A 57,671-nucleotide genomic window follows, 5' to 3' on the forward strand; every position below is an offset into this window, starting at 1 on the left:
AGATGGACGGTCCCGCGGTCGTGGCCGCCTACCAGGACCTGTACCAGGTCGAACGGTCCTTCCGGATGGTCAAGTCCGACCTGCGCGCCCGACCGATCTTCCACCAGCTGCGCGACTCGATCGAGGCGCACCTGACCATCGTCTTCGCCGCCCTGGCGATCTCCCGCGAAGCCCAGCAGCGCACCGGTGCCTCGATCAAGAAGATCCTCAACACCCTCCGGCCCCTGCGCACGGCAACCATCACCGTCGGCGGCCACCAGATCACCGCCGAGCCCGAGCTTCCCGACGAGGCCCGCGAACTCCTGAACTACCTCAACCCCGGGGTGTAACTAAGGCGTCACAACTCAGGTCGGAGCCGGCGATCATCTCCCGCAGCCGCTCCACCAGCTCGGCCCTGACCTGCGCGTCGCGGGCGGCGGCGTCGGGGTTGTGGGCGATCACGAACCGTTCGTGCTCGCTGATCCGCACCTCCTTGACCCGCAGGTTGCCGGCGACGTCCTTGTACCGGCCCGGACGGGCCAGGGCCGCGGTGGCCTCGGCCGAGCCCGAGCGCAGCTTCTCGCCCAGGATGTAACCCCCGCCGGCGCGTTGCAGGTAGCGGCGGTTCTGCGCGGAGGTGAAGCCGCGGTCGGCGACCCACACGATCCGGGACAGGTTCCAGTCACGCATGTCGTCCTTGACCTGACGGATCAGCGCCGAGTCGGCCGTGCTGCCCGGCCAGGACCAGACCCGGACCGGGATCCCAACTCGCCGAGACGGTCGGATTCCGGCCCGGATCCCACCCGATCGACTACTGGCGACACGCCTAGGCCGCGGTTCAGCACCATGCCTCGCGTCTGGCAACGCACCGTTCCACGCTGAGGTCGCCTACGCTCATCCGACCTTGCCGCCACCCGCCAGGGCTGGAAGCGAAGTGGTTGCGACAACGAGCAGGGCCCTGATTGACGGGACGAGCACGCCGGGTGGGCGTGCTCACGCGGGCAGCGGGGCGGGTGCCTCGGGTCCGACGTACCTCGCGGCTGGCCGGAAGATCTTCGTGTCCTGGGCCTGCTCCAGGATGTGGGCGCCCCAGCCGACGACGCGGGCGGTGGCGAAGGTTGGCGTGAACATCTCCCTCGGGATGCCGCACAGCTCCATCACGACGCCGGCGTAGTACTCGACGTTGGTGTGCAGCTCGCGACCCGGCTTGAGCTCGGCCAGCGCGGCGATCACCTCCTGCTCCACCGTGACCGCCAGGTCCACCAGCTCCCCGCCCATCTCCTGGGCGATCTCGCGCAGCATCGCGGCACGGGGGTCCATCACGGTGTACACCGCGTGGCCGAACCCCATGATTCGCTCGCCACCGGCCACCTTCTCGCGCACCCAGTCGCGGGCACGGTCAGCGCTGCCGATCTCGTCGAGGGAGTCCAGCGCGCGGTCCGGAGCACCGCCGTGCAGGGGTCCGGCGAAGGTGCCGATCGCGGCGCAGACCGCCGAGGCCACGTCAGCCCCGGAGGAGGTGACCACCCGGGCGGCGAAGGTCGAGGCGCTGAAGCCGTGGTCGATCGTCGAGGTCAGGTATGCCGTGATGGCGCGGGTCTGCTCCGGCGTCGGTTCGGAACCGGTGAGCATCCACAGCCAGCTGCCTGCGGCGCCGAGCTCGGCCCTGGCGGGGAGCGGCTGCTCACCCTGCCGCAGGCGGTGCAGTGCTGCCTGGATCACCGGCACCGCCCCGACCAGCCGGACCACGTCGGAGCGCACCTGGTCGGCGCCCGCCCCGTACGTCGGCCCGAAGCCCTCCACGGCCCCCAGGTGCGAGACCGCGGTGCGCAGACGGGCCAGGGCCGCCCGGTCCGGGCCCGAGCGCGCGATCTGCGGAAGGACGTCGAGCAGGCTCTTCGGCAGCACGGCCGCTTCGGCGAGCCGGTCCTGCAGGTCGGCCGACTGTTGCGGGCTCGGCAGGAACCCCTCGAGCATGAGGTGGCAGACGTCCTCGAAGGTTCGGGTGCGGGCCAGGTCGACCGCTGAGTACTCCCGGAAGTGGTAGAACCCCTCACGGCCGCGGACATCTCCGGTGGTGGTGTCGGCCACGACGACGCCCTTGAGACCGGGCGGGGCGATCAATGCGCTGTTCTGGGTCTGGTCCATGCCGCGAGCGTGACCTAGCATTGATCCTCATGTCAACGTTGATTGAGTCAATGTGAGGACCGGAGAGCTGACGACCGCGCAGGTCGCCGAATACCTGGGTGTCAAGGTGCAGACCGTCTACGCCTACGTCAGCCGTGGCGTGCTCGCTCCGGTGCGCAAGGAGCCCGGCACCGGCAGCCTGTTCGCGGTGGACGAGGTCCGGGCGCTGCTGGGCGGAGGCAGGTCTGGGCGGCGCACGCGCCGGCCTGCTGCCAGTGACGACGTGCGCACCTCGATCACCGCGGTCAACGCCGGAGGCCTCGCCTACCGTGGTCACGACATCGCTGAACTGGCCGGGCACTGGTCGTTCGAGCAGGTCAGAGCGCTGCTGGTCACCGGTGACGGGGTAGCGTCCCCGGCCGCCTCGCTGGCCGATGAGGCCTGGCCCGACAGTGGAGCGCGAGATGCCCTAGGGCGTGTCATGGCCGCCCTCCCGGTGCGCACTACCGCGCTCGACCGGTTCAAGCACGCCGTGCTGGTCGCCGGGGCCACCGACCCCGGCCGCCACGACCGCAGCCCGGCGGCGGTCACCCGGGCGGGGAAACGGGCCCTGGCCCACATGGTGCTCGCCGTAGCTGGCGGGCGCGGGGTCGAGCAGGGGGCGCCCGCGGGGGGAATCTCCGTCGACCGTGCCGACCACGGCGTCGCGGCCACGCTGACCGCATACCTGCCTGGCTGCCCCGTCGAGCTCATCGACGCCGCGCTCGTCCTCCTGGCCGATCACGACCTCGCGGTCTCTACGACCGCCGTGCGGGTGGCCGTCTCCTCCGGGGCGGACACCTACAGCGCCCTGCTCGCGGGCCTGGCGGCAGCCGACAGCCCCCTGCACGTCGCCGCGTCGCTGCGGGTGGTGGACTGGCTGGCCGGCGCCGTCCACGACCCGCAATCTGCCCTGGATGAGGCGCTGGCCAGCGGGCCCCTACCGGGGTTCGGGCATGTCATGTACACCGAGCAGGACCCGCGTGCCCAACTGCTGCTGGAGCTGTTGGCCCCCTATGCCCGGGACGGAGCGCTGTCGGCTCTCCGGCTGATCGAGCGCGAGCTGCTGCAGCGCCGGGGCTGGGTGCTGAACATCGACGCTGCGCTGGCCCTCATGGTGCACTGCTTCGACCTGCCCCGTGATGCGGGGACCGTGGTCTTCGCCTGTGCACGCACGGCAGGGTGGACCGCGCACGCACTGGAGGAGCTGGCCGAGCCGGGAATGCGCTTCCGGCTCCGTGGGGTCTACGAAGGGCCAAGACGCTCGTAGACGACCCCGCTTCGATGCCGACCTCGCCCACCTGGGCCCAGGCAGACCGTCGACCGCAACATCAGCTGGGCACGCATCGGCGTCGCTCTCGGCATGACCCGTGATCACCCTGGGAGGGATTCTTCCTTCGGAAGGCCCGGATCTGCCGCCGTCAGGTGCGTCCGAATCGCTGTTGTGCTGCTTGCTTGGTGATGTCCAGTGCGGCTCCGATGATGCTCCAGGAGTCGCCCGCGTCGCGAGCGGCACGGACAGCGGCGTGCAGTTCCTGCTCGGCTGTGACGAGGTCCGCGCGGGCCTGGATGATCCGGCGGAAGTGTGCGGCGTCCCGAGCGGGGTGGGTGCGGGCTGCCACCTGGTCCAGACCGGTCGTGTCGTTGTCGTTCGTGGTCGTGATCCTCATGCTTGTCACCTCATCTCAGGTAGTCGTAGAACTTCGTTCGCAGCCGGTCGGCGTGGATCACCCGTGTCGGCCGCCCTGCGGGGACGGCGACCAGCTCCAGGAGCGCGCCGCTGCGATCCGGCCCGATCACCAGGAGCCGGTCCTGCCCGTCGTACTCGTACTCGACCAGCCGCATGGCGTGAGCCCAGGCGTGCTGGATGTCCTCCTCAGGGATGCCGTGCCTGTGGGCCGAGGCACGGATCTCCATACGTCAATACTACGTTGACCAACCGCCGGTCGTCAAGAATCGATTGACGTCCCCAGCGGGGGCGCGGGACGATGCCGGATGAGCATCTCCCAGACCTCACCTCCCGCCCTCCCGACCGCCATAGGCAGCGGCCAGGACCCGCTGCGCCGGGCCGTCGCGGCCCATCTGGCCCGGTACACCGGCGCCACCCGGGTCCATACCGATTCCGACCTGCGGGCCTTCCTGACCTGGTGCCTGCAGCGGCAGCTCGATCCGCTGTCCGCGACGCGCGTCCACGTGGAGCTGTACATCCGGTGGATGCAAGAGGTCCGGCGCTACGCGCCGGCGACCATCTCCCGGCGCGTGTCGGTCGTGGCCGGGTTCTACCGGACCGCGGTGATCGACGGTCTGCTGCCTGCGTCTCCGGCCGAGCACGTGCGCCGTCCGCACGTGCCCCCGGAGTCGCCGACACTACGTCTGTCCCACCTGCAGTTCGAGGCCATGCTGCATACGGCCCGCACCAGTGACAACATCAACGACTTCGCCCTCGTCGTCCTGCTCGGGCTACTGGGCCTGCGGATATTCGAGGCCTGCGGCGCCAATGTCGAGGACCTGCGCGAGGAGCACGGCCACCGCGTCCTGAAAGTCCGCGGCAAGGGCGGCAAGGTCGTGCTCGTGCCCCTGCCACCAGCCGCTCAGCGAGCCCTGGAGCGATCGATCGACAACCGCACCACCGGGCCCGTCCTACTCAACCGGCGAGGAGTCCGGATGGACAGGCACGCGGCCACCGCCGACGCCACCCAGTGGAACAACATGCTCCTCACGATGTGGACCCTGACCTGGAGCATTGCCGTCGTGTTCGGGATCGCCGTGGGGGCCTCGGGCGATCCGCCCGAATGGTTGGGAAGCGTGCTCGTGACCCTGCTCTCGATCAACCTGCCCCTTACGCTCCTCCTCATCCTGGCGGCACCCAAGGAGTCCCCGCCCCCTAAAGGGGCGGCTCAGTGACGACCGTTTTCGAGCGCCGCCCTCCGCCGCTCGAAATCCCGGGCCGGAACCTCAGTAGCCCCTCGAACACCGCCGACTTTCAATCAGGGTTTGCGGTGCATAAGGGCTGATTGGGGTGACGTCCGCCTCGCCAGTCTCGGCACGGCCCGTCCTCGCGATCGGCGGCGGGGTCGGACGCTACGCGACCACAGCGGCAGTACAGGACGTTGATCTAGCGCCGCCGGCCACGAGGTCTACGGTCATCTCGACTGACAAATCGGTGGCCTGCTCGGGGGCAAATCGCAGACGATGTGGTGATGGACCTCCCTGACTTCGTTCGATCGGGCAATCAAGCTGTGGACCCCGAGCTGTACGACATCGAGAACGAGGCTATCGACCGCTCTGGACACGTGTGGGATGAACTAGAACGCCTTGCCCCTTGGACGGGACGGGTTCTGCTCGATCTGGGCTGCGGCTCAGGGTTCTGGCTGCCTCGCTACCAGGACGCGGCCAAGGTGATCGGTGTTGAGCCCGATACCTCGCTTCTACACATCGCCCAAGGGCGGACCGGGAAGGCACAGGTACTGCACGGCTCCGCGGAGCACATCCCGCTGCCTGACGACGCGGTCGACGTTGTGCACGCCCGGTTCGCCTACTTCTTCCCCACCGTCGACTTCGACCCGACCCCCGGTCTTCTAGAGGTTGGCCGGGTCCTCCGGCCGGGCGGCACGCTCGTGGTAATCGACAATGACACCGAGGAGGGCGAGTTCGCTGACCTGCTGAAGGCAAGTTCATGGGCGACCAGCCAGGGGCAGGACATCTACGCCCGAGACTGGTGGAGGAGCAAGGGAGCGCGGACGACCACGGTAATGAGCTCCTGGGAGTTCGACTCGCGTGGTGATCTGGAAGCCGTCCTCCGCCTGGAGTTCCCCGAGGGTGTAGCTGGCGACTGGCTCGAGACGCACCCGGACCGCAATCACCTCAGTTACGGGTACCTCCTCCACAGTTGGTACCAAGGCTGAGCAGCGCCGGAGCGGCTCGTGGCATGGTCGGACGCCACGCGCCGCGCGGCATGTCCGGATGCTCCGGTCGGCCGCGCCTCACCCGCCGTTGTCAACCCAGGGTTGACGCATCGTGGATCGCGGTCTACGCTCGAACGGTGCGGTTGACGGACTCAGCGTTCAGGCATGGGATCGCTGAAGCTGACATTCTGCACGCGTTCAGGAACGCGGTTCGACTCGTGGAGATCGAGCAGTACGGCGAGGAGCGACTCATCGTCATCGGGCCAGACCGGGCTGGCAACTGGCTGGAACTGGTCGCTATGCCAGCCCACGATAGCCCACGATGCGGACCGGATCATCCATGCCGACCGACTGCGACCGAAGTTCTACGAGTTCCTGAAGTGAGGTGACCTCCATGGCAACGACGAACATCAACGACATCGAGAAGGTGCTGGACGAGCTCGACCCGGCGACCGTCCAAGCTCGCGACGCCGTTCACTTCCGCCGGATCATCGCGGCGAAGGAAGGGATGGCTCAGGCCGAGCACGAACTGCACGACGCCGTTCACGCGGCACGCGAAGCCGGCGACTCCTGGTTGAGCATCGGTCTAGCGCTCGGCGTCACGAAGCAGGCCGCACAGAAACGCTTCGGCCGCTGATCACATGCCGCATCGCGGCAAATGCGGATGGTGGGTCGTCAACCTTACTCGGCCCACGACTGGACAGTCTGGGCTCGTTGTCTCCATACCCCGGCTGCTGGCCCCAGGGGTTCCCACCGCATGGTGAAGTCCTCGAGTTCTGCGCATCGACGCACCATTTCGGTTTGCCGAACATTCCATGGGGGAGTAGCGCCGTAGGCGCGGAAGAACGCGTCGAGATGGCGGCACGGCGTCAGGGTTGCTGGGGCCGAGCAGCTGGGAGTCCAGTGCGTGAAGTTCGCGTAGGACTCGCCCGCACTCCCGTAGAACAGCAGCCTGGGACAGCGAGGCTGAGTCGGTGCTATTGAGGAGGTCCTGTCCGTGTTCACCGTGGACAAAGGGGCTCTCCTGTCGCTTCCGTGGGTCATTTTCGTCCCGGGAGGGCAGGTTTGTGACCGCCGAGGCTGAGCATGGCCAGTTGCCGCGGGGCGCGCGCGTACATTGCATGGCCCGGGGCAGCAGGGCGGATCGTGCAAGGATGGCCAGAGACGCTGTGCAGTCTTCCCTGCATCTCGACATGGAGTCAGCTGTCGAGATGCAGCGAACTCCGCACAAACGTCACGTATATGCGGCAATAGGCGGGCGTGATGATTCCTATAACTAATGTCGAGATGCACTCAAGATTGGAAGAACGCTGGTTGATGATTCCAGGAACTAGTCGACATGATGCAGTTCAGGCGAGTTGCGAACACGATGTTATGGACGTCAGCCCCGGGGGTGGCTGTCGAGATGCACTCAATCTTGTAGAACGACTGATGGTTCCAAGAATCAGCCGACGTTATGCATCCCGCGCGTTTCGGCAACTTGTTGTCGAGGTGCACTCAATCTTGTAAGACGAAGACTGGCACTCGATTCTAGAAATCACTCCCTCACCGGTCGCAGGTCCCCCCGATGAGGGGTTACCAGGTGGCTCCCTCGCAGCAGCTGTGGTCGCTGGACTCGACCCGCAGGGTGGCGTGAGCGATGCCGAAGCGGGCACAGAAGACCTCGGGTCGCGGCGGTCAGGACAGCCTGGAGTGTTGGCCTCGCCGGCGGTGGTCAGGTGCGCGGAGGCGACGTCCATCCCGGAGGATCGTCAGCAGTCGCGCCGACTTCGGAAGGCCCAGGGGGCTACCACCCGGCCGCACGACGTCCCGCTGGTGATGATCGGCACCGCCGATGCTGTGGTTCGGCTGGGCCGGGTTCAACGGCGGCGCCGAGGGATCGGTCGATCACCGACTCATCGACGTCGGCGACCTTGTCGACCAGCTCACCGGCGCAGTCGGCGGACCTGCCCCACCGAGGGAGTTTAGCTGGGTTCGGCCTGGAACTTCTCCGGACTCCGCCCGGAGGAACGATCTGCCGGGACTTGATGCAGGTCAAGGAACCCAGGGGCGGGTCTTCGTAGTGTCTAGGTATAGCCCTCGAGGACTGGGGGCCACAGACCACCGGAGACCGGGGACGAACAGGGCTCCACGACGAGAGGAAATCACCTTGAGCGCCACCACCACCAACATCACGACCATCCTGCGGGCCCAGGGCTTCTCCTGCCCCAGCTGCGTGGCCAAGATCGAGAAGCAGGTCGGTCGCCTCACGGGCGTGGAGTCGGTGAAGGTCCACTTCGCCTCCGCCCGCATCGAGGTCGTGCACGACCCGGCCGTGGCCAGCACCGACGACCTGGTCGCCGCCGTCGCCAAGGCCGGCTACACCGCGCGGCCCGCCGCCTTCTGACGAGCCGCCGCCTCAGGCCGGCCCACCACTGACCCGGGCCCCGAGCGCACGGCATACCCACCCTGAGTTTGAAGAGGAAGAGGAAGACATGAACAAGGCCCAGGCATGGCTGCAGGGTCGCTGGACCGTGCCCCTGATCTCCGGCCTGCTGATCCTGGCCTCGCTCGCAGCGGGCCAGCTCCTGGACGCCGCGGTCTGGGTCGACGCCCTGATGGTCGCGGCGGCGGTCGTCGCCGGCACCCCCGTGGTGATCAAGGCGTGGAACGCGCTGACCGCCAAGGTCATCGGCATCGACCTGCTGGTTTCGGTCGCCGCCATCGGCGCGGTCATCATCGGCGAGTACTGGGAGGCCGCCGCGGTGACCTTCCTGTTCGCCATCGGCCACGCGCTCGAGGACGCCACCCTCAACAAGACCCGGTCGGCGCTGGCCGAGCTGGTCGCGGTGGCGCCCGACGTGGCGATCGTGCTGAGAGACGGCGAGCAGGTCGAGGTCGCGGCCCACGAGGTCGTCCAGGGCGAGACCGTCCTGGTCAAGAACGGCTCAAAGGTCCCGGTCGACGGCTTGGTCATCGGCGGCACCGGCGCGCTCGACGAGGCGTCGATCACCGGCGAGTCCATCCCGGTCGAGAAGATGACCGGCGACCAGGTGTTCGCCGGCACCATCTCCACCGGCGGGTTCCTGCAGGTCGAGGCGACCGGTGTCGGGGCCGACACCACCCTGGCCCGGATCATCCACCGGGTCGAGGAGGCCCAGGACGCCAAGGCCAAGACGCAGAAGTTCATGGACCGCTTCTCGGCCTGGTACACCCCCGCGATCATCGTCCTGGCGATCCTGGTCGGCCTGTTCACCCAGGACGTCGTCCTGGCCCTGACCCTGCTGGTCATCGCCTGCCCCGGCGCCCTGGTCATCTCGATCCCGGTCTCGATCGTGGCCGGCATCGGCCGCGGTGCCAAGGACGGCATCCTGATCAAGGGCGGCGAGTTCCTGGAGACCTCCGCCAAGATCGACGCCGTCGCGCTGGACAAGACCGGCACGCTCACCCAGGGCCGCCCCCAGCTGACCGACGTGGTCGCCCTCTACCCCGACCTCGGTCCGGACCACCCGGTGATGGACGAGGACGAGGTGCTGCGGATGGCAGCCCGCGCCGAGGCCGGCTCCGAGCACCCGCTCGCCCGCCCCATCGTCGAGGCCGCCCAGGACCGGTTGCCCGGCTTCGTCGCAGGCCTGCCCGAGCACACCGAACCCGTGCCCGGCAAGGGCATCGTGGCCTCGCTCGACGGCCACCGCATCGCGGTGGGCAACCTGGCACTGCTCCAGGCGGAGCAGCTCGCGGGCAGCAGGGACCACGGCAGGGTCGCCGAGGTCGTGGCCGACCTCGCCGCGAAGGGACGCACACCGATGGTCGTCGCCTGCGACGGTCGCCCCGTCGGCGTGGTCGCGGTCGCCGACACGATCCGCGAGGACGCCGCGGAGATGGTGCGTCGGCTGCACGCCAGTGGCGTGAAGAAGGTCGTCATGCTCACCGGTGACATCGAGCCGGTCGCCAGGGCGGTCGGCCGGCAGGTCGGCATCGACGAGGTGCGCGCCGGGCTGCTGCCCGAGGACAAGCTCGAGGCCGTGGCCGACCTGAGGCGTCAGGGATACACCGTGGCGATGGTCGGCGACGGTGTCAACGACGCCCCCGCGCTCGCGACAGCCGACATCGGCGTCGCCATGGGCGCGGCGGGCACCGGCGTCGCCATCGAGACGGCCGACATCGCCCTGATGAAGGACAACCTGCTCAAGCTGCCCGAGGCTGTCTCGCTCGCCAGGCGCACGGTCAACAACATGCGCCAGAACATCGTCATCGCGCTGGCGACCGTCGCCGTGCTGATGTTCGGTGTCCTGTTCGGCGGCGTCACGATGGCCATCGGGATGCTCGTCCACGAGGCCTCCGTGCTGGTCGTCATCGTCAACGCGATGCGACTGCTCCGCCGCAAGGACGACCCCGCGGCCCGGCGCACCCGTGGCCCGGGCACCCCGGTCCCCGCCACCGAGGAGACCCGGGTCACCCAGCCGGCCTGACGACATACCCCTCCCCGCCGTGTGGGGCCCCGGACACCCGGGCCCCACGCGGCACCACGAAAGGAAAAGACATGACCCAGCAGCAGTACTCCCTGGAAGGCAACATCGAACACTTCACCATCGCGGACCTGGCACGCGACAGCGTGGACTACCGCCGTGTCCTGTGGACCGGTGAACAGGCCCAGATCGTCATTATGACTCTGCAGCCCGGTGAGGAGATCGGCGCCGAGGTGCACGAGCACGGAGACCAGATCCTGACCTTCATCAGCGGCACCGGGGAGGCCGACCTGGCCGGCCACAGCCACCCGATCGAGGCCGGCGACCAGTGCGCCGTCCCCGCGGGTGCTGAGCACAACTTCCGCAACACCGGGGACGAGCCGCTCGTGCTGTACACGATCTACTCCCCGCCGGAGCACTCCGCGCAGGCACGGTTCGCCACCAAGGCGGAAGCCGACGAGGCCCACGCCAGCGGCGCCGACCAGCCCCCGGCACGCTGACCACGACGTCCGCGATCGCCATACCAGATCTCGACTGAGGGAGGACCCGACCAGATGTCCAGGGTGTATGTGTTCCACGAGTACGGCGGCCCGGAGACCGAGGCGCTGATCGAGCGGCCGGTCCCGGAACCAGGCCCTGGTGACCTGCTCGTCGAGGTCCGCGCCGCCGGCGTCAACCCGGTGGACTGGAAGATCCGCGAGGGCCGGCTCGGCCGACACAACGAGCCGCCGGTGCCCATGGGCCGCGAGGTGGCCGGCGTGGTCACCGCGCTCGGGACCGGGGTCGAGGACCATGAGGTGGGCGACGAGGTCCTCGGGATGGTCGCTCCGGGGCAGGGCGGCTTCGCCGACCACACCCTGCTGCGCGCTGCCGACGCCGTCGCCAAGCCCGAGGAGATCTCCTTCGCGATGGCCGCGACCATCCCGGTGTCCGGCACCACGGCATATGACCTCACGCATGCGATCGAGCTGGAGGCCGGGCAGGCCATGCTCGTCCTGGGTGCCGGCGGTGGGGTAGGGCATCTGGTGGCCGAGATCGGCCGGGTCCACCAGTTCACGGTCATCGGGATCGCCTCGCAGGACAAGCGGGAGCTCGTGGAATCCACCGGCGCGACCTTCGTGGCCGCCGGCGACGGAGCCGCCGCGGCCGTCCGCGAACTCGCCCCGGACGGTGTGGACCTGATCGTCGACATCGTCGGCGGGCAGGCCCTGCGCGACGTCGCACCCCTGGCCACGTCTCCGGACCGGATCGTCTCCGCTGCCGACGGCGCCACCGCGATCGAGCTCGGCGGGTCCGGCCGCACCAACGACCCCGAGTCCATGGAGAAGATCACCGGGGTCATCGGCTACCAGGTGATCACGCCCCGCATCACCGGCGAGTTCCCGCTCGACCGGGCGCGTGAGGCGCTGGCCCTGGTCGAGGAGGGGCACGCTGCGGGCAAGACGGTCATCGTCCCCTGACGCGACCCACGGCCAAGGCCCCGGCACCCACCTGAGGATGCCGGGGCCCGTCGTGCCAGGGCCTGGTTGTGGGGGCTAGTCGTAGGGAGGACAAGTGGGGGAATGCGTCGCGCCGGCTGCGAAGAGGGCGATTCGGGGCCGCCGCGACGAAGGTGGATCCGCGGGCGTGCCCCACCGTGGTCGGCAAATGTCAGGCCGAACCCTCCAGAATGCCGCACGGAGGGAAACTGTCAGAATCAGCCACGCTGGCTCCTACCCGTGCCGGACTGCATCCAGCCAGGACGGAGCGCAGGCGTCGTTGCCGAGCCCGTAAGGTCGGCCGTGCCCTCACCGTGCGGAGGCATGGCGAGGACGGGCAGCCCGCCCGGCTGGAGAACGTCTTGGCCTGGCCTTGTGCCGAGAGCTGGTGCGCGGTGCAGCGGTTCTCGACCGTACTCAGCACGTCGTCGACGCGCCAGTGCCCCGCTGATCGCCGAGCGCAGCTCGTCAGCGCGATGAAGGCTGCCCGGGGCAGCCTGATCCGAAGTTTCTGTGCACCGAGACGAAGTCTGGCAGCATGCCGTCCCGGTCACCTGCCGTTGGCGGCTCTGGCTAGCCTTCGTCCTGCGAAGGGACGGTGCCGTGGCCACCGTTTCCCGCGGCGCCCAGCTCGATCTCGGTCTCGTAGTCGCCGTAGGCCCGGGGGTCTTCCCGCGGCTCGAGGTGCGTGGTGACCTCGGACGCCTCGAACTCTGCCTTCACCGCCTGCTCGATACTCTCCACGAGGTCGTGCCCGCGCGTGACGGTCCAGGCGCCGGGCACGAGGACGTGCATCTCCACATACCGGCGGTGACCGGACTCCCGGGTACGGACACCGTGGATGTTGACCTCCTCGGTGATGTGTGTGCGGAGCAGGTCGGCGAGACGGGTGTTGTCGGGCCGCGGACCAGGTGGCGTCCATGAGGCCGGAGACGGAGTCGGCGATGAGCTTCCAGCCGGTGATGATGATGTTGACGCCCACGGCGAAGGCGACGATCGCGTCCAGCCGCTCCCAGCCGGTGAGGGCGACCAGGGCCACGCCGACGACGACGCCGACCGTGGTCCAGACGTCGGTGAGCAGGTGCTTGCCGTCGGCGGTCAGCACCGCCGAGCGGTGCGCGCTCCCGGCCCGCAGAAGGATCACCGCGACGACTCCGTTGAGCACGGTGGCCACCCCCGAGATGACCAGCCCCATCCCCACGTTGTCCAGCGGCTGCGGGTTGATGAACCGCTCGACCGAGGTGACCAGGATGACGCTGGCGGCGATGAAGATCATCACGCCCTCGATCGCGGCCGAGAAGTACTCCGCCTTGCTGTGCCCGAACTGGTGCCCGTCGTCCGCCGGGCGGGCGGCGATCTTCAGGGTGACGAGGGCGACCACGGCGGCGACCAGGTTGACCACGGACTCGGCCGCGTCGGAGAGCAGACCGACGGAGCCGGTGACCACCCAGGCGCCCGTCTTGAGCGCGATCGTGGCGATCGCGGTGGCGATGGCGAGCCAGGCGAACCTCGTCAGCGCGCTGCGGTCCTGGGGGACCGCGGGGGTGGAGGGCTCGGGTGTGCTCACCGGATCAAGTATGCAGGCCTCCGGCCTGGTGATCACGGCCCGCGCCGGGTCCTGCGGCCGGCGGAAGCGGTGTGTGTGGTCCCCCGAATATGCCGCCGCTACCACCGATGCCGGCGCTCCTCATTTCAGTACCGGGCCGTCGGTTTCCAAGCAGACGGAGGTCAAAGAGGCCCGCGCGACCTGTCACGGTCTGCGGCCCACGTGCGGTAGCTGTGCCGGTCGGCTCCCGTCACGACCCCAGTGATGTGCTCAGCGTGCGAGAGAACGACTCCAAGGACTGGCTAGATCTCGCCGAGGAGCACGGCACAGGTGCGTCGCCGAGTTCCTGGAGGCGGTGGCCAGTGACGGTCGGGTGGACCTGACCCAGATCCGTGGTCCACAGGTGGTGGCGTTCGTCGCCGGGCTGTCGGGCCGGTACCGTCCCAGGATGGTCGAGCCCGCAGCGTCGGCGTTGCGTGCGTTCTTCAGGTTCCTCGACGTCTGGGGATTGGGGTCAGGGCCGTCTGGTGGATGCCGCGGTGCGGGTGCGCAAGACCGGCCACGGCACGCTCCGGCCGATGACCATCAGTTCGGGGCGGCGTTGGCCGCCTACCTGCACGATGGTCGCCCGGACACGGACGCCCGGGAGGTCTTCGTCCTGCACCGGCAACGGGTCGGCGCCCCGATCAGCACCAGCATCGTGGGCCGTGCGGCCTGGGCTACCAGCTCGCCCAGCCAGGAACGGTCGCTGCGGTCCTTCGGGCGGGGAATGGTTGGGCTGCTACTTGGTTACTGCGAAGATCCCGCTGGCACCGATCTCCGCGTCGCCGGCGATGTGGTTGAGCATCGTGTAGTGCCCAGCCTCCGGGAAGGTCGTCTCGACGAAGCCGCCCTGGGCTGGTAGCAGCCCGAGCGCCTGGGAGCCCGCGGAGTGGTAGTCCGGTGGGTCGAGCGGTCCGCGGCCGTCCTTGAGCAGGTAGGTGCCCTCCTTGTAGACGGTGTCGAACTGCGACCCGACGATGTGGAAGGACAACGGCCGGTTCGGGCCGATGTCGAGGACCCAGACGCGCACCCGCTCACCGACCTTCGCGGTCAGCGGCTGGTCGACGTACTGGTTCACCAGTCCGTTGAACATCACGGCGTCCGCTTGGCCCGCGGCCGCTTTTGCGGCGTTGACCGGGCCGCCCTGCTCGCTGAGGTAGAGCTCGGACTGGGTGATGACGTAGGACCGGTCGACCTTGGGCAGGTCCGGTGGCTCGATGATGACGGCGCCGGCCATCCCGGCCGCGATGTGAGCCGTCATCGGCATCGTCTTGCAGTGGTACATCCAGATGCCAGACCGTTTGGCGGTGAAGGTGTACTCGAGGCTCTCGCCGGGCGCGATGTCGCGCATCGGGACGTCCGGTGAGATCTCGCTCGCGTGGAAGTCGACGGAATGGGCCATGTTGCCGTTGTTGACGAGGGTGACCACGAACGTGTCGCCGACACGACCGCGCAGGACGGGAGCGACGGATCCGCCGTTGTAGGTCCACCGCGTCTGGATGACCCCCGGCGCGACCTCTGTCTTGACGTCCTCGACGGTGAGGGTGACGTGACGTACCCGCTCTTGCGTGAGAGGCGGCAGGACCGGGTCGATGCCCTTGAAGTCGGCTCCCCACTTCTTCATGAAGTCGATCTCGGTTGAGGTGCCGGCCGGTCCGCTCGTGTCTTCCGCGCCCGACATGGCCGCGCCGCTCATCCTGACGGCGAAGACCATTCCCATCTGGCGGTGGCCGACGACAGAGCACCACCCGTCGATGTCGCCGTCGACGACGTCGACCTCGACCGTCGCGCTCTGGCCGGGCGAGAGGCGTCCGCTCGATGCGCCGTTGGCCAGGACGATGTCGTGGACGTTCGTGGAGTCGGTGTTCTTCAGCTCGATGACGAGCTTGTCTCCGGGTGGTACGGACACCTCGGGGGGGTGGAAGCGCATGTCTTTGGCGGTGACCTCCACCGTGGTGGTCCGCCCGGTCGGGGTGACCGCCGAGCCGGATTGCCGCTCGCGCCTGCCCGACGTCATGTTCAGGCCGGCGGCGGTGGGGTCGAGTCCGACGCCGATGGTCGCGCCGACGGCGATGACCGCCGCCCCGGTGATGAGCTCGGCGCGCGACCAGGACGTGGCCAGCGGCGCGACCCGCTGCGGAGGGGTGCCGTCGGGGGCGGGAGGGCGCTCGGCGGCAGCCCGCCCGCCCTTGACCGCGGCGTAGACCCCGCGCCCCAGGATGGGGATCGACAGGGCAAGCGCGAGCAGGGTGAGCACCGACAGGACGGCTCTGACCAGGCTCGGCACCGGTAGCAGGGCCAGGGCCAGGGCGCCGTTGGCGACGACGACCCGGGCCGTCGCCCAGCGTTCCATCTCCCGTATCCCGAGCCGGAGCACGTGGGGGCCCCCACCGATGGCGACCGGCAGCAGGTAGGACAGTGCGCCGAGGACGATCTGCAGGGCGAAGCCGACGACGAAGATCGTGGTGAGGATGCCGTAGTTGCCGGACAGGTCAGCCCAGGAGCCGCGCTCCAGCAGCGACCAGGCCATCAGCCCGAGGCCGACCGGCAGCCAGAGCAGCCCGGCGCCCGCGGACAGGGCCGGGAAGCTGGCCGGCGGGCGGTTCCGGGCGGCCGTGACGATCGGCCGGTAGACCCAGAGGGTCCCGACGAGGTAGGCGACGATCCCGGCCGCCGCGACGAGCGCGAGGTCGACGAGCGGCCCGACGACGAGCAGGACGAGGCCGAGGCCGAGGATCGGCAGGGCCTGTTTCGAGGCGGACTCGGCGTTCGGCGCCATCCGGGTGCGCAGCATGGTCGGCCACAGCGTTACCAGGGTGCCGAGCACGGTCAGCCCGACCCAACCGAGCAGGTTGACCATGCTGTGCGCGACGAGGAGGCGCCCGTGCCACGGGTCGCCGACGCCGCGGGCGAGCAGCACTCCGAACGTCGCGCCGACCGGCAGCAGCAGCGCCGCGATGATGTAGTAGCGCACGGTGATCCGGAACCGGCCGGGCAGGGCGGCGCGCAGCCGGCGCCCGAGCGCGATCGCGTGCCACACGATGGCGACCGAGATGAGCGTGGCCCCGGCCAGGGTCAGCGCCCAGATGTTCGTCGGGACGCCGATGAACACCAGGACGATCCCGACCTGGAAAATGCTGAGGCGGGCCGTCTGCCAGCGACGTTCCTCGAACCCCGCCTTCGTCTTGAGCAGCGCGTCGGTGAAGTGGACGCTCCACACCATCGCCGAGTGGGTCACGACGCCGAGGACGACGAGGTGGACCATGAGCCACCGTGACGACGCGAAGAACGGGTGGACCAGCGCGACGAGGAAGGCGACGAACAGCCAGATCGCGACGGGACGGTCACGCATGAACCACGTGCCGCGGGAGGTGCTCATGAACGACTCCGGGTGGGTGCAGTCTTGCTCGGGGTTGATGGTGTGCCGCTGGGCTCGATCCCGCTGGGCGGTGCCTTCTCGCGGGGGTTGCGCGCGACCGGCCCGGCGAGGCTGGACGCGATGGCGATGACGAGGAAGAGCAGCAGGGCGACGATGTTGATGACCGACCCGACCTGCCAGAGCGGGTAGAGCTCACCGAGGTCGCCCGCGAGGATCCGCAGGGCCAGGCCGACGTGCATGAGCACCAAGGGGACCCACATGATCGGGCGGTAGGGCAGGGGCCGGCGCAGGATCGCTGGCAGGATGACGGGCGCGTGGGCCATGACCATCGAGATCGCGAAGCCGAGCATCGTGGCGTGGACGACGAGGTCGTAGAGGTCACCCTCGAGCTGGGCGCCACCGACGACCCACGTCACCGCGGCGAGGAGGAGCCAGACGTAGCCGCCGAGCAGGGAGGCTGCGCTGAACCGGGGCAGGCCGGTCGCCCGGATCGTCTTGCGTGCGACGTCGTGCCGGACGAGCCAGACCACGAGGGAGACGATGACCAGACCGGTCAGGCGTGCGCCGAGGCCCGGCCACAGCAGCGTCATGACCAGGGTGATGGTCAGGGCTGCGGAGTGCAGGACCAGGGTCCGGCCACCGGTCGGTGGCATGTGCAGCCGGGCCAGCTCGACCCGCTCGGCGCAGATCGTGAGGACCACGAAACCGAGGAGCCACGGCAGCAGCCACGGGATCTCGACCTGGAGCCAGAGGAAGAACCCGATGGCGAGGCAGACGGCACCGAGCAGCTCGACGATGACGACGTCGTCGTGGTTGCGCCGGAACAGGGCGGCGTAGACGAGGGCGAAGGCGATCGCCCCGTCGAGGAGCAGGAGCTTGCCGACCGAGACCGGCAGGGGGGTGAGCAGCGCGATGCCGCCGAGGCCGAGCAGCAGGGGTGCGGCGAAGCCGAGCCGGTCGCGGAGCGCGACGGCCCGCTCCATCGCGATCAGGGTCCCGAGGAAGCCGCCGACCATGAGCATGCCGTGCAGGTCGCCCATCCGGGCCGCCTCGACCGGGGCGCCGACACCGACGAGCATGAGCGCGGCGTTGACCCCGGCAAGCATGGCGACGCCGGCCGGGACCAGGAACACCGCACGCGACAGCGTCTGGCCCGACCGCTTATTTTCCACAACCCCGATTGTAGGTAATTGGCCGACCATCGTCGTTAAGCCTGCGCCTGGTCCAGGAGGCCTGCACCACGGGCGGTGCACCCGACGTGCGTCACCCATCACGGGTGCCCCCGGGGCGCCAGCCCGACGCCGCCCACCCAAGAGGCACGCCGCCCGGCTGTCGCTCGTCTGGATCACCAGCCCGGACGCGTGCTGGCGTCCTTGTTGGATCGGCTCACCCTGGTGCGTGAGAACGTCGCAGGCCCGGCGCGCGGTAGCGGTCGAGAAGAACAATGACCATGAGCACGATGGTCAGCGATATGCCCAGGCCCCAGGCGAAGACGCCGCCGAGCTGCTGGTCGGCGAGCAAGTCCGGCACCCACGGCACGGCGATCGTCTTGTAGAACTCTGGCCCGAGCAGGAACGCGCCCTGCATGAGCGCCAGGGCGAAGAAGGCATGCCCGGCGAGCGTGACACCCAGGACGATCACCCGGATCGGCGTCGACCACCTGGGCGGGCCGGGGTCGGTGCCCACGAGCGACCAGACGAAGACGTAACCGGTGAGCGTGAAGTGCACGACCATGAACACGTGCCCGAGGTGCGTGGTCAGCGACCAGTGCAGCAACGGGGTCCAGTAGAAGGCGAGAAGGCTGGCGAACAGTAGAGTCCCGGCGGTCACCGGGTTGAGGATGAACGAGGCCCATCGAGGGTGCACCACCGCAGACACGACCTCGCGCGGGCCGAGGGTCTTGTCGCCCCGCGCCGGCAGGGCACGGAGCGCGAGGGTGAACGCGTTGGCCGGCACGAGCAGGATCGGCACAGCCATCATCAGGCCCGTGAACGTGGCCGTGTGCACCGAGAACATGACGCGGCCGTAGGCGCCTGGGCCGCCGCTGGTGAGCCACATGAAAAGGACCCAGCCCAGCACCCAAAGCACCAGCTTGTGCAGCGGCCAGTGGTCACTGCGGCGCCGGAGGCGGACGACGCCTGCGACGTAGAGCCCGATGGCGACCAGGGCCACCAGGGTGAAGAGCCAGTCGGTGCGCCAGGTCAGGAACAGCCGCGCCCAGGTGAACGGTTCCGGCAGCGGCCAGCCGGTGAGGTCGAGCGTGAGCGTGAGGTCGACCGGCTCGGGCACGGGCGTGGGTGTGCCGCCCAGCACGACGCCGAGGGAGACCGCGGCGGCCATGAGCACGATCTCAACCAGCGCGACCTGGCCGAACCGGCGTGGCGAGTCGACGCCGCGCGCGACCACGGCGCGACGCTGCGCCCAGCCAGCGACGCCGAGGATCGCCAGGAGCGCCACCTTGAGCAGCAGCACGACCCCGTAGGGGGTGGCCAGGTTGGCGAAAGAACCCACCGTCACGGTGGCGAACAGAACGCCTGAGAGCCCCACCGCCACGTAGCACCAGGTCGCCACCGTAGAAAAGCGCCGCACCGCGTCGGGCAACGCCTTACCAAGCACCGGCAGGAGGGAGGCGATCGCCATCAGGCCGCCGACCCAGACGGTCAGCCCTACCAGGTGCAGGTTGAGTGCGACAACTGCCGTTCTGTGGCCGAGAGCGCTGGCGGAATGACCGGCGAAAGCCAGCGGCACCAGCGCGACCAACGCCAGAAGAAAGGTCCACGCAAGCGCAGCACGGGTGCGCGCGTAGGCGGTCATCGCCACCACCGGCACCACAAGGAGCGCCACGCCGAGGTAGAGCCGGAGCAGCTCCATGGACCACACATTGCCGAGGAGCACGGGCAGGTAGTCCGGGGACGAGAGCGGTATGCCGGCCAGCTCACCCAGGGTGAGGTAGAGCACCACGGTCGCGCTGACCAGCCAGATGAGCGAGGACAGGAAGGCCAGCTGGGCGGCCCTCTCCCGGCGCCGCGTCGACCGTCCCTCGCGGACCAGGAAGGCCGCGACCAGCAGCAGCCCGATCGTGAACGACGCAGCAAGGTCGTGCACGACCCCGACCAGCGGCAACCCCCAGCGCACGAGCGGGCCCGCATCACCCAGCGCCAGCGGCGCGGCCGCGCCCGACAGGGCGGCCACGGGCACCGCGACCACCAGTGAGACGAGCGTCGCCGTGACCGGCACGACCCAACCCGCGAACCGGGTCCTGCCCCTCGCCGTGGGGGCCTCGGAGGCAGGCGTGCGGGACGCAGTGGGTGGCCGGGGCGACATAGCGCCCATGCTAGGAAACGACGCGAGCAGCCAACGACCCCCCTTACGCACGCCTGGCCCGCCGGCGCAGGATCGACGCCGGACGCTCGGGCCGGGCCGTTGGCGACGGGAGCTCCACGGCTTCCCCGCAGCGGGATAGCGACGTGCACTATCCGTCGTGGTGCTTCTCCGGGCCTCGTCCGCTCCCCTTGGGCAATGGAGGCCGTCGTGGTTCGTCCGTCATCAGGGTCGGTGGTTGCTCGCGTCGAGCAGCTGACCGCGTCTGTCCGCCGCCAGCCGACCGTAGGGATGGGTCTGGGGGACGTGTTCCTGACGCCTCACGTTCGCGGGCTGGACCACCGCACGAAGTGGCCAGCTCGGCATACCCGGCAGCGACGCCGGGGCGCCGAAGGAGCAGATGCGCGGCTGGGTAGCATGCCGTCATGGTGAGAGCGTTGCTTGCTGTTCTGTGTTCTCTGACGGTCACGGTGGTGCTGGCCCCAGCGGCGATGGCCCACGACCAGCTGGTCGGCAACAGCCCGACCGACGGTGAGCGAGTCTCGACTCCCCCGACGGAGGTGGTGCTGGACTTCTCCGGCCAGCTCTCCGAACTCGGGGCTCAGGTCCAGGTGACTGGTCCAGACGGTGACGCCACCGACGGGACGCCGGTGGTCTCCGGCGAGCGGCTCAGCCAGCCACTCGACGAGGCATTGCCAGCGGGGGACTACACGGTCGTGTGGCGAGTGACATCCTCAGATGGGCACCCCATCTCGGGGGGGTTCAACTTCACTCTGACATCGGCAGCATCGACTACGCCCGCCGATGCCATCGACGACCAGACGCCCAGGACAACGCAACCTACTGGCGAGACAGCGGCCACACCCGGCACGACCGACGAGACGGCGACAAGTGAGATGCCTCAGACGTCTCCAACCTCAGCAGCAGAGGTTTCTCCCCAAGCGGACGCCTCGCCCGAAGCGCCCGACCAGGGTTCCGCGCTGCCCGTCTGGGGCTGGCTCCTGGGCGGCGCCGGCGTGCTAGCCCTTCTGGGAACGATCCTGATGGGCCGCCGCCGAGGCTAGGCTCCAGAGGCCACTCCGGCGACTACCGTAAATAGGCGAGGGTTCGCAGTTGCAAGTGGGCAAGCCAGACCCGACGCAACCAGACTTGCCTCGGCAGGTCGGTCGAAGCCCTGGAGCCGGTCAACGGCAGGAACGAGCATATGAAGCGCAAGAAGCATGATCCAGACCGACGCCGCTGGAGCGCTAGGTTGCCCATGCTCGGTGTCGGTCTGGTGGTGGTGGCCTATGTCGCCACGATCATGACGCACCTCATGGCTCGGTGAACCGTCAACGTTCACGAGGGCCTGGCCCACCCACGCCATCGGCATCGGCAGTTCACTCTGACCGTATCGTTCAGCAGGGCTGACTATGGCGTCCCGACGCGACGCCAGGAACCGGTTGGCGCGGAGGCAGTCCTTCTTGCGCGTTCCTGCGTGACCGCCTCGCGTACTCGGCCTGGCCCACCTTGCCACCGGCGAACATGGTGGCCAGCGCGGGGCGCGTCTGTTGCCTCGGGGTGGCGGTCGGATGTGGGTGGGACGACTATCCTGCCACGGTGTGGCGGAAGGTGATCACGAGCTCACCCCCGAGTAGGAGTGCAGGCCGGTGATGAGCAGGTTCACCACGGTGTAGTTGAGGATGATGCACAGCATCCCGACCAGGGCCACCCAGGTTGCACTCCGCTTGGTCCAGCTGCTCGTGGCCCGGGCATGCAGGTAGGCGGCGTAGACCGCCCAGATGACGAAGGTCCAGACCTCCTTGGGGTCCCAGCCCCAGTAGCGGCCCCAGGCCACCTCGGCCCAGATGGCGCCGGTGATGAGTACCACGGTCCACAGCGGGAAGGCGAAGATGTGGATCCCGTAGGTCATCGTCTCCAGCTTGTTAGCCTGCGGCAGGCCAGCGAGCCAGCCACGGACCGGGCCCTTACGCTCGGCGGAGTCGCGCAGCAGGAAGACGATGCCCAGGGCGGCCCCGATAATGAACAGGGCGACCGACAGCGTCGCGATCGTGACGTGGATCGACAGCCACATCGTGTTGTCCAGGGCCGGCATGAGCTGGGAGGCCTCGGTGTACCAGACCTTGCCCGCGATGAGGACGGCCATCACCGGAAGCACGACAAAAGGTCCCAGCCAGAGCCGGTCGCGCTTGAGGCTCCACAGCGAGAAGACCACCAGCGCGAAGGAGGCGCTGACGATGGCGAACTCGTACATGTTGCCCAACGGCCAGCGCTGCACCGACAAACCTCTCAGCGCGGTGCCCCCGACGACCCCGAAGGTCGCCATCCAGGTCAGCTGCATACCTATCACCCCCCAGCGGCGGGTGACCCCGCCGGGATGGCTGACGGTCGGTGGCTCGACCGCCGCGGAAGCGGGTGACTCGTCGAGGTGCCCCGGTGCCTCGACGCGCCCGTGCCAGGCAGCGGCCGGGGCACCGGCACCGACGGGTGCCTGTTCGCGGGCTCGAACATCGGCTCGGCGCTCCTTGGCTGCACCGGTGAGGGCCAGGTGCGCGGAGAAGGAGATGAGGGCCAGCGCGAGCACGGCCAGCGAGGCCCAGATGGCGATGTCGCTGGCCAGCGCCAGCTGCGGGTCGGTCATTCCTTGTCCTCGTCTCGGCTCTGGGGCTGCGGATCGTCGGTATGGGCGCCACTGGCGCCGGTGATCCGCTGGAGGACGTCGTCGACGACGGCCCGCAACCCGGGGTCGCTGCCCTTGGGAAGTCCCGCGACCCTGACGTCAGTATGCCGTGCCGCGCCCGTCTCGCCGGTGCCCGGGGCGATCCGGACGTAGATCCTGCGCCGTCTGACCCCCAGCATGAGAGCGAGCCCGAGCACGGCCGCCCCGGCCAGGGCCAGCGCGGGCATCCGGCCCGGGTCGTGGCGGACCAGCAGCCCGGCCCACCGGATCACGTTCTCGAACTCCACCCGGGTGCCGTCGGGCAGCTCGTAGTACTCGCCCGGGCGCAACAACATCGCCGCCGGGTCGCCGTCCGCGGTGCTCACCTGGGTCATCTGGTCGGTGTCGATGGCGAAGACCGACTGCGGGCGGCCGTCGGGGAACAGGTCCCCCTCGAAGGCGGTCAACGCCAAGGTCGGGTCGACCAGGCCGGGGAAGGAGGAGAGCATCCCCTGCTCGGGGTCGATCTGCAGGGTCGGCAGGAAACCACCGACGAGGCCGAGCTCGGGATCCCGGCCGGTGACCTTGATCGCGCCCTCGCTGGCGTAGTTGTTGTCCTGCGGCAGGAAGGTGACCGCGTCGGAGAACAGCAGCTCCCCGTCGGGGGACCGCACGGTCACGACCGGGGCGTAACCGTTGCCGAGCAGGAAGATCGAGTCGTTCCCGACCGACACGGGGTGGTTGACCGCGAACTGCTGCTGCTCGGCCTCCCGGCCCGGGATCTCGACGGTGGCCAGCCCCTCGAAGCGCCGGGGCTGCCCGAACTGCGCTCCCTCGGCCCGGGTCTCGAAGTCGACCTCGAGCTGGTTCAGCTCGACGGTGAAGGTCGGGATCGCGCTGGCGTCGGTGAGCGGGCCTAAGTTGAGGGTGTCGAAGGTGCCCGGGCCGGCGGTCCAGGACTCGCCCTCCTGGATGATGATCTCGCCGCGCCAGCCGAAGAGGTTGCCGGCGGCGAAGGCGACGATCACGCCGAGGAGTGCGGTGTGGAAGAGGAGGTTGCCGGTCTCCTTCAGGTAGCCCTTCTCCCCGCTCACCGCGAGCTCGCCCTCCTCTGCGGTCCGGAGCCGGTAGCCCTTGGCCTTGAGCGCCTGGCGGGCCGCGGCCAGCACCACGCCAGGTTCGGCGTCGACCTCGCCGTGCGCCGTGGCCGGAAAACGGGTCAGACGCCGCGGGGTCCGTGGCGGCTGGGCGCGGAGGCTGGTCAGGTGCTGTCTCGTCCGGGGCGCGATGCACCCGATGAGGCTGATCATCAGCAGCAGGTAGATCGAGGCGAACCATGGGGAGGAGAAGACGTCGAAGAGGTAGAACCGGTCCAGCCACGGCGCGATCCTCGGGTTCTCCTCGAAGAAGCCGCGGACCTGGATGGGGTCGACCGAGCGTTGCGGGAAGATCGAGCCGGGAATGGATGCGGCGGCCAGCAGCAGCAGCAGGTAGATCGCGGTGCGCATGCTGGTCAGCTGTCGCCACGCCCACCTGGCCCACCCTCCCAGGCCCAGGCGGGGGCCGCCGAGCTCGGTGCGGTTCTTGGGGTAGTCCGGCTCGATCCGCTCTGTCGAAGGACCGCCCGCGGCAACCTCGTGGTGCTGGTCGGTGCTCATCAGATCGCCGTCGTGAAGTTGCTGGTGAGGCGTGTCTGAACCCAGGCCATCGCCTCGGCCCACACCCCGAGCAGCATCAGCAGTCCGAGGAGGACGAGCAGTCCGCCACCGGCGCGCTGCACGAGCAGGTAGTGGTCGCGCAACCAGCGGGAGGCGCGGCTGACCGAGCCGAGGCCGGCGGCGATGAGCGTGAAGGGTACGCCCAGACCCAGGCTGTATGCGGTGCCGAGCACCAGGGCACGGCCCACCTGGTCGTCGCCGGGCAGGATCGAGGTGCCGAGGGTCTGGATCGCGGCCAGGGCCGGGCCGGTGCAGGCGCTGAAGCCCAGGCCGAAGGCGATCCCCAGCAGCGGTGCCCCGGCGATCCCGGCGGCCGGGCGCCACTTCACCCGCACGGCGGCCGTCGGCTGCAGTACCATCACCAGCCCCAGGACGAGGACGACGACACCGCCGATGCGCAGCAGCAGCCCCTGATGTTGCGCCAGGGCCAGCCCGAGGGAGGAGATGACCACGCTCATCGCCAGGAACACCACGGTGAAGCCCGCCACGAACAGCAGGGTCCCGACGAGCACGCGCCACCGCTCCGAACGTGCCCGGGCATCGGCTGGCTGGGCCGTCATACCCCCGACGTAGCCCAGGAAGCCGGGCACGAGCGGCAACACGCAGGGGCTGGCGAAGGACACCAGACCGGCCAGCGCCGCGATCGCGGCAGCCAGCAGCAACGGGCCGGACAGGACGACCTCGCTCACCGGGCCTCCTCGTCGGCGGCGGGCTCGGCGAGAACGTCCTCGACGAGTCCGCGCAGCGTCGAGGCGTCGACCTGGCCGCTGACCCGGGCAGCCAGGCGTCCCTGGCCGTCGAGGACCATGGTCGTCGGGGTCGCGACGGCCAGCCCTTGCAGCTGGGCACGGGTGCGGCCGCCGTCGTCCTGCAGGGAGGGGTAGGAGACGTCGTACTTCTCCTGGAACGCCAGGGCGTTGGTCACCGAGTCGCGACTGTTGACCCCGATGAACTGCACCGGCTCACCGGCGTCACGGAAACCGGTGGCGACCTCGTCCAGGTCTGGCGCCTCGGCGATGCAGGGTCCGCACCATGAACCCCATACGTTGACGACGACGACATCCCCGAGGTGGTCCTGGGAGGACCATGCCTCGTCCTCCAGGGTCATGCCCTCCAGGGTGATGACCGTCTCGCGCTCCTCGGCGGTGAGCGCCTGGATGGTGCCGTCGCCGGCGATGTAGCCCTTCTGGTCACCCTGGCGCATCTGCTCGGTGATCGACGAGCCTTCGCTGCCGCACCCCGCGAGAGCCATCACCGAGACCAGCAGCAGGGCAGTCGCAGCGGTGCGGCGACCTGAGACAGGTTTCACTGGTCGACCTCACTGGGTGCCGCGGTCGCCCCGTCGCCTCTGATCGTGTGCCAGCTTCGGTGCCTCACGGTCACCCGCGGCAGGATCGTGCGAGAGTCGGCGGCAAACATGCCGAATAGAGTAGCCCGGGCTCGTGCGACCCTCGTCTGAGACCCATCAAGGAGGCCGGTGCGTGTGCTATCGCATCTGCACGATGGCAGTCCCCCGTGGAACGTCCCCAAGACTGGCGACTGCGACCAGGTCTCAGGAGGAACGTTGCTCTGCGTGCCGGTAACTGCCTCGCGGTGACAGTGAGCAGCAGGTGGTGCCTGTCCTGTTGCTCCAGTTTTTCGGCCTCTCGGCCGGTGCGCAGTGTTCTGTCGCGTTCAACGCGGCAACGGGCACGGCCCCGCGCCGGTCGAGGAGCACATGGTGACCGGCCTTCTCGTTAGCTAGGGGCGGGGCGTGTCGGTGGCGGGTCGCGCTCGTCGAGGGTGGAGTGCCTGGCGGGCCGATGGCCGCGCTGCCCAGAGCGCTCCGGACAACACGATGAGTGCTGCAGCCGGGACGACCCATGGGCCGGTGCGCAGGGCGAGCGTCTGGTCGGTGCGCAAGGGGAGCGTGGCCTGCAGCGTCGCCCCTGTGTAGAGCTGGGTGCGGTCGTGGACGGTGCCGTCCGGGCTGATCAGCCCGGAGACGCCGACGTTGCTGATGTGCACGACCGAGCGGGCGTACTCGACGGCCCGCACGCGGGAGACGGCGATGTGCTGCGCCGCTTGGTCGCCGTCGCCGAACCACGCGTTGCTGGTCGGCACCACGAGCAGTTCGGCACCGCCGGAGACCAAGTCACGCATGGCGGGGTCGAAGAGGACCTCGAAGCAGATCGCCAGCCCCAGCACGACCTGCCCGCCTCCCGCCAGCGGCAGGCTCATGACGCCTGGTTCCCGGCCTGGGGCGAGGTCGGTAATCCGGTCCACCCACGGGCTGAGGTGGCGCATCAGCCCCCGCATCGGCATGACCTCGCCGAACGGTGCCAGATAGATCTTGGCGTAGACGTCCGCGAGCCCCTGCCCGGGCAGGTAGCCAAAGACCATGTTGGAGGGTGCCGGTGCCCCACCCTGCCGTGAGATGCCGCCGAGAACGACCGGGGCCCCGATCGCGTCGACGGCCTGCATGATCCGGGCCGTGGCGGTCCTGCCTCGCTGCGGGTGCAGCGGGTCCAGGTCCGTGGCGCCCTCGGGCCACAGCACCAGGTCCGGGGACGCGGTCTCTCCGCGGGCGACGCGCTCGGCCAGGTCCTGCGTGCGGTCGGTGTAGCGCTGCAGCATCGTGCCGGGCTCGGCGCTGAGGGTGCGGCTAAACCCGGCAGGCAGGTCGCCCTGGATGGCCGCCACGGTGACCGGCTCGCCCTGCGTCGGGCGGGGCACCAGCGTCGGGGCGAGCACCAGCACGGCCGCCACCAGGAGTGCACCGAACGCCCTGAGACGGCCCACACGGGCAGGGTGCAACAGCCATTGCGCTCCCACGGCGACCAGTGCGCCGGCCAGCGCGACGAGGAAGCCCAACCCGGGGACGGCCACGAGGCTGACCGCCCCCAGCATGGGAGAGTCGGCCTGACTGAAGCCCAGCCGGGCCCACGGGAAGCCGCCGAACGGGGTGACCGAGCGGGCCCACTCCATCAGCACCCAGGCCGCCGCACCCACGACCGGACGGACGGCACCACCCCGTTGCAGCAGTGCGAGCACGGTCCCCAGTGCGGCCGGGTAGCAGGCGGAGGCGATGCTCATCGCCAGCCACGGCGCGGTGCCGGCGTAGGTCCCGGCCCAGGCGAACATTGGGGTGAACCATGCGAGCCCGAGCAGCAGGCCGGCAAGGCCGCCGGCCCACCAAGGGGCGCCCGCGGTGGCAAGTGCCAGGGCCGCGCAGCCGACGAGCGCCAGCCACCACACGTCGTGGCCGGGAAAGGACAACCACAGCGCGAGCCCGCCGAGAAGACCAAGCAGAAGACGCTGCACCAGCACCGCGACAAGGGAAGCCAGGGGCGGGTCGCCAGCGCGGTTGGGACGACCAGCACCCAGAGTGCGCACCCAGTACGCCACGCGATTCAGCCGTGGCGTAAGAACGACAGGAACAGACCGACCGGGATGCTGATGGCTAGCAGGGCCACCAGGAGACGGTAGGCCGCGAGCGATCTGACTCGTGCTGTGCCCGCCTGTCTGACCGCGTGCAGGAACATCACCAGCGCCAGGAACAGCCCGAGGCCGCCGACGGTGACGAGTACCGGGAAACCAGTGAGAGTCCCGGTGATCACGGCGAGATTGCCCGTGTTCCACGTCAGGAGCTGCCAGGTTGTCCTCGCACGCGTCGGTGGCCGCCTGGGCAACAACGCCTGGCCTGCGCCGAGACCGACCTGGGACACTCCCGCGACGAGCACGAGGTAGGCCGCCATCCATGAGCCGTCCGCGAAGCCGGTCGGACCGGTGATGGCGGCAACGAGCCCACCGGCGACGATGCAAGCCAGGCCGATCAGCACGAACGGCCGCATCGCGGTCCACCGACTCACAAGCACGTCATCGCCACCGCGGCTCACCCTCACGCCCGCGTGTGGTTCGCGCGATGTGCCTGACAGGCGCGGGACGGGTTCCGGCCGTCGTCCATGTGTCCATCTTTTTCCTTCCTGCGCGGCCCGGGGTACGGCACGACCTCACCCGAGGAGGAGGCTGGCCCAGTAGTAGTCGAAGCGGATGGCGATGAGGATGGCGATGGCCAGGAGCCACGCGAGCGTGATGGTCGGGGCGTACCGGGCCAGTTTCCCAGCGCGGTGGTGGCGCCTGGCCAGGTGGGCGGTGGTCGTCACGAACGCGGTGATAGTCACGACCCAGACGATCATGCAGTAGGGGCACAGCGCCCCGATGACGTACAGGGACTGGTAGATGAGCCAGTGGACGAACAGCACACCGGCGGAGGTGCCGGCCTGGACCCCGACCCAGAACCAGGTCCGTAGCCTCGCCCCGGCCAGGAGTGCAGCCCCGACAGTGGTGAGTGCGGCGAAGCCGGCGACACCCAGGACCGGGTTGGGAAAACCCAGGATTTCTGCCTGCGGGGTGGACATGATGGACCCGCAGCTCAGGACGGGATTGATGCTGCACGTGGGCACGTAGGAGGGGTCCTGCAGGAGCAGGATCTTCTCGACGAGCAGCACGAACGCCGCGGCCAGACCGACCAACCCGGTGCCCAGCAGCACCCATCCCGTCGCCGGTCGAGCGCGGACAGCTCGAGGGTCAGTCGGCAAGAGCAGCCTCGATCGCGGTCTCGAAGTCTTCGACACTTTCGGGCTGCAGGAGCTCACCGTCCAGGAAGAAGGTGGGGGTGCCCTGCACGCCCACGTCGATGCCGTCCTGGTAGTCCCGCGCGACGCGTTGCGCCGTGGCCTCGTCCGCGACCGCGGCGTCGTAGGCGTCCATGTCCAGGCCGAGGTCCTGGGCGAACCCGCGGAACACCTCCGCCTTGGACTCCTGCTGCTCGCCCCACTCGGTCTGGGTCTGGTACATGCGCGTGTACATCGCCTCGAACTGCCCCTGCTGCGCCGCGGCCTCCACCGCGACGGCCGCGTTGATCGCGTTGGCGTGGCTGGGGATCGGGAAGTAGCGGGCGACGACGGTGAGCTGCCCGTCGTAGTCCTTGCGCAGCTGCTCGACCACCGGGTAGGCCGCACGGCAGGCCTCGCACTCGAAGTCCAGGAACTCCACCAGCACCGGAGCGTCCGGGTCCTCGGCCTGGGAGAGCACGTGGCTGTCCGGGCGCACCAGCTGCGCCGTGGACGTCCCGACCGCTGGATCGGTATCGGAGTCGGAGGCTGCTTGCGGGGAGTCGGGTCGGGCGAGCCAGAGGATGCCTGCGACTCCCACGGCGAACACGCCCAGGATGATGATCGAGATGGACAGCTGACGGTTCACAGGGCCTCCACGGGCAGGGGCTTGACAGGACGACGGGCCCTGCGATGATACTTGATCATCTGATCAGAGATTGGGGATGTTCGTGAACGATGTTGTCGGGCTGGACGGTTGCACCGTCTCCTGTGTCCACCCTGAGAAGGTGGCGATGGTCTGGGCCAGCGCTCCCGACCCGGACCAGCTGGGCAAGGTGGCGGCGATGTTCAAACTGCTCGGGGACCCCACCCGCGCCCGGTTGCTGTATGCCGTGCTGGAGGCGGGCGAGCTGTGTGTCTGTGACCTGTCCGCGGCCACCGGGATCGCCGAGGCCACCGTCTCCCAGGCGTTGCGGCTGTTGCGCGCCTCTGGTGTGGTCACCGGGCGCCGCGCTGGCCGCAACGTGTTCTACCGGCTCTCCGACGCGCACGTGAGGATGCTGCTGGACCTGTCCCGTGAGCACGTCGACCATGACCGACCCGCCGGGAGCGCGGCCGCGCACGGGAAGGGGCTGTCGTGAGCGCCGGGCACGGGCACGGCTCGGCCGGCACCCGGCACCGGTGGCGCCTGGTCGTCGCGTTCGCCCTGACCGCCGGCTTCTTCAGCGTCGAGCTCGTCGCGGGGCTGCTGTCGCAGTCGCTGGCCCTGCTCGCCGACGCCGGCCACATGGCCGCCGACGTGGTCACCCTCGGCATGGCCCTGCTGGCGACCTCGATCGCCACCCGCCCGGACCGCACCGGACGGCGCACGTTCGGCTCCTACCGGGCCGAGATCTTCGCCTCCGGCTTCGCCGTGCTGATGATGGTCGGAGTGTCGGTCTACATCGCGGTCGAAGCGTTCGGGCGGCTGGGCCAGCCGGCCGAGCCGGCCTCCGGGGTGATGCTCGTCGTCGGCGCCATCGGCCTGGCCATCAACATCGTCGCCCTGCTGCTGCTGCGCGGCGGGGCGGGGGAAAGCCTGAACGTCAAGGGCGCCTACCTGGAGGTGATGGCCGACGCTCTCGGCTCGGTCGGCGTCATCGCCGCCGGCCTGCTCATCACCTTCACCGGCGAGCCCGTGTGGGACACCGTGATCGCACTGGCCATCGCCATCTTCGTGCTGGTCCGTGCCGTCGTGCTCGGCCGTGAGGTGCTCACGGTCCTCGGCCAGCACGCCCCCGCCGGCGTCGAGCCCGCAGAGCTGGTCAGGACCCTGGAAGAGGTGCCCGGGGTGAAGGATGTGCACGACCTGCACGTGTGGACCCTCACCTCCGGGATGGACGTCGCCTCCGCCCACCTGGCTACCACCGAGCAGGCCGACAGCCAGGCGGTCCTGAACGCCGCCACCGAGGTCCTGCGCGCCCGCTTCGGCATCGCCCACGCCACCCTGCAGGTCGAGTCCACCGACCACACCTGCGAAGGGGCCACCTGGTAGCCGTCCACGGGAGCCAGCGGCGGTGGGCCTGCGAGACCACGCCAGCGCGGGCGAGGCATAGTTCAGCGTTCCATGTATAGTTCAGCACATGCTGACTCTTGCTTCTCGTCTAGATGTGATGAACCGCCTGGGGCGGGCGATGGCGGACCCGAGCAGGTCGCGGATCTTGATGACCCTGCTGGACCGTCCGGCCTACCCGGCTGAGCTGGCCGCGGACCTGGACCTGACCCGGTCGAACGTGTCGAACCACTTGGCGTGTCTGCGGGACTGCGGCATCGTGGTGGCGCAGCCGCAGGGCCGACAGACCCGTTACGAGATCGCCGACCCACACCTGACGCGGGCGCTGACCGCGCTGGTCGAGGTGACCCTGGCGGTGGACGAGAGCGGCCCGTGCATGGACGTAGCCTGCACGGTCGAGGGTTGCGGCGGGCGGGCGGTGAACCTGTGAACGCGATCACCGGGCATCAGGTCGACCATGCTGACCTGGATCATGACGAGGACGAGGAAGGTCCCTGGTGGAAGGATCGGGAGGTCCTGATCCCACTCCTGTCCGGAGTCGCGTTGCTCGCGGGGTGGGTCGCCGAGTGGTCCGGCGCGTCGAGCGTCGCGCCCGTGCTGTTCTGGGCCGGTCTGCTGCTGGGCGGGTCCACGTTCGTCCCCGGTGCGGTGCGCGGGCTGCTCACCCGGGGCAAGCTCGGCATCGGGCTGCTGATGACGATCAGCGCGGTGGGCGCGGTGATCCTGGGGTATGTCGAGGAGGCCGCCGCGCTGGCGTTCCTGTACTCGATCGCCGAGGCCCTCGAGGACAAGGCGATGGACCGGGCCCGCTCCGGGCTGCGGTCACTGCTGAAGCTGGTGCCGCAGACCGCGACCGTGCGCCAAGACGGTGACACGGTCGAGGTGAAGGCGGCAAGCCTGCAGGTCGGCGACCTCCTTCTGGTACGTCCCGGGGAGCGGGTCGCAACAGATGGCACGGTGCGCGAGGGGCGCAGCAGCCTGGACACCTCGGCCATCACCGGCGAGTCGATCCCGGTCGAGGTCGACCCCGGGGACGCCGTCTCGGCCGGGTCGATCAACACCTCCGGCGTGCTCACGATCGAGGCCACCGCAGCGGGGACCGACAACTCCCTGACCACGATCGTCGCCCTGGTCGAGCAGGCGCAGGCTGACAAGGGTGAGCGTGCCCGCCTGGCAGACCGGATCGCGCGTCCACTGGTACCCGGAGTTCTCGTGCTCGCCGTCCTGGTGGCGCTCCTCGGATCACTGCTGGGCGACCCGGAACTGTGGATCACCCGGGCCTTGGTCGTGCTCGTCGCGGCCTCCCCGTGCGCACTGGCCATCTCCGTCCCGGTCACCGTCGTCTCGGCGATCGGAGCAGCCAGCAAGTTCGGCGTGGTCATCAAGTCCGGGGCGGCGTTCGAACGCTTCGGGGGCATCGGCCACATCGCCGTCGACAAGACCGGCACGCTGACCCGCAACCAGCCGGTCGTCACCGACGTCGCCACCGTGGGCGGCGTCTCCCGCGAGCAGGTGCTCGGCTGGGCCGCCGCTGTGGAGCAGCACAGCACCCACCCCCTGGCTGCCGCGATCACCGCGGCCGCACCACAGACAGCACCGGCCCAGGACCTGACCGAGACTGCCGGGCACGGAATCACCGGCCGTGTCCACGGCGCCCAGATCACCGTCGGCAGCCCCCGCTGGCTCGACCCCGGACCCCTGAGCGCCCAGGTCGAGGCCATGGAGGAGCAGGGCGTGACGGTCGTCGTGGTGCGCCGCGACGGCCAACCGGTCGGGGCGGTCGGGGTGCGCGACGAACTGCGCCCAGAGGTACCCGGCGTCATCGCAACTCTGACCCGCGACGGCGTGGGTGTGACCATGCTGACCGGGGACAACACCCGCACCGCCCACGCGATCGCGGCCCAGGCCGGCATCGAGGACGTCCGTGCCGAGCTGCGCCCGGAGGACAAGGCCGCAGCCGTCACCGAGCTCAGCACGGGTCGTCCAACGGCGATGATCGGCGACGGGATCAACGACGCCCCAGCCCTGGCCGCCGCCGACCTAGGCATCGCCATGGGCGCCACCGGCTCCGATGCCGCGATCGAGTCCGCCGACGTCGCCTTCACCGGCCATGACCTGCGCCTCATCCCCCAGGCCCTGACCCACGCCCAACGCGGGCGCCGGATCATCAACCAGAACATCGCCCTGTCCCTGCTCATCATCGCCGTCCTCCTGCCCCTGTCGATCACCGGCGCGCTCGGCCTGGCAGCCGTCGTCCTCGTCCACGAGGTCGCCGAGGTCATCGTCATCGCCAACGGGCTACGCGCCGCCCGGACACCCCGGTCCCGCCTGAAGGGTGCCGCCGCGAGGATTGACCGTCAGGTCAGCCACGCCTGATCAGTCAGGCGGTCTCCAGACGTCACGGGCTGGCAGCCTGCGCCAGCATGCCTGCCCACGAAAGGTAGCCACTCGGTGCTTGCTTCGATCCTCCAGGCGATCGGTCTGTTCCTGGCGACGAACATCGACGACATCATCGTGCTGTCGCTCTTCTACGCTCGTGGTGCCGGCCTCCCCGGCACCACGAGGAAGATTCTGATCGGCCAGTACCTCGGGTTCGGGGCCATCCTCCTGGCCGCGGTCCTCGTGTCCCTAGGAGCACGCAGCTTCCTACCAGCGGGCGCACTGCCCTACTTCGGGCTCATCCCCCTGCTCCTGGGCCTGTACGCCGCATGGACAGCGTGGCGTAACGGGGACGAGGACGAGGACGAGGACGAGAAACTCACCGGCAAGGAGATCAGCGCGCTGACCGTGGCCGCCATCACCTTCGCCAACGGTGGGGACAACATCGGGGTCTACGTGCCGGTGTTCGCTAGCGTCAGCACCACCGCCCTGGTCGCCTACTGCATCGTCTTCCTCGCACTGGTCCCCGTCCTCGTCCTGGCCGCAAAGTTCGTCGCCACCCGCCAGGCGATCGCCGAAGTCCTCGAACGCTGGGAACACATCCTGTTCCCCATCGTCCTCATCGGCCTCGGCGTGTTCATCCTCGTCGAAGGCGGAGCATTTGGCCTCTGAACCCCGGTCACATCCCTTCGCGGGGCGATTGCGGGGCCCACCCGGTGAGCGTGTCCTGCGGACGTAGGCGCGGAAGAAGTGCCCCGATCGCGCAAGGTTTCGGCGGCTCGAGTGTGCAGCCTTCGCTGCACCTCGACAGTTGTCCAGATGTGGGACGGCGGCGAGCAGGGCGACGCCCGGTCGACCTTCGAGGCGCGCGAAAGTGGCAGAGCCGGCGGTGAACTTCCAGGGGCACTGGCACCCAGGTGGCTGGTGGTGAAGCCCGACCGCGGCTGCTGAGGGCGGCCCAGGTCAGGACCGGGTGCCGGTGCGCAGCACGACAAAGAGCCACGATCACCTCCCTACACTGGGACGGTGCCGGTGACCCCTCTGATCAGTGCGATGGAGCGCCGACAGATTGGTCTGTACCTGCTGGCTATCGTCGGCGGGGCGATCCTTGGCTGGTCGTTTCCTGCTGCTGCCGGACCGCTTGAGCACGCCATCAATCCGGTGATCGGGCTCTTGCTGTTCGCCACGTTCCTGGGGATCCCGTTCGCCGCGATCGGTCAGGCCGTGCGCGATGTGCGCTTCATGACCACGGTCCTGGTCCTGAACTTCGTCCTCGTTCCCCTCGTGGCCTTCGGCCTGTCGCGGTTCGTGGCCGATAACTCGGCTCTGCTGGTGGGTGTGCTGCTGGTGCTGCTCACGCCGTGCATCGACTACGTGATCGTCTTCTCCGGGCTGGCCGGCGGTTCCAGTGAGCGCCTACTCGCTGCCGCGCCGCTGCTGATGCTGATCCAGATGCTGTTGCTGCCTCTGTACCTGCTCATCTTCGTCGGCCCGGAACTCGTCTCGGCCATTGAGACCGGTCCCTTCCTCGAAGCGCTCATCGGGCTGATCATCATCCCTCTCACGCTGGCAGCCCTCACCCAGTGCTGGTCGAAGAAGCGGGCAGCCGGTAGGACGGTCATGGCCGTCATGGAGGCGATGATGGTTCCGCTCATGATGGCCTCGCTGGCTGTGGTGATCGGATCGCAGATCCATGGGGTGGGCCAAGAGATCACCGCGCTGCTCGCAGTCGTCCCTCTCTACGTGGCCTTTCTGGTGGTGATGGTTCCCATCGGGATGGCCTCCGCGCGGGTGGCACGACTCGACAGGGCAAGTACCACGGCCGTGGTCTTCAGTGGCGCCACTCGAAACTCGCTAGTGGTGCTCCCGCTGGCACTCGCGCTCCCTGCGCCCCTGAGCCTGGTGCCGCTCGTCGTTGTCACCCAGACCATGGTCGAGCTCCTCGGCATGGTGGTCTACGTGAAGGTCATCCCCCGCCTCGTCACCCCGCAGTCGGTGTTGCAGGACTGATCCCACGGGGCGGAAGAGCCCGTGCACCTGCCGACAGACTGAACATCCTGGAGTGCCACACGGAGCACAGGGACGGCTGCCCTGGTCGGACATCGCAGCATGTGGGACGAGGGGCGCACGGTGGCTGTAGCGTCACGCTCGGGCTGGGTTCAGGCGCAGCAGGAGGTGGGCATCTCGTCGCGGAAGAGTTTGGCGGTCAGGCGCAGGCTCTCGGCCATGGTCAGGTACGGGGCCCAGGTGTCGGCGACCTGGTCGATGGTCATGCCAGCCTTGATGGCGTAGGTGGCAGCGAGCATCATCTCTCCGGCGTTGTCGGCGGCGGCGTGCACGCCGAGGACGACGCCGGAGGTGGTGTCGGCGACGATCTTGACCGCACCTCGGATGTCGCGGTTCACCAGGGCGCGGGGCACGTCTGCCAGGGACAGAACCCGGCTGTCGACGGCGAAGCCGGCCTCTCGGGCAGCGCGCTCGCTCAGGCCGGCCGAGGCTAGCTGGGGCCGGGTGAAGGTGACCGCGGGCAGCGCCGTGTAGTCGACCGACCGGTCCGCAGCAGGGTCCAGTGCGTTGGCCGCCGCCACGAGGCCGGCCTCGGCCGCGACGTAGACGAACTGGGGACCGCCGGTGACGTCGCCGGCGGCCAGGACGCGCGGGTTGCTGGTGCGCTGGTGGGCGTCGACGACGACGAACCCCGCGTCGTCGGTGGCCACCCCGGCGGCTGGCAGGCCCAGTTCGGTGGTCTGCGGTCGCCGGCCGGTCGCGACCAGCACCTGCGCTGCGGGCAGCTGGGCGCCGGAGACGGTGGTGACCCGGACACCGTCCGGAGTGCGGGCGAGGGTGGCGGCGTGCTCCTCGACGACGGTGATGCCGTCATCGGTGAACACCTCACGCATGACGTCGGCAAGCTCAGGCTCGGCGTGCGGGGTGAGCCGGCCGACCAGGGTGACCTTGCTGCCCAGGTGGGCGAACAGCTGGGCCTGCTCCAGTCCGACGTACCCACCGCCGATCACCACTATCGAGGTGGGCAGCTCGCGCAGCTGCATCGCGGTGGTCGAGGTCAGATAGTCCACCTCGCCCAGACCGGGCAGGTCCGGTAGCGCCGGGCCGGCGCCGGTGGCGATGACGTAGGCCCGTGCCCGTAACGGCGACCCGGCCACCTCGAGGGTGTCACGGTCCCGGAACCGGGCGCTACCGGCCAGCAGGCCGAATCCCCACGCGGCCGCGACGTCGACGTACTTGGTCTGCCGCAGGTCGGTGACCAGGTCCTCCTTCGCCTCGACCAGCGCCGCAAGGTCGACCGCGCCGGCAGCAGTGGCGACCCCGGGATGGCGGGCGACCCGGGCGGTGTTCCTGGCGCCGGCCGCGGCGAGCAGGGCCTTCGAGGGGACGCAGCCGCGATTCACGCAGGTCCCGCCCAGGACGTCGCGCTCGATCAGCACGGCCGAGGCGCCACGGCGGCGGGCCTCGATCGCTGCACCCATGGCCGCACCCCCGGACCCGATCACGGCCAGGTCGACATCGAACGCCCCGGTTGGCTGCGGCCGGGTCCGGTCGAGCGAGTCTGGAATGGTCATGGTGGTTCCTTCCGCGGGCGGGTGTCTACGATGGACATGATCGACCTTCCAGTGCAGGGGAAGGTCAAGTCAGGAGGGGCGGCGGGCGATGCGCATCGGGGAACTGGCCGAGCTGACCGACACGAGCACCAAGACCCTGCGGTTCTACGAGGACACCGGGCTGCTCCCACCGGCACCGAGGGCCGCCAACGGCTACCGCAACTACGGCCAGGAGACCGTGGACCGGCTGAACTTCGTCCGCCGCGGTCGCGCCGCCGGACTGACCCTCGCCCAGATCCGCCAGGTCCTGCACATTCGCGACGCCGGAGACGCTCCCTGCGCCCACGTCCACGACCTGCTCACCGAGCGGCTGAACGAGATCGACCGCCAGATCACCGACCTACAAGCCCTACGCGCCACACTCACCCCCATGCGTGAGCGAGCAGCAGGAGCGACCCCGGACAACTGCGCACCACAGGCCGTCTGCCGCTACCTCTGAGCCCCCGAACCCGCATCCGCCGCGACACACTTGCCCACCTGCTACATCTCCCGAAGCCCTGCTGACGGCGAATCGCCCTCACCTAAAACCCGCAGTCGACGATGCCGTCGGCAGCGACCTCAGCCCGTGCGCAGCGGCGCTCGTTCGCTCACGCTGGGTGTAGGCCAGCGCCGCGGCGGCGCGGACCTCTCAGTCACATCCGCACATGCCGCGAGACGCGCTACTTTGCACAGCACGTGCCGGGATACCCTGATCGTGCAAAGTTCGCCGGGCCGGCTGTGCAGTCTTCGCTGCATCTCGACAGCCAGTTCATTCCATGAATTAGTGACTGTTATGGATCTTACGGCCATGCCCTACTCCAAGTTGGGCTAACTGACCGTGTCTGCGTCTTTGGGGCGCCGGTCGACCCGCGCAGTGTAGGTTCCTGGCCATAGTGTCGGATTCCTGCGCATCTTGTCTGATGCAACCCGGCGAAGGACAGTTCGCCCCCAGGTTCAACGAGTTCCTCCGCCTCCACCCACCGCCTGAGTGAAGGCGGACAGGCCAGCGGACCGGGCCCTCCACGAACGACCTGCGGCATGAGCGTGCACTGATTGCTGGCGGCTAGCGGTGGCTAGCGGTGGTTCGAAGGGAAGTCCGACCAGCTCCAGGTGGCTCTCCCCGCAGAGTTAAGGGCGACGACCCCCAAGACCACGCTATCATCGTTATATGACGATGACATCGAACGAGGCGGGCGCGCTTGAGACACCATCTGCAGGCGCCGGGCTCGATGTTGCGGCGGCGTTGTTCCATGGCCTGTCGGACCCTTCCCGGTTGGCGATCCTGCAGCACCTGAGCCTGGGGGAGCACCGTGTGCGGGACCTCACCGAGCACCTCGGACTGGCGCAGTCGACGGTGAGCGCGCACCTGGCGTGCCTGCGCGACTGTGGCCTGGTGGAATCCCGGCCGCAGGGTCGGGCCTCGATGTTCTCGCTGACCAGTGCGCCCGAGCTGTTGGGCGTGCTGGATGCCGCGGAGCGTCTGCTTGCCTCCTCGGGGTATGCGGTGGCGCTGTGCCCGAACTACGGCGTCGGGACCGAGGGCAACCCGGCCCCGGACCAGCTGCGCACGCACGCCGGGCAGGAGGCGGGGGCGTGAGCGGCCAGGAGACCCCGGAGCGGGAGGCCGTCGTGGACGCGTGCGGGTGCGAGATCACCCGGCCGTCTCACACCGGTGAGGTGGAGGAGCCGGTCACCCGGCTCTGGCAGGTGCGGGAGGTGCAGCTGGGTCTGCTCTCCGGTGCCCTCCTGGGGGTCGGGTTGCTGGCTGGGCTCGCCGGGTGGGAGATCGCCGAGCTGGTGCTGGCTGCGGCGGCACTGCTGGTGGGCGGGTCCACGTTCGTCCCGGGGGCGTTGCGGCGGCTGGCGCGCGGCAAGCTCGGTGTCGGCCTGCTGATGACGATCGGTGCCGTGGGCGCCACCCTGCTGGGGCAGGTGGAGGAGGCCGCCGCGCTGGCGTTCCTGTTCTCCCTCAGCGAGGGCCTGGAGGAGTACTCCCTGGCCCGGACCCGGCACGGGCTACGGGCGCTGCTGGACCTGGTGCCCAAGGAGGCAACCGTGCTGCGCGGGGGCCGCGAGCTCGTGGTCGACCCCGGGCAGCTGGTGGTCGGCGACGTCATGGTGGTCCGGCCCGGGAAGCGGTTGGCGACCGACGGGATCGTGCGGGCCGGCCGCAGCAGCCTGGACACCTCGGCAATAACCGGCGAGTCGATGCCGGTGGAGACCGGGCCCGGTGAGGATGTCTTCGCCGGGTCGATCAACGGCGCCGGCGCCCTGGAGGTCGTGGTCACCTCCACCGCGCAGGACAACTCCCTGGCACGAATCGTGCACGTGGTGGAGGCCGAGCAGTCCCGCCGCGGCACCACCCAGCGGCTAGCCGACCGCATCGCCGGCCCGCTGGTGCCCGGCATCCTGGTCGCCGCCGGCCTGACGGTCCTGCTCGGCGCCCTGCTCGGGGACCCCTCGGTGTGGGTGCACCGGGCCCTGGTCATGGTCGTGGCCGCCTCTCCGTGTGCCCTGGCGATCTCGGTGCCGGTCACCGCCGTGGCCTCGATCGGCGCGGCCAGCCGCCGCGGGATCCTGGTCAAGGGCGGCGCCGCGATGGAAGCCCTGGGCAAGGTGCGCACCGTCGCCCTGGACAAGACCGGCACCCTGACCCGCAACCAGCCCGCAGTCATCGACGTCGCCACCGCGCCCGGCCACGACCGGGGCCAGGTGCTGGCCTGGGCGGCCGCGCTCGAGGCCCGCAGCGAGCACCCGCTCGCCGCCGCCATCCTCGCCGCCACCGACCAGGTGCCGCCCGCCCAGGACGTCGAGGCGGTCGTCGGCGCCGGCCTGGTCGGCACCGTCGACGGCGAGAGGGTCCGGCTGGGCAAGCCCACCTGGGCCGAGCCCGGTGAGCTCGCCTCGGCGGTGACCGGTATGCAGCAGGCCGGCGCGACCGCGGTCGTGGTCGAGGTCGACGGCCACCCGGTCGGCGCCATCGCCGTCCGGGACGAGCTGCGGCCGGAGGCGACCGAGGTCATCTCCCGCCTCGGTGACCAGGGTTACACGGTGGCCATGCTCACCGGTGACAACCAGGTCACCGCCCGCGCCCTGGCCGGGCAGGCCGGCATTGCGCAGGTGCACGCCGACCTGCGACCGGAGGACAAGTCCATGGTGGTCAGCCGGCTGCGCGCCCACGCACCCACGGCGATGGTCGGCGACGGCGTCAACGACGCACCCGCGCTGGCCACCGCCGATGTCGGCGTCGCGATGGGCGCCATGGGCACCGACGTTGCGATCGAGACCGCCGACGTCGCCCTCATGGGTGATGACCTGCGGCTGCTGCCGTTCGCGTTCGACCACGCCCGCCGCACCCGGGCCATCATGCTGCAGAACGTCGTGCTGTCCCTGGCCTTGATCGCGGTCCTGATCCCGCTGGCCCTCTGCGGCGTCCTCGGCCTGGCGGCGGTGGTGCTGATCCACGAGCTGGCCGAGGTCGTCGTCATCGCCAACGGCGTCCGCGCCGGACGCACCAGACAGCAGCTGCCCACCCTGGCCCCGTTGGCAGATCCGGTTCGGGTGGAAGGCGCCGCGGTATGAGCGACACTCTGCTGGCGGGCATCGCCCTCGGCCTGTACCTGACCACCCTCATCCTGGCCTTCGGGGTCCGGGCCTGGGTCCAGTTCCGGCGCACCGGGGCCACCGGGTTCGTCGGGTTCTCCGAGCCGGCCGGCTCCCTGGGCTGGTACGGCGGACTGGCTTTCGCCGCCGCGCTGGTCACCTGCACGCTCGCACTGGCAGCCGGAGCCTTCGGCTGGTTCGGCCCGCTGGGCACAGCCGCCCACGCACTCACAAGCTGGGGCGGGTACCCCATTCTGGCCGGTGTCGGTCTTCTGCTGGTCGTCGTTGCCATCGCCGTGGTACTGCGTGCCCAGTCGGATATGGGCACCAGCTGGCGGGTCGGCGTCGACCACCACGAGAGCAACACGTTGGTCACCACCGGCTTGTTCGCTCGTGTGCGCAACCCGGTCTTCACCGGGATGGTGATGGCGCTGGTCGGGTTCACGCTGATCGTGCCCACCCCGCTCACCGCCCTTGCGCTGGTCGTGCTCATCCTGGGGGTGCAGATCCAGGTCCGGGCAGTCGAGGAGCCCTACCTGCTGGCTAACCACCCGGCCGCATACCCCGCCTACGCCGCCCGAACGGGCCGCTTCCTCCCAGGACTAGGACGGCTACCCGCCGGCTCCGGCGATACGGCACCGGAGCGGCGCTGCTCGCGCTGAGGACGGCTACGCTGTGTCCGGCCCCCACCGCGGGGCGCGCTACTTTGCACTGCACGTGTGGACTGGGCCCGATCGTGCGAGGTTGGCCGGGCTGACTGTGCAGTCTTGGCTGCATCTCGACATCGGTGTCGAGATGCAGCGAAGATTGCACAACGGGCGCACTATTGCAGCCAATAACGCCGCGACTCTCCGTTACATAACTGATGGTTACCAGTAAGGGAGTTCGCGTGGAGGCGTGGCGGGATCACCCTGTGGCCAGTCAAGCGGGTGATCGGCTCGGCACCGCGCATGTGGCTCGCCGTATCGCCGACTTGGTCAAGGACACTCGTTGCGAGGCAGCTGGAACTCAAACTTTGGGTAGAGGTTGTTGGCACCGCTAGCGGCGCTGGTCGGGAACGTTCCAGTCTGGGCATTCTAGCCACCACGCGTTCCAGTGCTCGAGGCGGCCGTCTTTCACCGCAGCGTCGACCGCGGCGCCGAACATCGGCAGGTCCAGCTAGTTGGGGTCGGCCAGGTATGTCTCCAACGAAGGAAGCTGGCCCACGTCGATATCGAACGTCTCGTGCATACACGGGACCCACTCATCCCTCAGGTAGGCGTGCTGCTGCGCCCGTGCTTCCGGAGAGTCCTGCTGTTCCAGTTCAGCCACCGGATACTGGGCGCGACAGGTCTCGTCGGCCCGGTCGAAGTCCTCCGACATCGCCGCATCATAGGGCCCGTACTCCACCGAACCGTCCGGTCCCACCCCAGAGGCCGGGAAGCCTGCCTCCGCTAAGCAGGCCGTGTGGACTGTCAGCGATTCTGCCCACCCGACCCTCCGGACCACGTCTACGCCAGGAGAGCTGGTGGCGGTGCCGGAGAAATTCTCAGAGTCCGCCGAGGGCGCACAGGCAGACAAGCCCACGACAAGCGCAGCCATGACAACGACGCGACCATGTGGCGTGCGGCCGTGAACATCATCTGCGCGAGGCGGCATTTGATCAGCGCCCGAAACGCTTCTGCGCGGCCTGCTTCGTGACGCCGAGCGCTAGACCGATACTCAACCAGGAGTCGCCGGCTTCGCGTGCCGCGCGAACGGCGTCGTGCAGTTCGCGCTCGGCCTGAGCCATCCCTTCCTTCGCCGCGATGATCCGGCGGAAGTGAACGGCGTCGCGAGCTTGGACGGTCGCTGGGTCGAGCTCGTCCAGCACCTTCTCGATGTCGTTGCTGTTCGTCGTTGCCATGGAGGTCACCTCACTTCAGGAGCTCGTAGAACTTCGGTCGCAGTCGGTCGGCATGGATGATCCGGTCCGCATCGTGGGCTGGCATAGCGACCAGTTCCAGCCAGTTGCCAGCCCGGTCTGGCCCGATGACGATGAGTCGCTCCTCGCCGTACTGCTCGATCTCCACGAGTCGAACCGCGTTCCTGAACGCGTGCAGAATGCCAGCTTCAGCGATCCCATGCCTGAACGCTTGAGTCCATCAACTGCACCGTTCGAGCGTAGACCGCGATCCACCATACGTCAACCCTGGGTTGACAACGGTAGGTGTGGCGCGGCCGACCGCAGCATCCGGACATGCCGCGAGGCGCCCTACTTTGCACGACAGGTGCGGGAAGACCCAGATCGTGCAAGGTTCGCCGGGCCGGCTGAGCAGTCCTCGCTGCATCTCGACAACTCCGCACAAACGGCATCCGTATGCGGCAATAGGCTGATGCGTGGATAAGGATCACTTTTGCTTATCTGTCGGTGATGGGCTGACCCTGCGGACGCGGGGGAGCGAAGTGTGCACCTATCCCTTGCACCGAGATGCCGTCGTGGGGTGTGAGTGCTGCATGTTGGCCAGGCCTATCAGGAGACCGAGCAGCGCGCAGCCGACGAAGCCAAGGCCACGCCGGAGCCCGCCGTCCGGCCACGACGGTCACCATCTCCGGGCAGGCGACGGTGAGCGACAGCTGTAAGGCAAGATCGTGCCTATGTCGACGTCGATCTATGAGGTACTGGAGGAACTGCGAGAGGCGGCGACGTCAGAGGCTGACAAGGGGTCCAAGCTCGAACAGCTGATGCTGTCATACCTACAGACGGATCCGGTGTTCGCGGAGCAGTTCAGTGATGTGTGGTTGTGGCAGGAGTGGCCGGGCCGTGAGGGGAAGCACGACACGGGGATCGACCTGGTGGCGGTGGACCGGCTCACTGGGTCGAACGTGGCGATCCAGTGCAAGTTCTACGCGCCGACGTCGACGATCGGCAAGGGTGACATCGACTCGTTTCTCTCTGCGTCTGGCAAGGAAGGGTTCGCCCAGCGGATCATCTTCTCGACCACCGACAGGTGGAACCAGCACGCTGAGGATGCGATCCAGGGCCAGCAGGTCCCCGTCCGCCGGATCGGGCTGGCGGACCTAGAGGCATCCATCGTCGACTGGGGCCAGTTTTCCTGGTCCCAGCCGCAGGAATTGCCGGTCACCGACAAGAAGAAGGTCCGCCCCCACCAGGCAGAGGCCATCGAGGCCGTGACCGCGGGCCTGGCCACTGGTGACCGGGGCAAGTTGATCATGGCGTGCGGCACGGGCAAGACGTTCACCTCGCTGCGGCTGGCCGAGCAGATGGTCGGCGCAGGTGGCAGCGTGCTGTTCCTCGTGCCGTCGATCAGCCTGCTGTCCCAGACGCTGCGGGAGTGGGCCACCGAGGCACAGGTGCCGTTGGCGCCGATCGCGGTGTGCTCGGACCGCAAGGCCACTGCCCGATCCAAGGCGGTGGACGAAGACATCTCGGCGGTCGACCTGGCGTTGCCGTCGACAACGAACGTGGCGGTCCTGGAGTCGCGGCTGACCCAGGCCCTTGGTGAGCAGGACTCGATGACGGTGGTCTTCTCCACCTACCAGTCCATCGACGTCGTCGCCCAGGCACAGGTCCAGGGCATGCTGGAACCGTTCGACCTGATCGTCTGCGACGAGGCGCACCGCACCACCGGTGTCACCTTGGTCGGTGAGGACGAGTCCGCGTTCGTGAAGGTGCACGACGATTCCTACTTGCAGGGCCATAAGCGGCTGTATATGACCGCCACCCCGCGCCTGTACGACGACTCATCCAAGGCGAAGGCGGGCGAGGCGGCCGCGGTCTTGGCGTCTATGGACGACGAGGCCATCTACGGCCCCGAGTTGCACCGACTCTCCTTCGGGGAGGCAGTTTCTAAGGACCTGCTCGTCGACTACAAGGTGCTTGTCCTGGCAGTCGATGAAGAGTCGGTGTCCCGCACCTTCCAGCTGCAGCTGTCCGACGACAACAACGAGCTGCGCCTGGATGACGCCGCCAAGATAGTGGGGTGCTGGAATGGGCTGGCCAAGCGCGGCTCGGCGGAGCACTCCTTCAAGGCCGATCCGGCTCCGATGCGGCGGGCGGTCGCTTTCGCTGGCACGATCAAGGACTCCAAGCAGATCGAGTCCCTCTTCGCCCAGACCGTTGAGCAGTATGCCGCCGCGCACGATCTTGAGGATGACAGCACCGGTGACCCGGTCCTGAAGTGCGAGATCCAACACGTCGACGGGACGTTCAACGCCCTGGAGCGAAACACTCGCCTGGACTGGCTACGAGCTCCGGTCCCCGACGGCACCTGCCGCATCCTGACCAACGCCCGGTGCCTGTCTGAGGGTGTCGACGTTCCCACCCTCGACGCGGTCATGTTCCTGTCTCCGCGCAAGTCCGTCGTCGACATTGTCCAATCGGTCGGCCGGGTCATGCGCAAGCCTCCGGCAGGAGAGACCGGCAAGGAGTTTGGCTACATCATCCTGCCCATTGGCATCCCGGCAGGGATGACTGCTGAGGAGGCGCTGAGAGATAACAAGAAGTACGCGGTCGTCTGGGAGGTGCTGCAGGCCCTTCGAGCGCATGACGAGCGGTTCAACGCGATGGTCAACCGCATCGAGCTCGTCAAGCAGCGCGACGACAAGGTCAACGTCATCGGTGTCCCCGGCCCCGAGGGTGGTGACCGTGATGGCAACGGGGGGCAGGCGGTGTTGCCGCTGGCGTTCCTAGACGAATGGCGCGACGCGATCTACGCCAAGGTCGTCGCCAAGGTCGGCTCCCGCCGCTACTGGCAGGACTGGGCCCGGGACATCGCCGACATCGCCACCCGCCACACCACCCGCATCACCGCCCTCCTCGACGGTGGCGACCCGAACGTCACGGCTGAGTTTGACACCTTCCTGACCGGCCTGCGCGGCATCCTCAACGAGGGCATCACCCGCACCGACGCCGTCGACATGCTCGCCCAGCACCTCATCACCAGACCCGTCTTCGAGGCACTGTTCGCCGGGTACGCCTTCACCGAGCACAACCCCGTCGCCCAGACCATGGAGAAGATGCTCACCGCCCTGGACGAGCACAACCTCGACGACGAGAACCACTCCCTGGCCAAGTTCTACGACTCCGTGCGCATGCGCGTCCAAGGCGTCGACACCGCCGAGGGCCGGCAGAAACTCATCGTCCAGCTCTACGACACCTTCTTCGCCACCGCGTTCGCCAAGACCGTCGACAAGCTCGGCATCGTCTACACCCCGGTCGAGATCGTCGACTTCATCCTCCGCTCCGCCGACGACGTCCTACGGAAGCACTTCGACCAGGGCCTGACCGACGAAGGCGTCCATATCCTGGACGGGTTCACCGGCACCGGCACCTTCATGGTCCGCCTCCTGCAGCTCGGGCTGATCGAACCGCACGACCTGGCACGCAAGTACGCCGAAGAGCTCCACGCCAACGAGATCCTCCTGCTGGCCTACTACATCGCCGCCGTCAACATCGACACCACCTACCAGGACATCGTCCGCGGACACCTCGACGACAACGCTAAATACGAACCGTTCCCCGGACTCGTACTGACCGACACCTTCCAGTCCTACGAGGACGGCGACACCGACGCCCTGTCCGTCTTCCCCGCTACCAGCCAGCGCATCGCCCGCCAACGCGGCCTGCCCATCACCGTCATCGTCGGCAACCCGCCCTGGTCCGTGGGGCAGGACTCCGCTAACGATGACAACGCCAACCAGACCTACCCGCACCTGGACGCCTCGATCAGGAACAGCTACGCGGCAAGGTCAAGCGCGATCAACAAGAACAGCCTCTACGACTCCTACATCCGCGCCATCCGTTGGGCCTCGTTGCGCATCGGCGACCGCGGCATCATCGCCTACGTCACCAACGGCGGCTGGCTCGACTCCAACACCGCCGACGGTATGCGCCTCACCCTTGCCGAAGAGTTCAGCGATATCTACATCCTCAACCTCCGCGGCAATCGTCGACAAGGTGGGGCTGAAGGACGGCCGATCTGGGAGGCTTTTGCGAGGGACCGCGGGGGATCCATTGCGACGGTCGCTGTCGTCGTTCTGGTCAAAGGTGCGACCCGCACCCGCGACGCCCGTGTGCACTATCGGCAGGTCGGCGACTACACGACGGCGCGAGAGAAGGTCGAAGAGGTTAGGCAAGTGTCCAGTGTCGCGCGCATGGAGGGCAGGCGGATCACGCCGAATGAGCACGGCGACTGGCTCAACCAGCGTTCAGCCGGCTTCAGCACGTTCCTCGCCCTCGGTGACAAGGATGGTGGAGCAGCTATCTTCGAGCTCTACTCCAGAGGAGTAGCCACATCGCGAGACGCGTGGTGCTACAACTTCTCGCGTGATTCGGTCGGCACCAACATGCAGCGGCTCGTCCACACCTACGAAGAGGACCGTCGGGCAGGCCGCACCTCGAAGACCGCGAATCGAGACGGACGGCAGATTAGTTGGAACCGCAGCCTCCTCGCGGACCTTGACCGCGATCGCCCTCATGCCTTCGACGCGACCCGCATCCAGCCAGCCGCCTACCGACCATTCACGCCCCAACACGTCTACTTCGACCGCGGCCTCAACGACATGGTCTACCGGCTCAACGACCTCTTCCCGACGCCCGCGCACGAGAACCGCGGCTGGACCCTCACCGGCCCGGCGTCTCACTACGACTTCTGCCTGATCGCTGCAGATGCTGTTCCAGACCTGCACCTGCTGGACACCGGCCAGTTCTTCGCCCGGTGGCGCTACGAGAAGGTTCGCGACGAGGGCATGATCTCCCTTGAGTCCGACGATGGCGAGGTCGTCGACGGATACCGCAAGGTCGACAACATCACTGGGGAAGCCCTGACCAAGTTCCAGGATGCCTACGGCCAGGCGATCACCAAGGAAGACATCTTCTATTACTGCTACGGGCTGCTGCACTCGCCCGACTACCGGCAGGCCTACGCGGCGGACCTGAAGAAGTCACTGCCGCGCATCCCACTCGTGACCGACCCGACTGCATACATCGACGCCGGTCGGATACTGAGCGAGCTCCACCTCGGCTACGAGAGCGTCTCGCGCTACCCGTTGGAAGGCCTCGACACGCCCGCCCCAGGAGGCGATGCTGCCTACGACTTCTTCCGCGTCGAGAAGATGCGCTTCACCAAGGTTCGAGACCCTGAGACGAAGAAGCTCGTCGCGGACCGGTCGAGCATTGTCTACAACTCGAGGATCACTCTCGACGGTATCCCTGCGGACGCGTACCGGTACATGCTCGGGTCTCGGTCCGCCGTGGAGTGGATCATCGACCGCTACCAGGTCAAGACCGATAAGAAGTCCGGCATCGTCAACGACCCCAATGCCTGGTCACGCGAGGTCGGCAACCCCCGCTACATCCTCGACCTTCTATCCCGGATCGTCACGGTTAGCCTGGAGACGATGAAGATCGTGGACGGGCTACCGCCGCTATATGTGCGAGCCTCCCAGTAGGCTTCCGGCGCAAGCGCTCAGGGTTGGCGCCACTCTTGCGGGTAGCGGGCCAGGGCCCAACGGCGAAGCCCGATCTCGCGTTGCAGATCCACCCGTTGACGACGAGTCAGGGGGTGGGTCCTCGCGACGTCGTCCAGGATGCTCAGCTCGTCCTCGAGGCGTTGCCGGGATCGATCGAACGCAAGTCGGCAGCTGCGCGAGCAGAACATCTGCGGCCTAAAGCCGGTGCTGCCCCGTGTCGGGAAATGGCACGGCTGGTCGCATTCGGGGTTCATGCAGCGGCAGGAGGTCGGTGGCTCTGGCATCTCGGCGACGATCTGGAGAATGCGCCTGATCGGGGCATCCGGTTCATCGCGGAGTCTCGTTTGCAGGGTCCGGCTCATGAGGGGCTCTCGTCCGGTCGGGTGATGGTCAGTCACTCGAGGCTGGTTGGTGTCCATGACCTTACCCTTGCCCGTCATATCTATCCACTCTAGCGGCTGCATAGTGGATACTTAAGGTCACTCGGGCCGACCTGCGACGATGCCCCTCTGATGGTAAGGAGTTGACGGTTCGCAGCAGAGCGGCAAGGCAGCGTCCCGTGACGCCAGGGTTGCTCGGAGGTTTCGGACGACCAAGGCGTGCAGCAGACAATCAGCGCCTGAAGTGCGTTATCTAACCAGGAGTGCTTGTGCTTGTGCTCGCATCGGAGTAGGTTGCTCTCAGAAGGTTCACACCTGTGGGCTGCGCCCCTGGCACAACAACGAGGGCGCACCAGCTGGAACTGGCACGCCCTCGGGACGGACCTGATGGAACGCTCTAGACAAGCGAAGGATCCGTCATGGGTCAGTGTATTGATCGCCCCCTGCCTGGGCCACCCCTTGTGGTTCGTGACGTCACTTGGTCGTTTCGTGTCGACGGTGTCGTGACGGCCTGGGACTGGGAGAGGGGGGCGCCGGCAGTCGACGCGGTCTCCCGTGTGCGCCGGCCGCGCTCTACCTCCGCTCACCGGCACATCCCGGTGCTCGCGTTCTGTGCGACCACCGGTGAGGTCCTCGGGGTGGAGTCGGGACTGGAGTACGAGTTGCTTCTGGACCGCGACCGCGACCAGGCGGTCTCCTGGCTGGTGCCGCAGCCGTGCCGGTTGTCCTGGCGGCCGTCGTCCGGGCGTGCGCGGTCCCACGTCCCAGATCTTCTCGAGCAGCGTACGGACGGGGCAGTGGTCCTGTGGGACGCCCGGCCGCCGGACCGTCGGGACGAACGGTTCGAGGAGGCGGTAGAAGTCACCGCTGCAGCGTGTGCGGAGGTCGGGTGGGGGCACGAGGTCTTCACCGGACACGACCGAGTCCTGCGCCACGTCCTGCGTTGGCTCGCCTCCTACCGGATGCCGCGCCCGTGGCATGCCGCAGCAACTGGCGAGCTTCGCCAGGTTCTCGACGGCGTTGGCACCGTGTCGACGGTCCTTGAGGCCGACCGCGGCGGTGGACACCTTGTGCAGACGATGTGGCACCTGTTGTGGACGGGCGAGCTGGTTGCCGACCTCACCAAGCCGCTGACGGCCGCCACCCGGCTGACGTGGGCCGGCTCTGGGGACCAGCCGCGATGTCGGTGAGCGGGGCACTCCTCGACCTCTACGTCGGAGCGCGAATCCTCACTGCCCAGGGCATGGGGGTCGTCAGTGCCGTCGAGCGACACGGAGTACTCCTGAAGGATGCGTCCGGGACGGAACGGTCCGTCCCCTTCACGCAACTCTCAGGTCGGTCCGCGACGGCCGCCGGTGTCGAGGCGGTCCATGCATCCCTGCTGCCCTGGCTCGACAGCCTGGACGAGGCGACGGTCGCCGAGGCCAGGTTCAAGCACGAGGTCTGCACCGAGGTCGCCACCGGCTACAGGTACGGCCTACCGGAGTTGGCTCAGCCAGGAGAGCCCTTCTACCCTTTCGGGCCGACGTTCGGCGCCAGCGTATCGGCCCGGATCCGAGCGATGAGCCGGCTGATCAGCTACGAACGAACCGTCGACCGGATCATTACCCGACGGGTCTACGAAGGACAGATCAAGAGCGGCCGCGTCGCTCCACGGACCATTCACGACTGGTACCGCGCGTATGAAAGGGATCCGTGGCGCGGGCTCGTCGACGGCCGCAAGGTCCGTGGCAAGCAGGGGTTCGAGGTCCTCGACCCGACCTTCCGGCGCATCGCAGAAGACCTATTCGCGCAGTTCGACGGCACCGTCAGTGCGGTCAACATGCAGGAGATCGAGCGTCGGATCCGCCTCCAGCTGAAAAACGAAGGAGTCGAGGACCCGAACCTTCCCGACCGGCTGGTTCAGGAGTACCTGTCTTACCACTACCGGGCGCTGGGCGGCACCACCCGGGCCCATAAGTCCAGGCGGCTGCGCAAGGTGGCCGGGCACGAGTCCTACCCGGCCCAGCACCCCGGCGAGACCTCCGTCGACCTGACTCGCTGGGACGCCTTCTGCGTCGACGAGCTCCACGAGCGTGCCATCTCCGTGGAGGTCGGCACCCTGATCAGCATCCCGACCCGGGTCGTCCTGGCCTGCCGGGTCTACCCGCGATCTGCCACAGGTGTCGAAGCAGGCTTGCTCGTCTACGACGCGATGCGCCAGCTGTCGATGGTGGTCGAGGGCACCACCATCGACGACTTCCGCTGGGCAGGGATGCCCAGCAGCCTGGACCTGTCCGGCAACCCGCTGCGGTGGGGCCGACGGTCCCTGGCCGCCGACGCGAGCACCGTGCAGGGAGAGCACCAACTGCCCGGGGTCGCACCGACCAGCCTGCGCTCGGACCACGGGAGCATTTTCGTCAGTGAGCACTTCCAGACCCTGTGCGCCGAGTTCGGCATCAACCTGATGCTGTCCCGGCCGAAGAAGCCCAACGACAACGCCCACGTCGAACGGCTTCACGAGACCTACCAGCGCGCTGCCCAGCAGATTCCCGGCTTCAAGGGCAGGGCGGTCCACGAACGGGGCACCTTCGTCACCGACCAGCCGCTGCTGACCGTCGAAGAGTTCACCCGGCACCTGCACCGGTTCATCGCCCTGGACTACCACCGCCAACCCCACGACGGCCTCACCCTGCCCGGAGCGCCCGGCATCCGTCTGACCCCCCTGGAGATGCACGACGCCCTCGCCGAGGCGACCGGACGGCTCACCGTCCCCCAGCACCCGGACCTGATCTACCAGTTCCTGCCGATCCGGTGGCTGCGGCCCGGCCACGCCGGTGTGGAGTACAAGAACCTGACTTACGACGACGAGGTCCTCGAAGACTTCCGGTCCGTGCGCACCGGCAGGTTCCGACAGAAGGACAACGCGGTCCCCTTCCACTACGACCCCCGCGACGTCACACGGCTCTGGTTCCGCCACCCCGACACCGACCGCATCCACGAAATCGGCTGGCGCGGACGGCACCTGATCCACGCACCCCTGGTCGACGTCGTGCGCGACCGGGCACTGGCACGGATCAAGGAACGCGGCGGCAACCGAGTCCTGAACAAGACCACGATCATGCGCCAGATCATCGACGAGATCGGGGAGCTCACCACCGCACCCGACAGCGAGGAGTTGCGCACCAAGCTCAGCGCCGCCCGGATCAGGTGGGAACAGGCACAGAAGGACCACGACGAGGTCGTCCAGGCACACCGCCTGCTAGAACAGCAGGCAGCCTCTGGCCTACCCCATATCCCGAAGCACCAACGGCCCGATGCGTTACGCGATGACGAGGTCGTCCTGGACTTCGAGGAGCCCTGGCCCGACTATCAGGAGCTGGGTTGATGGACGCACGGATGTGGCACCGGCAGGCGACCGCAGCCCCGGCAGTGCCCCCTGATGCGCTGCCGACCGAGCGGTTCGACGCTCTGAGTGCCGATGAGCAGGACGGCTATTGGACGCAGTTGTCGCAGCAGCTGCCGGCGCTGGTCGTCCCTTCGGTGCTCACGGCTCGGGCCGAGCGACGCCTGGACGCTCTGGTCGGGGTCAACGCCCGGCGTCCGCCGGGGGCGAAGTCGGTGATCGGGATCGACGCCCCGTTCGCCGTGGGGAAGTCGACCTTCGTCAAGGCGTGGGCTCAGCAGACCTACCGGGACCGGGTCGAGCCGGGGGCACCAGAGGTGTTGCCGACATGGAGCCCAGCACCGGAGATGACCGCGGACTGGGTGCCGCAGGTCTACATCACGCTGCGGGCGGCCTCGAAGATCAAGGACATCAACGCCTCCATCCTGGCGTTCCTGGGCTACCCCTCCGAGGGCCTGGTCCGGGTCACCACCACCAGGGTGGTCAAGGTCCTGGCCACGCACGGGGTGCGACTGCTCATCGTCGACGACGTGCACATGCTGACCACGACGCATGCGGACGGCCGGGCGGTGCTGGACTACCTGAAGTTCCTCAACACCGAGCTGGGCGAGCTGGGCGGCACCCTGGTCCTGGTCGGAGCCCACCTGGAGGGCGGGCCGCTGTACCAGGACCCCCAGGTCGCCGGCCGGCTGGACAAGATCACCCTGGCCCCGTACGAGATCACCACCGTCGACGGCCGCGCCGACTGGCAGCAGTTCCTGCGCGGACTGGAAGACCTGTTGCTGCCCTACTTCGACACCGTCCCGGCCGGGACGTTCTCCCGTCAGCTGGCCGGGCACGTGTGGCGACGCACACAGGGTTATGTCGGCGACACCCTGCGGCTGCTGGTCCAGGCTCTCCTGGCCGGTTTCGACGACGCCCAGGACGAGATGACCCGGGACCTGCTGGGCGGGGTGCCTCTGTCGGCACGCGCCGCCTCGGCGGAGGCCGACCTGATGGCTGTGGCCGCGACCACCTCCAACCGGCGCAGCCGCCGCACCACTCCGGAGCCGGCCGGTGCGAACTGACCAGGCGCTGCCCGTACGACCCGCCTTCTGGGACGGCGAGTCCTTGTCCGGGTATGCGGTGCGGCTGGCCGACGCCAACGGCCTGCACACCTCTGCCCTGCTCCCGCGGGGGTACGTCGACGCCACCACCCCGGCCGCGGTCGTGACTCGCTTCGCTGTCGCAGCCGGCCTGACCACTGCCCAGGTCAAAGCCATGACGCTGGCACCGATGCCGCCCTCGATCCGTGGCCGCGGCGCGTGGCTGCGGCACGGCTGGCGGCTGCACCAGGACGTGACCTGGATATGCCCGGCCTGCACCGAGATCACCGGGTACCGGGCCCTGCTGTGGCGACTGGCCCTGATGCCGGTCTGCACCCGCTGCCACGTCCTGCTCATCCAACACCACGACATCCCCCACGCCCGACCCGCACCTCGCGAGCTCCTCGCACTGACCAACGTGCTGGCCGGGCTGGTCACGGCAAGCGTCGCTGACCCCAAGCCGCGAGGAGTGCTGTCCCGGCTGCGGCGCCGTTGCCAGGGGTTGGCCGCCACAATCGACCACCAAGATCCGCGGGCGAGTCCTGGCCTGCCGCCGGTGGACGTCGCAGCTGCCCGCAGCTGGGGCCTCCACCCCACGCCCGACCCCGCCACCATGGCCACCATCCTGCTCACAGCAGGCAAGTCACTGAACCCCAACGGGCGGAAGAGCCGCGGCCTTGGCACGTCCCGCCGTGGCAGTACGTTCACGACCACCGACCGTGACCGCCAGGAGTGGTTCCTGACCCGCATCCGTCAGCACGTCGCCCGCGACGGGCTGACCCCCGGCCACGTGCCCACCACACTCCCGCAGGCCACGCCGCGTCGACCGGGACAGTGGCTGTCGCTGACGCGAGCAGCGATCGCACTGCACATGCTGATCGCCCGCGCGCTCGAAGAGGACGACAGCCCCACAACCGCGTCGCAGACCCTCGGGGTGCCCGACATCCCCACCTGCCTACTCATCGACGCCATCCACTCCGGGCAAGGCCTACGCGAACGCGACACCCAACGCCTGGATGCCGGACTGGAGATCCTGCTGGGCGAAGGCTTGGTCGACTACCGCCGCCGACGCGACACCCTCCGCACCGTCACCCGGCTGCCGCGCGCCACGACCCGCCAGCTCCGCACGCCCCTCCCGAGCACCACCGACCACCCTGCAGGGAGGCTCGCGCTGGGATGGATCTGGACCAGGTTCACCCACGGGCCGATGCGCTCCAGCCCATGGCCGCAGATCCCCGACCGTGAGGTGTACGCCTTCGACGCCGCCCTCGATCCCGAGACCCGGCTGCTGCTGCACGACGCCGGCCACCAGCTCCTCGACGGCCCCGACCTGACCACAGCCCTACTAACCGGTGCCGAGGTGGCACCGGCCACGACCGGACGGAGGACCGGATGAGCAACCACGACAGCGGCACATGGCAGGTCTGGGACTGTGGAGACCTGATCGCCACCTTCACCGAACCCGAACGGGCGGAGGCGTGCCGGGCGGACCTGCTCGACGACGAAAGCCATGATTGGCCGCACCTGGCCGACCTGGCCAGCCGGTGCATCACCGTCGTCCACGTCCCCAGCTCCAGCACTGTCCCGGTGGGGCGACCGAGATGAGCCCGCTGCCGGTGCGTATGGTGCCCCGCCCGGGACAGGCACTGGACTCCTACCTTGAGCACCTGGCCGACGCCAACCAGCTGAGCACCGCCCAGCTCATGACGCACCTGCGCGCCACCAGCACCGCCCCGACCCGCTACCTCGCGCTGGCCCCCGACCCGGCGGTGCTGGCGACCATCGCCGGGCTCGCCGACCTGCGACCGGAGGACCTGTCCGGGACGGTGCTGACGATGCTGCCCGGCGTCGCGGCCGTGGACCCGGGGAGCAGGTACGGCCACCGTGACCTCGCCGCCAAGGGATGGGTGCAGCTGCGCGGCACCCAGGCCTGCCCGGCCTGCCTGGCTGACCACGGCGCCTGGGCCACCACCTGGCGGCTGCCGGTCGTGACCACCTGCACCACCCACGCCCGCCACCTGGCGATCACCTGCCCCGCCTGCCGGCGACCGTTCCGCGACGGCCGCCACAACCACCTGCGACCCATGGGGGCCGACACCGTCTGCGGCAACCCCCTCGGTGCCGGACCCCGCCAGCATTGCACCCTCGACCTGACCACCGTCCCCACCTCCGTCGCCACACCCGAACAACTTCAACGGCAGGCACGCACCGACACCGCCCTGACCGGACGACCCGTCACCGTCCTCGGCAAGCCGTGCGACCCGGCCGACTACCTGGCCGACCTTCGTCACCTGACCGTTCTGTTGCTGCACCTGGCCTGCCAGACCGGCACTGACGACCTGGCCGACTGGGCACTGGCGGTGCGCCGCGAGGCCGAGGACCGCACCCTGCAGCGAGGACCCAGGTGGGGCATCCGCCCACCGGCCGACCCATCCCTGCGGGCCCGAGCACTCACCTCAGCGGACCAGATCCTGACCCGCCCGGACAGGGACAGCGCTGCCGACGCCCTGACCCCCTGGCTGGCTGCGGTCCCTACCGGGACCGAGAGCCGGCTCGGGTGGATCGCCGACCGCACCGTCATGACACCCACCCTCACGTCCCTGGTCACCGCCGCCCTGGCGCCCTACCGACGCATCTCCCACCAGCTCGCCGCCCACACCGGAGGATCCATGACGCACGCCCGGCCCATCCCCCAAGTCCTGCCGTCCGACATCTTCGCCAAGCACCTGGCAGCCGACCTGGCCGTCACCGCGCTGGTCGGGCGCACCTACGCCTCGATCTGCCTAGCCCGGACCCTGCCCGGCATCCACACCTGGGCCGAGGCCGCCCAGGGCCTGAACCTGCCGTGGTGGCTCGGGATCCGCACCGCCAAGAACTGCTCGGCCCGGCTGCGGGTCGACAACCCCACCTTCGTCGAGCACCTCCTCCAGGCCCAGGAAGACCTGGACGTCGATGTCGACTACCGCAACCTGGAGAACCACATCGCCACACGGGTGGTCGAGCTTGGCTGGGCCACCGAGCAGGGCGACCACGCCACCGGCGCCGCCGCCGCGATCGCCAGACGGCACGCCTGCACCTGGGTCTGGACCCACCACGGCCACGCCCATCCCGAGACCGCCCCCGGCTGGGGCAACCAACCACGCACCGGCAAGGCCTGGGCCGCCTACACCCGCTACGAGAAATCCCTCACCCGGCAACAACAGCTGAAGCTCACCGAGCAGTTCATCGCGGTCGGGGTAGCATGATGAGCGACCTGACCCACCTCGAAGCGCTCACCACCAGGCCCACCAGCATCGTCGTCCTCTCCCGCGACCTCCGGGCCCGCATTACCGACCCGGTCTGCGCCAAGCCAGAAGCGGGCTGGCCCCAGCTGGAGGCCGACTACGCCTCCAGCCCCTCGGAGCGAGACCGAGCCGAAGTGCTCCAACGGGCCTGGGCGATCTGCTGCACCTGCGCCCACGTCGACCCCTGCGCGCTCCTGGCTGTCGTCGACCAGCACACTGGCCTCTCAGCCGGCGATGCCTACCGCAACGGTCATCGACTGGACGAGCGTGGTCGAAGGCAGCGCTCGTGACGCGACGCAGTTCGAACTCAGCATGCCTTCACCCGACGGGCCTGGCCTGGCTTCCAGTACGGCTGGACCAAGTTGGCTTCGGGCTGAGCGAGTTGGACGATGGCCGCGACGCTCCCACAGTCGACGCGCGCGTCCGCTGGCGAGCCGCCGAACTCCTTCGCGCTCCAGAGACCTGTCGTTGCGGCGATAGTTAGCCGGGTTCAATCACGCAGCCAGGCTCGCTCGCTCCGATTCTGAGTCAGCCGGGAAAGGCATCACCCCGAGTCCGCGATCCACCCACCACAGTGCCACGCACCCGCGGTCACGCGCCTCGTGAGGGGGCCGGCATCATCGACCTCCACTGCCCATCTGCGGACGTCTGTGCGGGCGTCCGGCCGCTACTGCCGAGGTGCGTGACAGACCGGATCCGCCGATGTCCGGATGCGTTCTTGGGACGGTCTTGGAAGCCTCATCTGCGAGCTACTGTTGGACAGAATCCCTGCCATCGTCGCGGGGCGCCCAGCGGATGGCTGAGCATGCCGCGGCGCAGGAAGGCGATGACTAGACTGGGAATTCCCCCCGCTGCGACGCAGCAGGACCTCTTGCGCAACGACAATGAGTGGAGGCGTTCGACCGCATGGATCCGCTCGGTCCGTTCAAGCGTCAGGAACCTTGTTGGTGTGGCTCGGGCAGGACGTACCGCCTGTGCCATTTGCGACTACATCGCCCACGATCGATGCCTGGGGACCCAGTCCCTCCGGATACCCCAGAACACTTCTCCCTCAGCCCCAATACATCTCTAGCTCGCGCGGCTGTGCCCCAAATGGCGCCCGGTGGAACGCCGATCTACGGTCCCGAGACTGAGCCTAGGGCTCGGCCGCTCCCTTTCACGGAAGTTGAACGCTACATAGCGTCAACTCCCCTGAGTGATTCTCCGTTGGGTGCT

The 57,671-nt window shown here is 68.7% G+C and carries 51 protein-coding genes and 2 pseudogenes; 30 read left to right on the plus strand and 23 right to left on the minus strand.

Translation table 11 applies throughout. The features are described from left to right. Nucleotides 1-329, plus strand: a 329-nt coding sequence (locus ACTMMA_RS14660) for an IS1634 family transposase (protein ID WP_441190868.1), incomplete at its 5' end; no start/stop codon positions are given. On the opposite strand, the gene ACTMMA_RS14665 is transcribed toward ACTMMA_RS14660, so the two are convergent. Next, on the minus strand, nucleotides 313-843 hold the full coding sequence (locus ACTMMA_RS14665) for a transposase (RefSeq protein ID WP_502361879.1): 531 nt from the start codon (nucleotides 841-843) through the stop codon (nucleotides 313-315). The two genes, ACTMMA_RS14660 and ACTMMA_RS14665, sit on opposite strands and share 17 nt — an antisense overlap. Nucleotides 844-972: 129 nt before the next feature. Next, the gene (locus tag ACTMMA_RS14670; protein WP_441190869.1) at nucleotides 973-2,127 is read right to left on the minus strand and encodes a citrate/2-methylcitrate synthase; all 1,155 of its coding nucleotides are present in this window, start codon (nucleotides 2,125-2,127) and stop codon (nucleotides 973-975) included. A 52-nt stretch (nucleotides 2,128-2,179) separates the two neighbouring features. On the opposite strand from ACTMMA_RS14670, the gene ACTMMA_RS14675 reads away from it, so the two are divergent. After that, on the plus strand, nucleotides 2,180-3,415 hold the full coding sequence (locus ACTMMA_RS14675) for a citrate/2-methylcitrate synthase (RefSeq protein ID WP_441190870.1): 1,236 nt from the start codon (nucleotides 2,180-2,182) through the stop codon (nucleotides 3,413-3,415). A 151-nt stretch (nucleotides 3,416-3,566) separates the two neighbouring features. Here ACTMMA_RS14675 and ACTMMA_RS14680 read toward each other — a convergent pair whose 3' ends face one another. Further along, nucleotides 3,567-3,815: a hypothetical protein gene (locus tag ACTMMA_RS14680; RefSeq protein ID WP_441190871.1), complete on the minus strand. Its 249-nt coding sequence runs from the start codon at nucleotides 3,813-3,815 to the stop codon at nucleotides 3,567-3,569. 10 nt (nucleotides 3,816-3,825) lie between these two features. Further along, on the minus strand, nucleotides 3,826-4,062 hold the full coding sequence (locus tag ACTMMA_RS14685; RefSeq protein ID WP_441190872.1) for a hypothetical protein: 237 nt from the start codon (nucleotides 4,060-4,062) through the stop codon (nucleotides 3,826-3,828). A gap of 78 nt (nucleotides 4,063-4,140) precedes the next feature. Here ACTMMA_RS14685 and ACTMMA_RS14690 point away from each other — a divergent pair, with 78 nt between their 5' ends. Further along, a complete protein-coding gene (locus tag ACTMMA_RS14690; RefSeq protein ID WP_441190873.1) occupies nucleotides 4,141-5,049 on the plus strand; it encodes a tyrosine-type recombinase/integrase in 909 nt (302 codons plus the stop codon). Between the two features lie 296 nt (nucleotides 5,050-5,345). Then, nucleotides 5,346-6,050, plus strand: coding sequence for a class I SAM-dependent methyltransferase (locus ACTMMA_RS14695; protein ID WP_441190874.1), 705 nt, complete (start codon nucleotides 5,346-5,348; stop codon nucleotides 6,048-6,050). A gap of 152 nt (nucleotides 6,051-6,202) precedes the next feature. On the opposite strand, the gene ACTMMA_RS14700 is transcribed toward ACTMMA_RS14695, so the two are convergent. Continuing rightward, nucleotides 6,203-6,361 (minus strand): hypothetical protein, encoded by a 159-nt coding sequence (locus tag ACTMMA_RS14700; protein ID WP_441190875.1) that lies wholly within the window; start codon nucleotides 6,359-6,361, stop codon nucleotides 6,203-6,205. 83 nt (nucleotides 6,362-6,444) lie between these two features. Between ACTMMA_RS14700 and ACTMMA_RS14705 the strand changes: the two genes are divergently transcribed. The 5 genes from ACTMMA_RS14705 (at nucleotide 6,445) to ACTMMA_RS14725 (ending at nucleotide 11,958) form a co-directional block, all read left to right on the plus strand. After that, nucleotides 6,445-6,687, plus strand: coding sequence for a hypothetical protein (locus ACTMMA_RS14705; protein ID WP_441190876.1), 243 nt, complete (start codon nucleotides 6,445-6,447; stop codon nucleotides 6,685-6,687). A gap of 1,512 nt (nucleotides 6,688-8,199) precedes the next feature. Then, a complete protein-coding gene (locus ACTMMA_RS14710) occupies nucleotides 8,200-8,436 on the plus strand; it encodes a heavy-metal-associated domain-containing protein (protein WP_441190877.1) in 237 nt (78 codons plus the stop codon). A gap of 88 nt (nucleotides 8,437-8,524) precedes the next feature. Then, nucleotides 8,525-10,501 (plus strand): heavy metal translocating P-type ATPase, encoded by a 1,977-nt coding sequence (locus ACTMMA_RS14715; RefSeq protein WP_441190878.1) that lies wholly within the window; start codon nucleotides 8,525-8,527, stop codon nucleotides 10,499-10,501. A gap of 71 nt (nucleotides 10,502-10,572) precedes the next feature. Beyond that, nucleotides 10,573-10,998 carry a cupin domain-containing protein gene (locus ACTMMA_RS14720; RefSeq protein WP_441190879.1) on the plus strand — a complete coding sequence of 142 codons (426 nt, stop codon included), beginning with the start codon at nucleotides 10,573-10,575 and terminating at the stop codon, nucleotides 10,996-10,998. A 54-nt stretch (nucleotides 10,999-11,052) separates the two neighbouring features. Beyond that, nucleotides 11,053-11,958, plus strand: a complete 906-nt coding sequence (locus tag ACTMMA_RS14725; RefSeq protein ID WP_441190880.1) for an NADP-dependent oxidoreductase — start codon at nucleotides 11,053-11,055, stop codon at nucleotides 11,956-11,958. A 591-nt stretch (nucleotides 11,959-12,549) separates the two neighbouring features. Here the strand turns inward: ACTMMA_RS14725 and ACTMMA_RS14730 are convergent. The 5 genes and pseudogenes from ACTMMA_RS14730 to ACTMMA_RS14750 form a co-directional block, all read right to left on the minus strand. Next, nucleotides 12,550-12,852, minus strand: a complete 303-nt coding sequence (locus tag ACTMMA_RS14730) for a cation transporter dimerization domain-containing protein (RefSeq protein WP_441190915.1) — start codon at nucleotides 12,850-12,852, stop codon at nucleotides 12,550-12,552. A gap of 88 nt (nucleotides 12,853-12,940) precedes the next feature. Continuing rightward, nucleotides 12,941-13,648, minus strand: a pseudogene (locus ACTMMA_RS14735) (cation diffusion facilitator family transporter); the annotation flags it as partial. Nucleotides 13,649-14,303: 655 nt separating this feature from the next. Then, on the minus strand, nucleotides 14,304-16,943 hold the full coding sequence (locus tag ACTMMA_RS14740) for a multicopper oxidase domain-containing protein (RefSeq protein ID WP_441190881.1): 2,640 nt from the start codon (nucleotides 16,941-16,943) through the stop codon (nucleotides 14,304-14,306). Then, nucleotides 16,940-18,115, minus strand: coding sequence for a DUF8744 domain-containing protein (locus tag ACTMMA_RS14745; protein ID WP_441190882.1), 1,176 nt, complete (start codon nucleotides 18,113-18,115; stop codon nucleotides 16,940-16,942). The genes ACTMMA_RS14740 and ACTMMA_RS14745 overlap by 4 nt, the downstream gene beginning before the upstream one ends. A gap of 214 nt (nucleotides 18,116-18,329) precedes the next feature. Further along, nucleotides 18,330-20,180 carry a bifunctional copper resistance protein CopD/cytochrome c oxidase assembly protein gene (locus ACTMMA_RS14750; RefSeq protein WP_441190883.1) on the minus strand — a complete coding sequence of 617 codons (1,851 nt, stop codon included), beginning with the start codon at nucleotides 20,178-20,180 and terminating at the stop codon, nucleotides 18,330-18,332. Between the two features lie 509 nt (nucleotides 20,181-20,689). Between ACTMMA_RS14750 and ACTMMA_RS14755 the strand changes: the two genes are divergently transcribed. Further along, on the plus strand, nucleotides 20,690-21,328 hold the full coding sequence (locus ACTMMA_RS14755; protein WP_441190884.1) for a copper resistance CopC family protein: 639 nt from the start codon (nucleotides 20,690-20,692) through the stop codon (nucleotides 21,326-21,328). Nucleotides 21,329-21,468: 140 nt separating this feature from the next. Then, complete coding sequence (locus tag ACTMMA_RS14760) at nucleotides 21,469-21,591, plus strand: hypothetical protein (RefSeq protein WP_441190885.1); 123 nt, start codon at nucleotides 21,469-21,471, stop codon at nucleotides 21,589-21,591. 288 nt (nucleotides 21,592-21,879) lie between these two features. Here the strand turns inward: ACTMMA_RS14760 and ccsB are convergent, their stop codons facing one another. The 8 genes from ccsB to ACTMMA_RS14800 all read right to left on the minus strand — a co-directional run bounded on the left by ccsB (nucleotide 21,880) and on the right by ACTMMA_RS14800 (nucleotide 29,885). After that, nucleotides 21,880-22,905 carry a c-type cytochrome biogenesis protein CcsB gene (gene ccsB, locus ACTMMA_RS14765; protein WP_441190886.1) on the minus strand — a complete coding sequence of 342 codons (1,026 nt, stop codon included), beginning with the start codon at nucleotides 22,903-22,905 and terminating at the stop codon, nucleotides 21,880-21,882. Beyond that, nucleotides 22,902-24,581, minus strand: a complete 1,680-nt coding sequence (resB, locus tag ACTMMA_RS14770) for a cytochrome c biogenesis protein ResB (RefSeq protein WP_441190887.1) — start codon at nucleotides 24,579-24,581, stop codon at nucleotides 22,902-22,904. Before resB ends, ccsB begins: the two co-directional genes overlap by 4 nt. After that, nucleotides 24,581-25,330 (minus strand): cytochrome c biogenesis CcdA family protein, encoded by a 750-nt coding sequence (locus ACTMMA_RS14775; RefSeq protein WP_441190888.1) that lies wholly within the window; start codon nucleotides 25,328-25,330, stop codon nucleotides 24,581-24,583. Before ACTMMA_RS14775 ends, resB begins: the two co-directional genes overlap by 1 nt. Then, nucleotides 25,327-25,950 (minus strand): TlpA family protein disulfide reductase, encoded by a 624-nt coding sequence (locus ACTMMA_RS14780; RefSeq protein ID WP_441190889.1) that lies wholly within the window; start codon nucleotides 25,948-25,950, stop codon nucleotides 25,327-25,329. The genes ACTMMA_RS14775 and ACTMMA_RS14780 overlap by 4 nt, the downstream gene beginning before the upstream one ends. 431 nt (nucleotides 25,951-26,381) lie before the next feature. Then, nucleotides 26,382-27,950, minus strand: a complete 1,569-nt coding sequence (gene lnt / locus ACTMMA_RS14785; RefSeq protein WP_441190890.1) for an apolipoprotein N-acyltransferase — start codon at nucleotides 27,948-27,950, stop codon at nucleotides 26,382-26,384. Nucleotides 27,951-28,033: 83 nt separating this feature from the next. Continuing rightward, nucleotides 28,034-28,462, minus strand: a complete 429-nt coding sequence (locus ACTMMA_RS14790; RefSeq protein ID WP_441190891.1) for a hypothetical protein — start codon at nucleotides 28,460-28,462, stop codon at nucleotides 28,034-28,036. A gap of 171 nt (nucleotides 28,463-28,633) precedes the next feature. Then, nucleotides 28,634-29,173, minus strand: a complete 540-nt coding sequence (locus ACTMMA_RS14795; protein WP_441190892.1) for a vitamin K epoxide reductase family protein — start codon at nucleotides 29,171-29,173, stop codon at nucleotides 28,634-28,636. A 37-nt stretch (nucleotides 29,174-29,210) separates the two neighbouring features. Beyond that, entirely contained in the window at nucleotides 29,211-29,885 is a 675-nt protein-coding gene (locus tag ACTMMA_RS14800; protein WP_441190893.1) for a DsbA family protein, read from the minus strand. A gap of 145 nt (nucleotides 29,886-30,030) precedes the next feature. Here ACTMMA_RS14800 and ACTMMA_RS14805 point away from each other — a divergent pair, with 145 nt between their 5' ends. From ACTMMA_RS14805 to ACTMMA_RS14830, 6 genes are all read left to right on the plus strand, one after another. Next, nucleotides 30,031-30,378 carry an ArsR/SmtB family transcription factor gene (locus ACTMMA_RS14805; protein WP_441190916.1) on the plus strand — a complete coding sequence of 116 codons (348 nt, stop codon included), beginning with the start codon at nucleotides 30,031-30,033 and terminating at the stop codon, nucleotides 30,376-30,378. After that, complete coding sequence (locus tag ACTMMA_RS14810) at nucleotides 30,375-31,271, plus strand: cation diffusion facilitator family transporter (RefSeq protein WP_441190894.1); 897 nt, start codon at nucleotides 30,375-30,377, stop codon at nucleotides 31,269-31,271. The genes ACTMMA_RS14805 and ACTMMA_RS14810 overlap by 4 nt, the downstream gene beginning before the upstream one ends. 88 nt (nucleotides 31,272-31,359) lie before the next feature. Next, on the plus strand, nucleotides 31,360-31,719 hold the full coding sequence (cmtR, locus tag ACTMMA_RS14815) for a Cd(II)/Pb(II)-sensing metalloregulatory transcriptional regulator CmtR (protein ID WP_441190895.1): 360 nt from the start codon (nucleotides 31,360-31,362) through the stop codon (nucleotides 31,717-31,719). Further along, a complete protein-coding gene (locus ACTMMA_RS14820) occupies nucleotides 31,716-33,665 on the plus strand; it encodes a heavy metal translocating P-type ATPase (RefSeq protein WP_441190896.1) in 1,950 nt (649 codons plus the stop codon). The genes cmtR and ACTMMA_RS14820 overlap by 4 nt, the downstream gene beginning before the upstream one ends. Before the next feature lie 75 nt (nucleotides 33,666-33,740). Beyond that, entirely contained in the window at nucleotides 33,741-34,340 is a 600-nt protein-coding gene (locus tag ACTMMA_RS14825; RefSeq protein WP_441190897.1) for a cadmium resistance transporter, read from the plus strand. 381 nt (nucleotides 34,341-34,721) lie between these two features. Continuing rightward, nucleotides 34,722-35,678, plus strand: a complete 957-nt coding sequence (locus tag ACTMMA_RS14830; protein WP_441190917.1) for an arsenic resistance protein — start codon at nucleotides 34,722-34,724, stop codon at nucleotides 35,676-35,678. A 149-nt stretch (nucleotides 35,679-35,827) separates the two neighbouring features. On the opposite strand, the gene merA is transcribed toward ACTMMA_RS14830, so the two are convergent. Continuing rightward, nucleotides 35,828-37,249, minus strand: coding sequence for a mercury(II) reductase (gene merA / locus ACTMMA_RS14835; RefSeq protein WP_441190898.1), 1,422 nt, complete (start codon nucleotides 37,247-37,249; stop codon nucleotides 35,828-35,830). Nucleotides 37,250-37,337: 88 nt separating this feature from the next. On the opposite strand from merA, the gene ACTMMA_RS14840 reads away from it, so the two are divergent. The 4 genes from ACTMMA_RS14840 to ACTMMA_RS14855 all read left to right on the plus strand — a co-directional run bounded on the left by ACTMMA_RS14840 (nucleotide 37,338) and on the right by ACTMMA_RS14855 (nucleotide 41,532). Next, on the plus strand, nucleotides 37,338-37,727 hold the full coding sequence (locus tag ACTMMA_RS14840) for a heavy metal-responsive transcriptional regulator (RefSeq protein ID WP_441190899.1): 390 nt from the start codon (nucleotides 37,338-37,340) through the stop codon (nucleotides 37,725-37,727). A gap of 708 nt (nucleotides 37,728-38,435) precedes the next feature. Continuing rightward, complete coding sequence (locus tag ACTMMA_RS14845; protein ID WP_441190900.1) at nucleotides 38,436-38,864, plus strand: ArsR/SmtB family transcription factor; 429 nt, start codon at nucleotides 38,436-38,438, stop codon at nucleotides 38,862-38,864. Then, nucleotides 38,861-40,849, plus strand: a complete 1,989-nt coding sequence (locus ACTMMA_RS14850) for a heavy metal translocating P-type ATPase (RefSeq protein WP_441190901.1) — start codon at nucleotides 38,861-38,863, stop codon at nucleotides 40,847-40,849. The genes ACTMMA_RS14845 and ACTMMA_RS14850 overlap by 4 nt, the downstream gene beginning before the upstream one ends. Beyond that, nucleotides 40,846-41,532: a methyltransferase family protein gene (locus ACTMMA_RS14855; protein WP_441190902.1), complete on the plus strand. Its 687-nt coding sequence runs from the start codon at nucleotides 40,846-40,848 to the stop codon at nucleotides 41,530-41,532. Before ACTMMA_RS14850 ends, ACTMMA_RS14855 begins: the two co-directional genes overlap by 4 nt. 496 nt (nucleotides 41,533-42,028) lie before the next feature. Here the strand turns inward: ACTMMA_RS14855 and ACTMMA_RS14860 are convergent, their stop codons facing one another. From ACTMMA_RS14860 to ACTMMA_RS14870, 3 genes are all read right to left on the minus strand, one after another. Continuing rightward, a complete protein-coding gene (locus tag ACTMMA_RS14860; RefSeq protein ID WP_441190903.1) occupies nucleotides 42,029-42,232 on the minus strand; it encodes a hypothetical protein in 204 nt (67 codons plus the stop codon). 280 nt (nucleotides 42,233-42,512) lie between these two features. Beyond that, a complete protein-coding gene (locus ACTMMA_RS14865; RefSeq protein ID WP_441190904.1) occupies nucleotides 42,513-42,755 on the minus strand; it encodes a hypothetical protein in 243 nt (80 codons plus the stop codon). 10 nt (nucleotides 42,756-42,765) lie between these two features. Beyond that, entirely contained in the window at nucleotides 42,766-42,921 is a 156-nt protein-coding gene (locus tag ACTMMA_RS14870) for a hypothetical protein (protein ID WP_441190905.1), read from the minus strand. 652 nt (nucleotides 42,922-43,573) lie between these two features. Here ACTMMA_RS14870 and ACTMMA_RS14875 point away from each other — a divergent pair. Beyond that, nucleotides 43,574-48,301 (plus strand): DEAD/DEAH box helicase, encoded by a 4,728-nt coding sequence (locus ACTMMA_RS14875; RefSeq protein ID WP_441190906.1) that lies wholly within the window; start codon nucleotides 43,574-43,576, stop codon nucleotides 48,299-48,301. A 17-nt stretch (nucleotides 48,302-48,318) separates the two neighbouring features. Here the strand turns inward: ACTMMA_RS14875 and ACTMMA_RS14880 are convergent, their stop codons facing one another. Further along, complete coding sequence (locus ACTMMA_RS14880) at nucleotides 48,319-48,684, minus strand: hypothetical protein (protein ID WP_441190907.1); 366 nt, start codon at nucleotides 48,682-48,684, stop codon at nucleotides 48,319-48,321. A 437-nt stretch (nucleotides 48,685-49,121) separates the two neighbouring features. On the opposite strand from ACTMMA_RS14880, the gene ACTMMA_RS14885 reads away from it, so the two are divergent. From ACTMMA_RS14885 to ACTMMA_RS14920, 8 genes and pseudogenes are all read left to right on the plus strand, one after another. After that, nucleotides 49,122-49,892, plus strand: a complete 771-nt coding sequence (locus tag ACTMMA_RS14885; RefSeq protein WP_441190908.1) for a TnsA-like heteromeric transposase endonuclease subunit — start codon at nucleotides 49,122-49,124, stop codon at nucleotides 49,890-49,892. After that, nucleotides 49,889-52,069, plus strand: coding sequence for a hypothetical protein (locus tag ACTMMA_RS14890; RefSeq protein WP_441190909.1), 2,181 nt, complete (start codon nucleotides 49,889-49,891; stop codon nucleotides 52,067-52,069). Before ACTMMA_RS14885 ends, ACTMMA_RS14890 begins: the two co-directional genes overlap by 4 nt. Beyond that, on the plus strand, nucleotides 52,069-53,154 hold the full coding sequence (locus ACTMMA_RS14895; RefSeq protein ID WP_441190910.1) for a TniB family NTP-binding protein: 1,086 nt from the start codon (nucleotides 52,069-52,071) through the stop codon (nucleotides 53,152-53,154). The genes ACTMMA_RS14890 and ACTMMA_RS14895 overlap by 1 nt, the downstream gene beginning before the upstream one ends. Continuing rightward, entirely contained in the window at nucleotides 53,144-54,568 is a 1,425-nt protein-coding gene (locus ACTMMA_RS14900; protein ID WP_441190911.1) for a TniQ family protein, read from the plus strand. The genes ACTMMA_RS14895 and ACTMMA_RS14900 overlap by 11 nt, the downstream gene beginning before the upstream one ends. Beyond that, nucleotides 54,565-54,777 carry a hypothetical protein gene (locus ACTMMA_RS14905; protein WP_441190912.1) on the plus strand — a complete coding sequence of 71 codons (213 nt, stop codon included), beginning with the start codon at nucleotides 54,565-54,567 and terminating at the stop codon, nucleotides 54,775-54,777. Before ACTMMA_RS14900 ends, ACTMMA_RS14905 begins: the two co-directional genes overlap by 4 nt. After that, entirely contained in the window at nucleotides 54,774-56,417 is a 1,644-nt protein-coding gene (locus ACTMMA_RS14910) for a TniQ family protein (protein ID WP_441190913.1), read from the plus strand. The genes ACTMMA_RS14905 and ACTMMA_RS14910 overlap by 4 nt, the downstream gene beginning before the upstream one ends. Further along, complete coding sequence (locus tag ACTMMA_RS14915; protein WP_441190914.1) at nucleotides 56,417-56,746, plus strand: hypothetical protein; 330 nt, start codon at nucleotides 56,417-56,419, stop codon at nucleotides 56,744-56,746. Before ACTMMA_RS14910 ends, ACTMMA_RS14915 begins: the two co-directional genes overlap by 1 nt. Before the next feature lie 616 nt (nucleotides 56,747-57,362). After that, nucleotides 57,363-57,443: pseudogene (locus ACTMMA_RS14920) on the plus strand (SEC-C metal-binding domain-containing protein); the annotation flags it as partial. Nucleotides 57,444-57,671: the final 228 nt, after the last annotated feature.

Source organism: Ornithinimicrobium panacihumi (assembly GCF_052073805.1).
GTDB lineage: Bacteria > Actinomycetota > Actinomycetes > Actinomycetales > Dermatophilaceae > Ornithinicoccus > Ornithinicoccus panacihumi.

Coding starts and splice junctions, on each gene's coding strand:
- ACTMMA_RS14720 (WP_441190879.1), top strand. CDS start 10,573: ATGACCCAGCAGCAGTACTCCCTGGAAGGCAACATCGAACACTTCACC.
- ACTMMA_RS14860 (WP_441190903.1), bottom strand. CDS start 42,232: ATGTCGGAGGACTTCGACCGGGCCGACGAGACCTGTCGCGCCCAGTAT.
- ACTMMA_RS14680 (WP_441190871.1), bottom strand. CDS start 3,815: ATGAGGATCACGACCACGAACGACAACGACACGACCGGTCTGGACCAG.
- ACTMMA_RS14705 (WP_441190876.1), top strand. CDS start 6,445: ATGGCAACGACGAACATCAACGACATCGAGAAGGTGCTGGACGAGCTC.
- ACTMMA_RS14685 (WP_441190872.1), bottom strand. CDS start 4,062: ATGGAGATCCGTGCCTCGGCCCACAGGCACGGCATCCCTGAGGAGGAC.
- ACTMMA_RS14875 (WP_441190906.1), top strand. CDS start 43,574: ATGCTGTCATACCTACAGACGGATCCGGTGTTCGCGGAGCAGTTCAGT.
- cmtR (WP_441190895.1), top strand. CDS start 31,360: ATGCTGACTCTTGCTTCTCGTCTAGATGTGATGAACCGCCTGGGGCGG.
- ACTMMA_RS14845 (WP_441190900.1), top strand. CDS start 38,436: ATGACGATGACATCGAACGAGGCGGGCGCGCTTGAGACACCATCTGCA.
- merA (WP_441190898.1), bottom strand. CDS start 37,249: ATGACCATTCCAGACTCGCTCGACCGGACCCGGCCGCAGCCAACCGGG.
- ACTMMA_RS14830 (WP_441190917.1), top strand. CDS start 34,722: ATGGAGCGCCGACAGATTGGTCTGTACCTGCTGGCTATCGTCGGCGGG.
- ACTMMA_RS14690 (WP_441190873.1), top strand. CDS start 4,141: ATGAGCATCTCCCAGACCTCACCTCCCGCCCTCCCGACCGCCATAGGC.
- ACTMMA_RS14855 (WP_441190902.1), top strand. CDS start 40,846: ATGAGCGACACTCTGCTGGCGGGCATCGCCCTCGGCCTGTACCTGACC.
- ACTMMA_RS14885 (WP_441190908.1), top strand. CDS start 49,122: ATGGGTCAGTGTATTGATCGCCCCCTGCCTGGGCCACCCCTTGTGGTT.
- ACTMMA_RS14805 (WP_441190916.1), top strand. CDS start 30,031: ATGGTCTGGGCCAGCGCTCCCGACCCGGACCAGCTGGGCAAGGTGGCG.
- ACTMMA_RS14715 (WP_441190878.1), top strand. CDS start 8,525: ATGAACAAGGCCCAGGCATGGCTGCAGGGTCGCTGGACCGTGCCCCTG.
- resB (WP_441190887.1), bottom strand. CDS start 24,581: ATGAGCACCGACCAGCACCACGAGGTTGCCGCGGGCGGTCCTTCGACA.
- ACTMMA_RS14915 (WP_441190914.1), top strand. CDS start 56,417: ATGAGCGACCTGACCCACCTCGAAGCGCTCACCACCAGGCCCACCAGC.
- ACTMMA_RS14865 (WP_441190904.1), bottom strand. CDS start 42,755: ATGGCAACGACGAACAGCAACGACATCGAGAAGGTGCTGGACGAGCTC.
- ACTMMA_RS14895 (WP_441190910.1), top strand. CDS start 52,069: ATGGACGCACGGATGTGGCACCGGCAGGCGACCGCAGCCCCGGCAGTG.
- ACTMMA_RS14905 (WP_441190912.1), top strand. CDS start 54,565: ATGAGCAACCACGACAGCGGCACATGGCAGGTCTGGGACTGTGGAGAC.
- ACTMMA_RS14760 (WP_441190885.1), top strand. CDS start 21,469: ATGAAGCGCAAGAAGCATGATCCAGACCGACGCCGCTGGAGCGCTAGG.
- ACTMMA_RS14670 (WP_441190869.1), bottom strand. CDS start 2,127: ATGGACCAGACCCAGAACAGCGCATTGATCGCCCCGCCCGGTCTCAAG.
- ACTMMA_RS14725 (WP_441190880.1), top strand. CDS start 11,053: ATGTCCAGGGTGTATGTGTTCCACGAGTACGGCGGCCCGGAGACCGAG.
- ccsB (WP_441190886.1), bottom strand. CDS start 22,905: ATGACCGACCCGCAGCTGGCGCTGGCCAGCGACATCGCCATCTGGGCC.
- ACTMMA_RS14695 (WP_441190874.1), top strand. CDS start 5,346: ATGGACCTCCCTGACTTCGTTCGATCGGGCAATCAAGCTGTGGACCCC.
- ACTMMA_RS14740 (WP_441190881.1), bottom strand. CDS start 16,943: ATGAGCACCTCCCGCGGCACGTGGTTCATGCGTGACCGTCCCGTCGCG.
- ACTMMA_RS14840 (WP_441190899.1), top strand. CDS start 37,338: ATGCGCATCGGGGAACTGGCCGAGCTGACCGACACGAGCACCAAGACC.
- ACTMMA_RS14755 (WP_441190884.1), top strand. CDS start 20,690: ATGGTGAGAGCGTTGCTTGCTGTTCTGTGTTCTCTGACGGTCACGGTG.
- ACTMMA_RS14910 (WP_441190913.1), top strand. CDS start 54,774: ATGAGCCCGCTGCCGGTGCGTATGGTGCCCCGCCCGGGACAGGCACTG.
- ACTMMA_RS14880 (WP_441190907.1), bottom strand. CDS start 48,684: ATGAGCCGGACCCTGCAAACGAGACTCCGCGATGAACCGGATGCCCCG.